Origin of the sequence: Roseomonas chloroacetimidivorans (assembly GCF_049629625.1) — a bacterium.
In the GTDB taxonomy this organism is placed as follows: domain Bacteria; phylum Pseudomonadota; class Alphaproteobacteria; order Acetobacterales; family Acetobacteraceae; genus Roseomonas; species Roseomonas chloroacetimidivorans.
Window position 1 is genome coordinate 1 of the sequence record NZ_JBNBZS010000037.1, and the last position, 54,722, is coordinate 54,722.

At 70.2% G+C, this 54,722-nt stretch carries 56 protein-coding genes and 1 pseudogene (1 of these 57 running past the window's edge); 35 read left to right on the forward strand and 22 right to left on the reverse strand.

All coding sequences use genetic code 11. The features are described from left to right. Window positions 1-81: 81 nt before the first annotated feature. Window positions 82-687, forward strand: coding sequence for a protocatechuate 3,4-dioxygenase subunit alpha (gene pcaG, locus ACO1BU_RS22845; protein WP_424138271.1), 606 nt, complete (start codon window positions 82-84; stop codon window positions 685-687). Between the two features lie 25 nt (window positions 688-712). Next, window positions 713-1,365 (forward strand): annotated as a pseudogene (locus ACO1BU_RS22850) (beta-keto acid cleavage family enzyme). A 266-nt stretch (window positions 1,366-1,631) separates the two neighbouring features. Here the strand turns inward: ACO1BU_RS22850 and ACO1BU_RS22855 are convergent. From ACO1BU_RS22855 to ACO1BU_RS22870, 4 genes are read right to left on the reverse strand one after another with little or no spacing between them, the layout of a single operon-like run. Beyond that, complete coding sequence (locus ACO1BU_RS22855) at window positions 1,632-1,763, reverse strand: hypothetical protein (protein WP_424138272.1); 132 nt, start codon at window positions 1,761-1,763, stop codon at window positions 1,632-1,634. 5 nt (window positions 1,764-1,768) lie between these two features. Then, window positions 1,769-2,008, reverse strand: coding sequence for an MDR/zinc-dependent alcohol dehydrogenase-like family protein (locus ACO1BU_RS22860; RefSeq protein WP_424138273.1), 240 nt, complete (start codon window positions 2,006-2,008; stop codon window positions 1,769-1,771). Continuing rightward, window positions 2,005-2,313: an alpha-hydroxy-acid oxidizing protein gene (locus ACO1BU_RS22865; RefSeq protein ID WP_424138329.1), complete on the reverse strand. Its 309-nt coding sequence runs from the start codon at window positions 2,311-2,313 to the stop codon at window positions 2,005-2,007. The genes ACO1BU_RS22860 and ACO1BU_RS22865 overlap by 4 nt, the downstream gene beginning before the upstream one ends. Further along, the gene (locus ACO1BU_RS22870) at window positions 2,294-2,464 is read right to left on the reverse strand and encodes a hypothetical protein (RefSeq protein ID WP_424138330.1); all 171 of its coding nucleotides are present in this window, start codon (window positions 2,462-2,464) and stop codon (window positions 2,294-2,296) included. Before ACO1BU_RS22870 ends, ACO1BU_RS22865 begins: the two co-directional genes overlap by 20 nt. Window positions 2,465-2,608: 144 nt before the next feature. On the opposite strand from ACO1BU_RS22870, the gene ACO1BU_RS22875 reads away from it, so the two are divergent. The 16 genes from ACO1BU_RS22875 to ACO1BU_RS22950 all read left to right on the forward strand — a co-directional run bounded on the left by ACO1BU_RS22875 (window position 2,609) and on the right by ACO1BU_RS22950 (window position 21,302). Beyond that, window positions 2,609-3,562: an alpha/beta hydrolase gene (locus tag ACO1BU_RS22875; protein WP_424138274.1), complete on the forward strand. Its 954-nt coding sequence runs from the start codon at window positions 2,609-2,611 to the stop codon at window positions 3,560-3,562. A 33-nt stretch (window positions 3,563-3,595) separates the two neighbouring features. Next, window positions 3,596-4,822 (forward strand): ABC transporter substrate-binding protein, encoded by a 1,227-nt coding sequence (locus ACO1BU_RS22880; RefSeq protein WP_424138275.1) that lies wholly within the window; start codon window positions 3,596-3,598, stop codon window positions 4,820-4,822. Window positions 4,823-4,830: 8 nt separating this feature from the next. Next, entirely contained in the window at window positions 4,831-5,700 is an 870-nt protein-coding gene (locus tag ACO1BU_RS22885) for a branched-chain amino acid ABC transporter permease (protein WP_424138276.1), read from the forward strand. Continuing rightward, window positions 5,697-8,219 (forward strand): branched-chain amino acid ABC transporter ATP-binding protein/permease, encoded by a 2,523-nt coding sequence (locus ACO1BU_RS22890; RefSeq protein ID WP_424138277.1) that lies wholly within the window; start codon window positions 5,697-5,699, stop codon window positions 8,217-8,219. The genes ACO1BU_RS22885 and ACO1BU_RS22890 overlap by 4 nt, the downstream gene beginning before the upstream one ends. A gap of 14 nt (window positions 8,220-8,233) precedes the next feature. Next, window positions 8,234-9,109, forward strand: a complete 876-nt coding sequence (locus ACO1BU_RS22895; protein WP_424138278.1) for an SDR family NAD(P)-dependent oxidoreductase — start codon at window positions 8,234-8,236, stop codon at window positions 9,107-9,109. Continuing rightward, window positions 9,102-9,878 (forward strand): SDR family NAD(P)-dependent oxidoreductase, encoded by a 777-nt coding sequence (locus ACO1BU_RS22900; protein ID WP_424138279.1) that lies wholly within the window; start codon window positions 9,102-9,104, stop codon window positions 9,876-9,878. The genes ACO1BU_RS22895 and ACO1BU_RS22900 overlap by 8 nt, the downstream gene beginning before the upstream one ends. 10 nt (window positions 9,879-9,888) lie before the next feature. Then, window positions 9,889-10,623 carry an SDR family NAD(P)-dependent oxidoreductase gene (locus ACO1BU_RS22905; RefSeq protein WP_424138280.1) on the forward strand — a complete coding sequence of 245 codons (735 nt, stop codon included), beginning with the start codon at window positions 9,889-9,891 and terminating at the stop codon, window positions 10,621-10,623. 210 nt (window positions 10,624-10,833) lie between these two features. Further along, window positions 10,834-11,280: a MarR family winged helix-turn-helix transcriptional regulator gene (locus ACO1BU_RS22910; RefSeq protein WP_424138281.1), complete on the forward strand. Its 447-nt coding sequence runs from the start codon at window positions 10,834-10,836 to the stop codon at window positions 11,278-11,280. A 266-nt stretch (window positions 11,281-11,546) separates the two neighbouring features. Further along, entirely contained in the window at window positions 11,547-12,647 is a 1,101-nt protein-coding gene (locus ACO1BU_RS22915; protein WP_424138282.1) for an NAD(P)H-dependent flavin oxidoreductase, read from the forward strand. 28 nt (window positions 12,648-12,675) lie between these two features. After that, window positions 12,676-13,863 (forward strand): acyl-CoA dehydrogenase family protein, encoded by a 1,188-nt coding sequence (locus ACO1BU_RS22920; RefSeq protein ID WP_424138283.1) that lies wholly within the window; start codon window positions 12,676-12,678, stop codon window positions 13,861-13,863. 4 nt (window positions 13,864-13,867) lie between these two features. Beyond that, window positions 13,868-14,941, forward strand: coding sequence for an acyl-CoA dehydrogenase family protein (locus ACO1BU_RS22925; protein ID WP_424138284.1), 1,074 nt, complete (start codon window positions 13,868-13,870; stop codon window positions 14,939-14,941). Beyond that, a complete protein-coding gene (locus tag ACO1BU_RS22930) occupies window positions 14,938-17,040 on the forward strand; it encodes an acetate--CoA ligase family protein (protein ID WP_424138285.1) in 2,103 nt (700 codons plus the stop codon). The genes ACO1BU_RS22925 and ACO1BU_RS22930 overlap by 4 nt, the downstream gene beginning before the upstream one ends. A gap of 2 nt (window positions 17,041-17,042) precedes the next feature. After that, window positions 17,043-18,551, forward strand: a complete 1,509-nt coding sequence (locus tag ACO1BU_RS22935; protein ID WP_424138286.1) for an acetyl-CoA acetyltransferase — start codon at window positions 17,043-17,045, stop codon at window positions 18,549-18,551. Continuing rightward, the gene (locus ACO1BU_RS22940; RefSeq protein WP_424138287.1) at window positions 18,548-19,339 is read left to right on the forward strand and encodes an enoyl-CoA hydratase-related protein; all 792 of its coding nucleotides are present in this window, start codon (window positions 18,548-18,550) and stop codon (window positions 19,337-19,339) included. Before ACO1BU_RS22935 ends, ACO1BU_RS22940 begins: the two co-directional genes overlap by 4 nt. Window positions 19,340-19,369: 30 nt before the next feature. Further along, a complete protein-coding gene (locus tag ACO1BU_RS22945) occupies window positions 19,370-20,335 on the forward strand; it encodes a tripartite tricarboxylate transporter substrate binding protein (RefSeq protein ID WP_424138288.1) in 966 nt (321 codons plus the stop codon). Between the two features lie 7 nt (window positions 20,336-20,342). After that, on the forward strand, window positions 20,343-21,302 hold the full coding sequence (locus ACO1BU_RS22950) for a Bug family tripartite tricarboxylate transporter substrate binding protein (protein ID WP_424138289.1): 960 nt from the start codon (window positions 20,343-20,345) through the stop codon (window positions 21,300-21,302). A 15-nt stretch (window positions 21,303-21,317) separates the two neighbouring features. On the opposite strand, the gene ACO1BU_RS22955 is transcribed toward ACO1BU_RS22950, so the two are convergent. From ACO1BU_RS22955 to ACO1BU_RS22975, 5 genes are read right to left on the reverse strand one after another with little or no spacing between them, the layout of a single operon-like run. After that, window positions 21,318-21,734 (reverse strand): Zn-ribbon domain-containing OB-fold protein, encoded by a 417-nt coding sequence (locus tag ACO1BU_RS22955; protein ID WP_424138290.1) that lies wholly within the window; start codon window positions 21,732-21,734, stop codon window positions 21,318-21,320. After that, entirely contained in the window at window positions 21,731-22,888 is a 1,158-nt protein-coding gene (locus ACO1BU_RS22960) for a thiolase C-terminal domain-containing protein (RefSeq protein WP_424138291.1), read from the reverse strand. Before ACO1BU_RS22960 ends, ACO1BU_RS22955 begins: the two co-directional genes overlap by 4 nt. Before the next feature lie 2 nt (window positions 22,889-22,890). After that, a complete protein-coding gene (locus tag ACO1BU_RS22965; protein WP_424138292.1) occupies window positions 22,891-24,450 on the reverse strand; it encodes a class I adenylate-forming enzyme family protein in 1,560 nt (519 codons plus the stop codon). Beyond that, window positions 24,447-25,421, reverse strand: coding sequence for a Bug family tripartite tricarboxylate transporter substrate binding protein (locus tag ACO1BU_RS22970; protein ID WP_424138293.1), 975 nt, complete (start codon window positions 25,419-25,421; stop codon window positions 24,447-24,449). The genes ACO1BU_RS22965 and ACO1BU_RS22970 overlap by 4 nt, the downstream gene beginning before the upstream one ends. Before the next feature lie 47 nt (window positions 25,422-25,468). Continuing rightward, window positions 25,469-27,100, reverse strand: coding sequence for a flavin-containing monooxygenase (locus ACO1BU_RS22975; protein WP_424138294.1), 1,632 nt, complete (start codon window positions 27,098-27,100; stop codon window positions 25,469-25,471). A gap of 633 nt (window positions 27,101-27,733) precedes the next feature. Between ACO1BU_RS22975 and ACO1BU_RS22980 the strand changes: the two genes are divergently transcribed. From ACO1BU_RS22980 to ACO1BU_RS22995, 4 genes are all read left to right on the forward strand, one after another. After that, a complete protein-coding gene (locus ACO1BU_RS22980; RefSeq protein WP_424138295.1) occupies window positions 27,734-28,729 on the forward strand; it encodes a Bug family tripartite tricarboxylate transporter substrate binding protein in 996 nt (331 codons plus the stop codon). A 34-nt stretch (window positions 28,730-28,763) separates the two neighbouring features. Next, window positions 28,764-29,639, forward strand: coding sequence for an MBL fold metallo-hydrolase (locus tag ACO1BU_RS22985; protein WP_424138296.1), 876 nt, complete (start codon window positions 28,764-28,766; stop codon window positions 29,637-29,639). Then, entirely contained in the window at window positions 29,639-30,490 is an 852-nt protein-coding gene (locus ACO1BU_RS22990) for an MBL fold metallo-hydrolase (protein ID WP_424138297.1), read from the forward strand. The genes ACO1BU_RS22985 and ACO1BU_RS22990 overlap by 1 nt, the downstream gene beginning before the upstream one ends. A gap of 272 nt (window positions 30,491-30,762) precedes the next feature. Then, window positions 30,763-30,891: a hypothetical protein gene (locus ACO1BU_RS22995; RefSeq protein WP_424138298.1), complete on the forward strand. Its 129-nt coding sequence runs from the start codon at window positions 30,763-30,765 to the stop codon at window positions 30,889-30,891. Between the two features lie 44 nt (window positions 30,892-30,935). Here the strand turns inward: ACO1BU_RS22995 and tnpC are convergent, their stop codons facing one another. The 4 genes from tnpC to ACO1BU_RS23015 all read right to left on the reverse strand — a co-directional run bounded on the left by tnpC (window position 30,936) and on the right by ACO1BU_RS23015 (window position 34,627). Beyond that, window positions 30,936-32,381, reverse strand: coding sequence for an IS66 family transposase (tnpC, locus tag ACO1BU_RS23000; protein ID WP_424138299.1), 1,446 nt, complete (start codon window positions 32,379-32,381; stop codon window positions 30,936-30,938). A gap of 12 nt (window positions 32,382-32,393) precedes the next feature. Further along, complete coding sequence (gene tnpB / locus ACO1BU_RS23005) at window positions 32,394-32,750, reverse strand: IS66 family insertion sequence element accessory protein TnpB (RefSeq protein WP_424138300.1); 357 nt, start codon at window positions 32,748-32,750, stop codon at window positions 32,394-32,396. After that, window positions 32,747-33,193: an IS66-like element accessory protein TnpA gene (gene tnpA, locus ACO1BU_RS23010; RefSeq protein WP_424138301.1), complete on the reverse strand. Its 447-nt coding sequence runs from the start codon at window positions 33,191-33,193 to the stop codon at window positions 32,747-32,749. Before tnpA ends, tnpB begins: the two co-directional genes overlap by 4 nt. Window positions 33,194-33,313: 120 nt before the next feature. Next, window positions 33,314-34,627: a CaiB/BaiF CoA transferase family protein gene (locus ACO1BU_RS23015; protein ID WP_424138302.1), complete on the reverse strand. Its 1,314-nt coding sequence runs from the start codon at window positions 34,625-34,627 to the stop codon at window positions 33,314-33,316. 244 nt (window positions 34,628-34,871) lie between these two features. Between ACO1BU_RS23015 and ACO1BU_RS23020 the strand changes: the two genes are divergently transcribed. From ACO1BU_RS23020 to ACO1BU_RS23075, 12 genes are all read left to right on the forward strand, one after another. Further along, the gene (locus ACO1BU_RS23020; protein ID WP_424138303.1) at window positions 34,872-35,795 is read left to right on the forward strand and encodes a Bug family tripartite tricarboxylate transporter substrate binding protein; all 924 of its coding nucleotides are present in this window, start codon (window positions 34,872-34,874) and stop codon (window positions 35,793-35,795) included. Window positions 35,796-35,835: 40 nt separating this feature from the next. Next, on the forward strand, window positions 35,836-36,354 hold the full coding sequence (locus tag ACO1BU_RS23025; RefSeq protein WP_424138304.1) for a nuclear transport factor 2 family protein: 519 nt from the start codon (window positions 35,836-35,838) through the stop codon (window positions 36,352-36,354). 139 nt (window positions 36,355-36,493) lie between these two features. Next, window positions 36,494-36,673: a hypothetical protein gene (locus tag ACO1BU_RS23030; RefSeq protein ID WP_424138305.1), complete on the forward strand. Its 180-nt coding sequence runs from the start codon at window positions 36,494-36,496 to the stop codon at window positions 36,671-36,673. A 68-nt stretch (window positions 36,674-36,741) separates the two neighbouring features. Then, window positions 36,742-37,980, forward strand: a complete 1,239-nt coding sequence (locus ACO1BU_RS23035; protein ID WP_424138306.1) for a thiolase C-terminal domain-containing protein — start codon at window positions 36,742-36,744, stop codon at window positions 37,978-37,980. Further along, on the forward strand, window positions 37,977-38,429 hold the full coding sequence (locus ACO1BU_RS23040; RefSeq protein WP_424138307.1) for a Zn-ribbon domain-containing OB-fold protein: 453 nt from the start codon (window positions 37,977-37,979) through the stop codon (window positions 38,427-38,429). Before ACO1BU_RS23035 ends, ACO1BU_RS23040 begins: the two co-directional genes overlap by 4 nt. Before the next feature lie 2 nt (window positions 38,430-38,431). Next, a complete protein-coding gene (locus ACO1BU_RS23045; RefSeq protein WP_424138308.1) occupies window positions 38,432-40,135 on the forward strand; it encodes an FAD-dependent oxidoreductase in 1,704 nt (567 codons plus the stop codon). Window positions 40,136-40,216: 81 nt separating this feature from the next. Further along, window positions 40,217-41,239 (forward strand): tripartite tricarboxylate transporter substrate binding protein, encoded by a 1,023-nt coding sequence (locus tag ACO1BU_RS23050; RefSeq protein WP_424138309.1) that lies wholly within the window; start codon window positions 40,217-40,219, stop codon window positions 41,237-41,239. 10 nt (window positions 41,240-41,249) lie between these two features. Beyond that, entirely contained in the window at window positions 41,250-42,803 is a 1,554-nt protein-coding gene (locus ACO1BU_RS23055) for an acyl-CoA synthetase (protein ID WP_424138310.1), read from the forward strand. A gap of 30 nt (window positions 42,804-42,833) precedes the next feature. Then, window positions 42,834-43,748, forward strand: a complete 915-nt coding sequence (locus ACO1BU_RS23060) for an SDR family NAD(P)-dependent oxidoreductase (RefSeq protein ID WP_424138311.1) — start codon at window positions 42,834-42,836, stop codon at window positions 43,746-43,748. 19 nt (window positions 43,749-43,767) lie between these two features. Then, a complete protein-coding gene (locus tag ACO1BU_RS23065; RefSeq protein ID WP_424138312.1) occupies window positions 43,768-44,931 on the forward strand; it encodes an acyl-CoA dehydrogenase family protein in 1,164 nt (387 codons plus the stop codon). 11 nt (window positions 44,932-44,942) lie between these two features. Next, on the forward strand, window positions 44,943-46,061 hold the full coding sequence (locus tag ACO1BU_RS23070) for an acyl-CoA dehydrogenase family protein (RefSeq protein WP_424138313.1): 1,119 nt from the start codon (window positions 44,943-44,945) through the stop codon (window positions 46,059-46,061). Next, entirely contained in the window at window positions 46,061-46,918 is an 858-nt protein-coding gene (locus ACO1BU_RS23075) for a MaoC family dehydratase (RefSeq protein WP_424138314.1), read from the forward strand. The genes ACO1BU_RS23070 and ACO1BU_RS23075 overlap by 1 nt, the downstream gene beginning before the upstream one ends. A gap of 53 nt (window positions 46,919-46,971) precedes the next feature. Here ACO1BU_RS23075 and ACO1BU_RS23080 read toward each other — a convergent pair whose 3' ends face one another. The 8 genes from ACO1BU_RS23080 to ACO1BU_RS23115 all read right to left on the reverse strand — a co-directional run bounded on the left by ACO1BU_RS23080 (window position 46,972) and on the right by ACO1BU_RS23115 (window position 54,041). Beyond that, window positions 46,972-47,889: an NAD(P)H-dependent flavin oxidoreductase gene (locus ACO1BU_RS23080; RefSeq protein WP_424138315.1), complete on the reverse strand. Its 918-nt coding sequence runs from the start codon at window positions 47,887-47,889 to the stop codon at window positions 46,972-46,974. 4 nt (window positions 47,890-47,893) lie between these two features. Then, the gene (locus ACO1BU_RS23085) at window positions 47,894-48,667 is read right to left on the reverse strand and encodes an enoyl-CoA hydratase/isomerase family protein (protein WP_424138316.1); all 774 of its coding nucleotides are present in this window, start codon (window positions 48,665-48,667) and stop codon (window positions 47,894-47,896) included. 22 nt (window positions 48,668-48,689) lie between these two features. Further along, window positions 48,690-49,088, reverse strand: a complete 399-nt coding sequence (locus ACO1BU_RS23090; RefSeq protein ID WP_424138317.1) for a Zn-ribbon domain-containing OB-fold protein — start codon at window positions 49,086-49,088, stop codon at window positions 48,690-48,692. A 5-nt stretch (window positions 49,089-49,093) separates the two neighbouring features. Beyond that, window positions 49,094-50,266 carry a thiolase domain-containing protein gene (locus tag ACO1BU_RS23095; protein WP_424138318.1) on the reverse strand — a complete coding sequence of 391 codons (1,173 nt, stop codon included), beginning with the start codon at window positions 50,264-50,266 and terminating at the stop codon, window positions 49,094-49,096. An 81-nt stretch (window positions 50,267-50,347) separates the two neighbouring features. Beyond that, window positions 50,348-51,340, reverse strand: coding sequence for a Bug family tripartite tricarboxylate transporter substrate binding protein (locus ACO1BU_RS23100; protein WP_424138319.1), 993 nt, complete (start codon window positions 51,338-51,340; stop codon window positions 50,348-50,350). 36 nt (window positions 51,341-51,376) lie between these two features. Next, a complete protein-coding gene (locus tag ACO1BU_RS23105) occupies window positions 51,377-52,336 on the reverse strand; it encodes a PDR/VanB family oxidoreductase (RefSeq protein ID WP_424138320.1) in 960 nt (319 codons plus the stop codon). 13 nt (window positions 52,337-52,349) lie between these two features. Beyond that, window positions 52,350-53,666, reverse strand: a complete 1,317-nt coding sequence (locus tag ACO1BU_RS23110; RefSeq protein ID WP_424138321.1) for a Rieske 2Fe-2S domain-containing protein — start codon at window positions 53,664-53,666, stop codon at window positions 52,350-52,352. Window positions 53,667-53,684: 18 nt separating this feature from the next. After that, entirely contained in the window at window positions 53,685-54,041 is a 357-nt protein-coding gene (locus tag ACO1BU_RS23115) for a hypothetical protein (RefSeq protein ID WP_424138322.1), read from the reverse strand. Window positions 54,042-54,199: 158 nt separating this feature from the next. Between ACO1BU_RS23115 and ACO1BU_RS23120 the strand changes: the two genes are divergently transcribed. Then, entirely contained in the window at window positions 54,200-54,658 is a 459-nt protein-coding gene (locus ACO1BU_RS23120; protein ID WP_424138323.1) for a MarR family winged helix-turn-helix transcriptional regulator, read from the forward strand. Between the two features lie 8 nt (window positions 54,659-54,666). Here the strand turns inward: ACO1BU_RS23120 and ACO1BU_RS23125 are convergent, their stop codons facing one another. Continuing rightward, a protein-coding gene (locus ACO1BU_RS23125; RefSeq protein WP_424138324.1) for a Zn-ribbon domain-containing OB-fold protein crosses the window boundary here: on the reverse strand, window positions 54,667-54,722 show its 3' portion. Its footprint extends 370 nt past the window's final position; 56 of the gene's 426 nt are visible here — the last part of the coding sequence; its start codon lies off the right edge, out of view; its stop codon occupies window positions 54,667-54,669.

Sequence of the window (54,722 nt, forward strand, 5' to 3'; positions counted from 1 at the left end):
CCCGGCCTGAATGGGCGCTGGGCTACCGCTTCGACATCGTCCTGCGCGGCCGTGAGGCGACCCCGATGGAGGATGGCCATCATGACTGACGCGACCCCGGAACTCGCGCCCTCCGAGGCGACACCCGCCACCGCCCACCAGACCGCCGGCCCCTACTGGCACCTGATCGACTTCCCGGAATGGGCGGACACCACGCGCCACTTCGCGGGTAGCCTGCCCGAGGGCGCCGAGCGCATCACCCTGACCGGGACAATCAGGGACGGCACCGGCGCGCTGGTGACGGATGCCATGGTGGAGATCTGGCACGCCGATCCCTCCGGCCGCTACCCCGACCAGAAGGGCGATCCCACGGCCTTCCAGGGCTATGGCCGCAGCCGGACCGACAAGGAGGGGCGCTTCCGCTTCGTGACGCTGAAGCCCGGGCCGGTGCCGGTCGGACCCCATGCCGGGGGCAATGCCCTGCAGGCCCCGCATGTCGCGCTGGCCGTCTTCGCCCGCGGCCTGCTCCAGCACCTCTCAACCCGGCTCTATTTCGAGGGCGAGCCGCTGAACGCCACCGACCCCGTGCTCAAGGCCGTGCCCGAGCCCCGGCGCGCCACCCTGATCGCACGCCCCACCGCACAGGGCGGCTGGAACCTCGACCTCCGCCTCCAGGGCGAAGGCGAAACCGTCTGGATGGCCGTCTGAGGGCGCGGCTCGGAAAGATAGGACTATGGCCCCCGTCGTCGTGGCGGTCGCGATCACCGGATCGGTGCCGCGCAAGAAGGGCAGTCCGGCGGTGCCCATCACTCTCCCCGAGCAGATCGAGTCGACGCACGAGGCCTTCGAGGCCGGCGCGTCGCTCGTTCACATCCGCGTCCGCAACCCCAACGAGTCCTCCTCCGATCCCGCGTTCCTTGTGCGGGTTCAGGAGGGAGTGCGGAAGCACTGCCCGGAGATGCTCCTGCAGTTCTCGGCCGAAGGGCGCGACCCGTCCGCGCGTGGGTCCTCTCTTCCGCTCAACCCTGGCATGGCCTCGCTCTCCACGGGACCGGCGAATTTCCCTACTATCGTCCTTGAGAACCCGACCTCCCCGGTGGAGGCTCTAGCGACCGGCATGCGCGACAATGGCGTGCCGCCGGAGATCGAGGTCTTCGACCTCTCTCACCTGCACGGCGCGAGGCGGTTGTGGGAGGCCGGGCTGATGATGCAGGCCCGCACGTCCAGTTCGTCACGGGCGTGAAGAACGCCATGCCGGCGGAGGAACACCTGCTGGACCTGATGCTGGGCGAGCTTCGGCGTGTTTTGCCGAAGGCGACGTGCGCGGCGGGGATCGGCGCGAACCAGGGTCGCGTGATGGAATGGGCGATGGTGCGCGGGGCGTAGGGGGGTACGGACGGGGCTGGAAGACAACAGCCGCGTCTCTTGCGAGCGGCTGGCCTACTCTAACAAGCGGCGGAAGTTCTCTCTCGTGCCGAATGGCAACCTTATTCGCTGCTACCGCGATTTGAATGGGATTTGGGATGCGTCGAGCGGACGGCCTGACGGGGCGCTGTTCAATTTCCTGAGCCCGGACGCAATGACGCCGAAGGACCATCCGCTGCGGTGATCCGGCCCTTGCCGCGTGGAGCAGGAGCCTCTCGAGGGCCCGCCTAGCGGATAGCGTAGAGCGAGGTAGGGAGTTGCCGTGCAGGGTTATGGCCCCCCACCGGCACGCCCAGCCCAATGGCGCTCTCCTCATGCCGCGCAACCAGGCCGAGTTCCGCGTAGCCGCCGATCCGCATGTTACCTACAACGCGCGTGCCCAGGCGCCGGGCGCGCCGATGGCGTTGGCGACCTCGACGCCCGGGATAAAGGGCAGAGCGGGCCTGCTCTGGTAGGCCCCGCGGATCATTGGTGTGTTGAAGTAGTTCTCCCCGCTGGCCTCAATCCGGACGTGGTACTGCATGGCCGACGGCATGGGATCGCCTAGATCGGCCAGGCGTATCGCCCTTTCCGGCGTGATGCGGTCGACAACCCAGGCCCTCATGGCGCGTCCGGAAGGTGGCAGACCCGGCGCGCCGTGCCGGTGAGGAGGGCCGCACCCTCCTCCGCCGAAGGGCTCGAGCTGAGGCGCTTGAACGCGTTCCAGACGGTGCGACAGCTGCCGCTGGGGCGGCCGGCGAGCACGGGCTTCGCGCCGAGGCATAGCGCCTTGAAGACGTGGCTGCCGCGCCGGGTGCCGCGGTCCACGGCGATGACGGCGTCCTCGGGATCGAGGCTTCCCTTCGTAGAGCGGGCCGGTCCAGTGCTCCCGCAGCCAGGACAGGTCCTCTCAGCAGAGATCGGCCTGATTGAAGCGGTCCTGCGCGTCCAGCGAGCGCGTGGCGGCGGTGGCGCGTCCGAAACCGGCGGAGACGTAGATCGCGGCGGTGATCCGCTGCTGCCGGAGCAGCCTCCAGGCCCAGCGCGGGGTCCGGGCCGGACGCCTCGGCGGACGATGCATATCCGGAGCAGGCTCGCCCCGGGCGGGAACGGCACAGCTGGTCCCTCCGACCCTGCGAGATCGCGAGTTGACCTCGCAACATCCATCTCATAGCGTCTTCGGAAACCGCTGGAGTTAGGCGGTAATGCGAAAGGGAGACGGCCATTGGCGCTGGACGGCGATGCGGAGCAACTGCTGACCATGCTGCGCGCGGCCGGCCGGCCGGCCTATCACCAGCTGACGCCCGTTGAGGCGCGCGAGGCGATGGTGCTGGCGCGAGCGGCCACTGCGCCGCCGCCCGCTGAGGTCGCCGATGTCATGGATCTTCGGTGCGAGGGGTCCACGGGTGGGCTGCCCCTGCGCCTGTACAGACCGCTGGCCTCGACGGAGGCCCTGCCGGTCCTGCTGTATTTCCACGGTGGCGGCTGGGTGATCGGTGACCTCCAAACTCATGACGGCCTCTGCCGTCACCTGGCCAGGGCGTCGGGTTGCACCGTGATCGCCGTGGACTACCGCCTGGCGCCTGAGCACAAATACCCCGCCGCGGTCGAGGATGCCGTGGCGGCAATCCGTTGGGTCGTCGGGAACGCCACGGCACTCGGCGTCGATCCTGCCCGGCTAGCGATCGGTGGGGACAGCGCCGGCGCCAACCTGGCCGCAGTCCTGGGCCTGATGGCGCGCGAGGGAACCGTCCCGCCCATCCGGTTCCAGATGCTGCTTTACCCCGCCCTGGACCTTGGCATGACGCAGGATTCCTACCGGCGAGTTGGGGAAGGGTTCCTGCTGACCACGGCGACCATGGCGTGGTTCCGCGACCACTACCTGCCCGAGGGGACACCGCTGGACGACTGGCGTGTCTCTCCCCTGCGGGCGCCCGACCTGAGGGGCGTTGCCCCGGCCCTGATCCTAACGGCCGGCCACGATCCGCTAGTCGACGAGGGCAGCGCCTATGCCGAGCGCCTGCGGGCCGAGGGCGTCGCCGTGGAGCACCGACATTATGCCGGCCAGATGCACGGCTTCCTGACGCAGGGAAAGGTACTCCCGACGGCTAATCAGGCCCTAGACGAATTGGGCGTGGCGCTACGGCGAGCGCTCCTGGAGACGTCGCTGCCGGATTAGCCGGGCGCCACGATGGGAACGGGAGGAAAGATCATGAACGGGATGCGGGTGACACGCCGGGCCGTGCTGAGAGGAACCGGTGCCGCCATCATGCCGGCGCTGCCGGCACCCTTCATTGGCTCGGCCGCAGCGGCCGAGCCGGTGCGGATCGGCATGGTGCTCGCCAAGCAGGGAGCGATGAGCAACCAGGGCGAGCACCTCGCCCAGGGCGCGCAGTTCGCCGTCAAGCAGGCCACCGAGATTCTCGGCCGTCCGGTCGAGCTGATCTGGCTGGACGAGCCGACGCCGCAGGACGCCGTGCAGAGCATCACCCGGCTGATCGGCGAGTCCCGCGTGGCGGCGGTGATCGGCGGCACGAGCAGCGCCAACACCCTGGCCATGGGCGCCGCGGCGAAGCGCGAGCGCGTGCCCTTCGTCGGCCTGAACTCCAGCGCCCGGGAACCCACGGGATCGCAGTGCAACCGCTTCATGTTCCGCGTGCCGGCCTCCGTGCCAGTCTATGCCCGGGCCATGACGCCGTCTCTGCTGGAGAAAGGGAAGAAGTGGTACTTCCTCGTCGCCTCCTTCACCTTCGGCGAGGACGTGCTGAAAACCTTCGGCGACGAACTGAAGGCCGCTGGCGGGACCGTCGCCGGCGTCGACCAGGTGCCGGTCGGCACTACCGACTACAGCGCCTATTTGCTGAAGGTGCGCCAGACGCGCCCGGACGTTCTGATCAGCGGCGCGCCCAATGTAGGCCCGATCCTGAACCAGATGAACGAGATGGGCCTGACCGGCCGTGTCTATGTTGGCGGCCCGGCAGTGAGCGACACCGATCTTTGGAGCGTGAAGCCGCCCGCGCTGACCGGTCTCTACGGCAAGACCTGGTATTTCGACGATCCCGCGAACAGCGAAGAGGACCGGCAGCTCGTCCAGGATTACACGGCGCAGACCCGGACGCCGCCGAGCGATCGCGTCTGGGCCGGGTGGTATGGCACGCGGCTAGTGCTGGAGGCCGTTCGGCAGGCCGGGTCGACCGACGCGGCGAAGCTGGTGGGGGCCCTGGAGGGGATGCGCCTGTCGGATGGCGACACACCCGTGTCCTTCCGTGACTGGGACCACCAGTTGCTCCGGCGCCTGGTGGTGGCCGAAGCGCGGCAGAACACGGCGGACCGCCACCGCATCCTGACGCTCAAGCCCTCCGCGGCCAGGAGCCCTGACGACCTCAACAGGCTCTTCGGCCTGCCCGAGGAGATCGGCTGCCGCATGGAACCGCTCTAGGTCCCGGCATGCTGGATATGATAGCGTCCCAGGTCGCGAACGGCGTCGCCCTGGGGTTCATCTACGTCGTGATTGCGATCGGCCTGTCCGTCGTGCTCGGGCTTCTGGGCATCGTCAACTTCGCCCACGGCGCCTTCTTCGCCCTGGGCGGCTACTTTGCCCTGACGTTGTACCAGCACTTCGGCTGGCCGGCGGTGGCGCTGGCGCCGCTCGGCGCCGCCGCCGTCGGAATGGTGCTGGAAGTCGCGCTCATCCGGCGCATCTACGGCGCCGATCCGCTCCGAGGGCTGATCATGACCTTCGCCATCGCCATGTTCCTGGAGGCGGCAATCAGCCTTACATGGGGCACGCTTTCCTACTCACTCCCGACGCCCGAATTCCTTGCGGGCTTCAGCGAGTTCGGGCCCATCTTCATCACCAATTATCGTGCCGCCGTCGTGCTGGCGGTGATCGCGCTGCTGGCGGCGCTCTGGGCCTTTCTGACCTTCACGCCTTATGGCCGTATCCTGCGTGCCGGCGGGCGGGACCCGGAGATGGTGGGGCTGTTGGGCATCAACCTGCCCCGCGTCTGGACCGCCGCCTTCGGGCTGGGAGCCGGGCTGGCGGGCGTGGCGGGCGTGCTGGCGGCGCCGATCTGGACGGTGATGCCCGGCATCTCGCAGGCGGCGATCATGCCGGCCTTTGTCGTGGTCGCCATCGGCGGCCTGGGCTCCTACGCCGGCGCGATCATCGCGGGCCTCGCGGTCGGGATTGTGACCTCCCTCTGCGTCCAGTTCTGGCCGGAGGCCTCAGGGGCCGCCATGTACGTGCTCATGCTGCTCACGCTGCTACTGCGCCCGCGCGGCCTGTTCGGGATCAAATGGGAGCGCTTCGAATGACGCCGCGCCGGCTGCTGTCCCATCCGGTCCTCGTCTTCCTCGTCATACTCGGGGCGCTGACCGCCGCGGCGCCCACGCTGGGCATCCCGCTCGACCGGGTCACGGAGATCGCGATCTACGCCCTCTACGCGATCGGGGTGAACCTGCTGCTCGGCTACACCGGGCTGATGTCCTTCGGCGCCTCGCTCTTCTTCGGCGTCGGAACCTACGCGGCCGCCATCGTCGCCCTGCGTGTGGTCCCGAACGAGGTCGCGGCGCTCGGCGCGGCGGTGCTGTCCTCGGTGCTGCTGGGCCTGGTAGCCGGCGCACTCGTCCTGCGACGGCGGGGGCTCTATTTCTCCCTGCTGACCCTAGCGCTGTCGCAACTCGCCTTCGAGGTCGCCTTCAAGTGGACCGGTATGACAGGTGGGGAGAACGGGCTGCAATCCGTGCCGCGCGTCCTGTTCGCCTCGCCCATGGCGTTCCACCTGTTCTGCCTCGCCTCCGTCGCCTTGCTGCTCCTGCTGCTCTGGCGCTTCGTGCACGCGCCGCCGGGCCGCGTGCTGCAGGCGATCCGCGACAACGAGCAGCGGGCGAAATGCATCGGCTATGACACCTATCGCTACAAGCTCCTTGCCTTCACCCTCTCGGCGCTGCTGATCGGCTATGGCGGCGGGCTGCTCGCCTTTCTCGTGCGCGGGGCCTACGCGAACAACCTCGGCTGGCAGCACGCCGCCGACGCCGTGCTGATGGCGGTTCTGGGCGGGGTGCACCACTTTCTCGGCCCGCTCTGGGGGGCGATGGCTTTCGTGGTGCTGCGGGACCAACTCAGCCTTGTCACGGAACACTGGTGGCTGCTCTTCGCGCCGGTGATTGTCGCCTTCATCCTGCTCTCACCCGGTGGCCTTCAGGGTGCCTGGAACAGGATCGGAAAGGGCGGACGGCAGAGCCTGACCCGCGTCGAGCCGCCGCGCCGTCCGGACCGGATCACGCCCTTCCACGACGGCCGTGTCGCGCCGGCCTTCACGGGGCCGATCCTCTCGGTCTGGGGCCTTTCGAAGTCCTTTGGCTCCATCGTCACGGCACGCGACATCTCGCTGGATGTGGAAGCGGTGGGGCTCCACAGCTTCATCGGCCCGAACGGCGCGGGCAAGACCACCTTCTTCAACATGATCACTGGCCTGGTGGCGCCGGATGCGGGTGAGATCCGCCTGAAGGGCGAGCTGATCACGCGCCTGCGCGTGCATCGCCGCGCGCGGTTGGGGCTGAGCCGATCCTTCCAGATCATCAGCCTGTTCCGCGGGCTGTCGGCCTTCGAATGCGTGCGGCTCGCCGTGCAGGCGCACAGCCCGCAGCGCTTCGGCTGGTGGCGCGACGCGTGTGACGATGCGGCGGTGGAGGCCCGGACTTGGAGCATCCTCGCCGCCGTGCGGTTGGCAGATCGCGCGGGCGATCTGTGTGCCGACCTGTCGCATGGCGAGCAGCGACTGCTGGACCTCGCAATCGTGCTGGGCTCTGCCGGCGACCTGCTGCTGCTAGACGAGCCGCTGGCAGGGCTCTCGGAGGCGGACCGGCACGTCGTCTCCGAGGTGGTGCTAGAGGTCGCGCGCAGCCATGCGGTCCTCATGATCGAGCACGATATCGACCGGGTCATGTCGCTCTCGGGTCGGATCACCGTGCTGCATCAGGGACGGCTGATCGCCGACGGGCCGCCGCAGGCGGTGGCGCGTGACCCTGCCGTGATCGCGGCTTATGTCGGTAGCGGCGCCGCGCTGGGCGAGGCGCTGGCGCGGCACACCGCCCCTCAGTCCGAGGGCCGCCCGGCACCGCTGCTGACGCTGCAGGGGGTGCGGGGAGGCTACGAGGGCAGCACGGTGCTGCAGGGCATCGACCTGACCCTCCGCCAGGGTGAGGTGGTAGCGCTGCTGGGCCGGAACGGGGTGGGAAAGACCACGCTGCTGAAGGCGATCACCGGCGCGCTGCCCGGGACCGCCGGTCGCATCACGCTGGACGGCGAGGAGATCGCGGGTCTGCCGACGCACGCGATCAACCGCCGCGGCATCGGGTTGGTACCCGAGGGCCGGCGGATCTTCCCAAACCTGACCGTGCGGGAGAATCTTCTACTCGCGGTGCGGCGTGGCGGCGGCACGCTGGAGGAGGCCTACGCCCTCTTCCCCAAGCTGAGGCTCCTCGCCTCCTCGCGCGCGGGCACGCTCTCGGGCGGAGAGCAGCAAATGCTGGCCATCGCGAGAGTGCTGATGTTCCCGACGCGCGTGATCCTGCTCGACGAGCCGTTCGAGGGACTCGCGCCCGCGATCGTCAAGGAGGTAATGGCAGCCGTCGCCAGCCTGCGCGGCCGTGCCGGCATCATCCTCGTGGAGCACAACGCGGAGCTGGTGCTGCCGCTCGCCGACCGGGCCTACGTTCTCGTCAACGGTCGTGTGGCCTTTGAGGGAGAGGCCGAGGCGCTGCGCGTCGACACGGCTTTGCAGGCCAGGCTGCTCGGCGTCGCTGCGGTGCCCCAGGAAGCGGTGACCTGAACGGAGGGATGGGGATGGAGATTTCGGGTTCGGTGGCGGTCGTGACCGGCGCGGCCAGCGGCATCGGAGCCGCCACGGCCCGGGCCCTGGCGGAAGCGGGGGCGCGGGTGGCCATGGCCGACATTGACAGGAACGCGCTCGAGCAGGAGGCGGCCACCCTTGCCGCCACGGGGGTGGAGGTGCTTCCGGTAACCCTGGACGTCGCCGACCGGACATCCTGGCAGGGAGCGGCCCGGGCGATCCGCAGCCGCTTCGGGTCGGCTTCCATCCTCGTCAACAATGCCGGGGTGTCATCACGGCGCGCGTCCATCGGAAGCTTCGCACCCGAGTTCTGGGACCGCCTGATCGAGATTAACCTGACCGGCGTCTTCAACGGGGCGCATCTCTTCCTTACGGAGCTGCTGCCACCGGGCGCACCCGGACATGTCGTGAACACCGCCTCGGTCTGCGGCCTGTTCTCGACGCCGGAGCTGGGAGCCTACACCGCCTCGAAGTTCGGCGTCGTCGGCCTCTCGGAAGTCATGCGCTTCGAGTTGGCGGCGCGAGGCGTCGGGGTGTCCGTGCTCTGCCCAGGCTTCGTCGCCACCGGCATCGTGGCGCGTTCGGTGCGCGACAGCGCCGGCGACCCGGCCTCCGATGCGGAACGGCAAGCCCTGGCCGAGCGGCTGCGGTCCGCCATGTCGGCGTCCGACGTCGCTGCACGGGTGGTCGACGGCATCCGCCGCAACCTCCCCTATATCCTGACCCATGGCGAGTACGCCCCGGTGGCGGCCCGCCGCGCCGCCGCGATCGCCGAGGCGTTCCGGGACGTTCAGGGCGGGCCGGCCTTCGACGACCCGTCCGCGCTGGGCGGGGCCTGGCTGTCCACCGAGGAGCCGCCACATGCATGACCAGCCTGTAGCCCTCGTCACCGGCGCTGCGGACGGCATCGGCCTAGCGACGGCGCAACGCTTCGCCCGGGCCGGCCACGCCGTCGCGATACTGGACCTGCAGGAGGAGCGGGCCGCGGAGCGAGCTCGAGATCTCGGCCCCGGTCACCTCGCGCTGCGCTGCGATGTCTCGGCGGAGGAGGAGGTGAAGCGGGCGGTCGGGGCGGTGATGGCGCGCTACGGACGGCTGGACGCCGTGGTCAACAACGCCGGCATCGGCAGTCCACACATTCCCACGCTCGAACAGCCGGTCGACGCCTTCGAGCGCGTGCTGCACATCCACCTGACCGGCACCTTCGCCGTCTCGCGCGAGGCCGCGCGGGCGATGATCCCGGCAGGGCGGGGCGCGATCGTCAATGTCAGCTCCATCGCCGGCGTGACGGGGCTGCCGCGGCGGAACGCATATGGCGCCGCCAAGGCCGGCATCGTGGCTATGACGCGCTCGATGGCGTGCGAATGGGCGTGCTACGGGATAAGAGTAAACGCTGTGGCACCGGGCTTCACCGCGACCGACCTGGTTCGCAAGCTTAAAGAGCAAGGCTCCATTGACATCGGCCGGCTGAACAGCCGCATTCCGATGGGTCGGCTAGCGGAGCCGGCGGAGATAGCAGAGGCAATCCACTTCCTCGCCTCGCCCGCTGCAAGCTACGTGACCGGCAGCGTCCTCGGCGTGGATGGAGGCTGGGCTGCGTTCGGCGACGCCGGAGTAGCCTGGACCGAGACGCCATAGGAGACTTGCCATGACGAATCCCCTCGAAGGCCGCGTATTTCTCGTAACAGGCGGTGCGCGCGGGCAGGGCGAGGCGGAGGTCCGGCTGCTAGCCGCCCGTGGCGCCTCGGTGATCGTCGGCGACGTCCTGGAGGCCGAGGGCCTCGCCCTGGCGCGCGAACTGGGCGGGCGCGTGATCTTTCACCCGCAGGACGTGACACGCGAGGCTGACTGGGGCGCCGTGCTGGAGGTGGCGTCCCGCCTTGGCCGCCTGGATGGGCTAGTGAACAATGCCGGCGTTTACCGGCCGCGATCGCTCGCCGAGACGGAGGCGGCGGATTTTGAGCAGCAGTGGCGTGTGAACCAGCTCGGCACATTTCTCGGCATGAAGCTCACGATACCGTTGCTGGAGCGGACGGGCGGCGGGTCGATCGTTAACGTCTCCTCACTGGCAGGCCTCAAGGGATTGCCGAACAGCGTCGCCTACGGAGGCACCAAGTGGGCGCTGCGCGGCATGACAAAGACTGTCGCAGTGGAGGTGGCGCCAAGGAACATCCGGGTAAACTCAATCCACCCCGGCCTCATCGACACGGAAATGCTGGCGTTCCGCGACCCCGAGGACCTGAGGCGGCGCGCGACGCAGATCCCGCTGCGACGGATGGGGACGAGCGACGACGTCGCGCGCTTGGTGCTGTTTCTGCTCTCGGACGAGAGCAGTTATATCACGGGCGCCGAGATCGCCATCGACGGAGGGTTATCGCTGTAGAGGCCACTACGGGCTCCTGGGGGGCGTGCTCGCCATGGCCCGGCCGCTCCCCCTGTGGCAGTGTCTCCCGGAGCCGGCCCAGGCGCATCCCGCCGGCGCCGGACCTGCCGATGACGGAGACAGTCCTGTATGCCGCCTAGCGCGGAAGATCATGCGGCCCGCGGGTACAGGCTCGATCTGAGCCGCTACGTTCCGGGCCTGATACTTTGGGTGACGAATCGCATGTCGAGCGGTGCGTCGCGCCTCTACCGCGAGCGCTTCGACCTCGGAATCACGGACTGGCGCGTGCTTGCCTATCTCGGCGTCGAGCCGAAGGGGACCAATGCCGCGATCTGTCAGCTGATTGGCCTCGACAAGGCCGCGGTCAGCCGGAGCGTGGCAGTGCTGGAGGAGAAGAAGCTCATCCGCTCGACGCCCGTGAGCGGCCGGACGGTGGAACTGGCGATCACCCCGAAGGGGAGGCGGGTGTACGAGCAGATCCTGGTCCTCGCCCTGGCGCGCGAGGAGGCGCTGCTGAGCGGCTTCACCGCTGAGGAGAGGCAGCTCGTCATTCGGTTCCTACATCGCTTCCTCGACAACATTCCCCTTATGAACGCCATCGGCCAGGACGGTGCCAACCCGAGCAAGCCGCCGGGCAAGAACGCCTCCGGCCGCTGAAGGTCAGGTCGCGACGGCGGCCATGACTCACGTGACCATGTTGACTAGGCAACATCAATCTGACAGTCTCGGCGCAAATCAGGAACGGCGCGAAGTGCGCTCGGCAGAGGGAACGATGCGGTCGATACGATCCCACCAGTCCGACATGCGCATTTAGCTATGGATCAGTTACCGCCGAGAGCTGGCCAGGTGGTGGCCTGCACGAAGCTCTGTGCTGAAGGGAGTCGCCGATGACAACCGGAATCCTGGGTACGTTGGGCTGCGGCATGCCAGTGTTCGCGTTCTCACACTGCCGCGACGTGATCGTGGAGGTAACGAAGGCGGGCGGCTTTGGTGTGCTGGGTGCCGTGACCTTCTCCGCGCAGCAGCTTGAGGCGGAGTTGAACTGGATCGACGCGCACGTGGGCGGACGCCCCTACGGCGTGGACGTGCTCATTCCGGGCACCTACGACCAGGCGGCGGAAAGCGCGACGGGACCGGTCTGGGAGCTCATTCCCCAACGGCACCGCGATTTCGTCTCGAACCTTCTCGACGAGGCCGGAATTCCACCACTTCCGGCGGCCGAGCAGGCCCGCGTGCGCGAGGAGCTGCGCGCGCGGGAGCGCACGAGCACGCCCGCGGGCGCGCGCGAGCTGCTGGCCGTGGCGGAGCGGCATCCCCTGGTAAAGCTGGTGGTCAGCGCCCTCGGCGCGCCGCCGCGCGAGGCAGTGGAGGCGCTGCACGCGCGCGGCGTACTGGTCGGAGGCTTATGCGGCAGCGCGGCCCATGTGGAGCATCACCGGGCGGCAGGCAGCGACCTTCTCGTCGCGCAGGGCACCGAAGCGGGCGGCCATACCGGCACGTTGAGCACCATGGTGCTGGTGCCGCAGGTGGTGCAGGCCGCGCGCGGGGAGTTGTCGGTGCTGGCGGCGGGCGGGATCAGCCATGGCAGCCAGATCGCGGCGGCGCTGGCAATGGGCGCAGAGGGCGTGTGGTGCGGCACGATATGGCTCGGCACGCGCGAGAGCGAGCTGTTGCCTTATGAAAAGGAGGCGCTGTTCGGTGCCCGCGCCGAGGACGCTATCCAGCGCAAGTCGATGACAGGAAAGCCCGTGCGCCTGCTGCGGAGCCGCTGGACGGCGGCTTGGGACGCACCCGATGCGCCGCCTACCCTGCCGCCACCTCTGCAGGGCCTGCTGTACCGGGATGCGCGCGCGCGGATCGACCGCGCCCAGCGCCAGGATTTCTACTCCTATCCCGCAGGCCAGGTGGTCGGCGCGATGAGCTCGGAGCGATCGGTGCGCGACGTCATGCAGCAGCTGATCGAGGAATACCTGGACGCGATGGAGCGGCTGGCACAGGTCCAGGCCAAACAGGCCATGGCCTAGCAGCGGCGAAGGTGACGGAGCAGCCCTGATGGATCTCGCCGACGGCCCCGAGGAGACCGCCTTCCGTGCGGAGCTGCGCGGCTTCATCGCCGCGCATCGCCAACGCGCCCCGAAGGGGTTCAACCCATATCGCGGGTCGATCGAAGTGCGCGAGTGGCAGGCGCTGCTCATTGAGCACGGCTATGCCGCGCGCGATATCCCGAGGGAGTATGGCGGCTACGGCGCTGCGCACGATCCGATGCGTGACCGCATCGTTGCGGAGGAGTTCACGGCGGCAGGCGTTCCGATGGGCCTCTCCGGGCAGGGTGTCGCGATGCTCACGCCCACCCTGCTAGAGTTCGGCACGGAGGCGCAGAAGCGCGAGTGGATACCGCGCACGCTGCGGAGCGAGATCATCTGGTGTCAGGGCTACTCCGAGCCGGACGCGGGGTCGGACCTTGCCTCGCTGCGGACCACCGCTGCCGATGACGGCGAAGATTTCGTCATCAACGGTCAGAAGATCTGGACCTCCTTCGCCGATGTTGCCGACATGATGTTCGGCCTATTTCGCACCGACCCGGACAAGCCGAAACGCGATGGCATCAGCTATCTCATCCTCTCCATGCGCTCGCCGGGGATCACCGTGCGGCCGCTCCGTACGATGACGGGGCAGGCCAATTTCAACGAGGTGTTCTTCACTGACGTGCGCGTGCCGAAGGCCAACCTCGTCGGCCCTCGCGGCTGGGGGTGGCACGTCGCGAACGCCACGCTGAAGCACGAGCGCGGGATGTTGGGGGACCCGGACCGCATGGCGGTGCGCCTCGCCCGCCTCGGTGAGCTGATGGAGAGGGAGGGCGCCGACGGATGCCGCGCTATCGACGATCCTGCGCTGCGCGACCGGCTGATGGAGCTGGAGGCGCGGGTGGCGGCCATGCGCGCGCACGGGTTGCGTCTGCTCACCCTGGCGCAGCGCGGCGAAGCGGCGGGGCTGGCAGGCATGGTGGTGAAGCTGCAGGGCTGCGAGCTGAACCACCAGATGGATGCGCTGGCAATCGACGTCATGGGGGAGCTCGGCACGCTCTATGGTGAGACGCCGCACCTACGAGACGAGGGCGCCTGGCAGTACCAGCACATGTACGACCTTGGCCTCATCATCGGCGGTGGCACGGCGCAGATCCAGAAGAACATCATCGCGGAGCGCGGCCTTGGCCTGCCCCGCGAGGCGGCGCGGGGCTGAAGCGATGGAGTTCGCGCTCACCGATACCCAGCGGGCGATGCAGGACAGCCTAGACCGGATGCTGTCTGCCGAGGGGTCTGCTGGCGGGTCCAATGCCTGGAAGGTGGCGGTGGCCACGGGCCTTCCGGGCCTTCTCGTCCCCGAGGAGCATGGCGGGCTGGGGCTCGGCGTGATGGACGCAGTGTTGGCGGCGGAGACTCTGGGCCGCCATGTCTCGCCGCTGCCCTTCATCGGCACCGCGGTGTTGGCGCCGCTCACTCTGCTGGGTGCTGCCAGCGGGGTGCAGCGCGCGCGCTGGCTGCCGGCGATCGCGGCTGGCGAGGCGGTGGTCGGCGTCGGGGTCTCGGGCGCCGCAGCCGGGATACGCGAAGACTTCTCCGTCTCCGTCTCGGGCGGGAAGCTGAGCGGCGAGGCGGTCTTTGTGCTCGACACGGCGGGGGCCGCGGCCTTCATCCTCGCCGATGACAGCGGCGGGCTGTACCTGGTGGAGGCCGGCGCTCCCGGGCTGGATGCCGTCCCGCTGCGGACCATTGACGAGACGCGGGCGGTTGCCACGTTGCGGCTGGACCGCGTGCCGGCGGAGCCGCTGTCCTCAAGCGACGGGCCCGCTGCGCTCCGGCGCGCGATCGACGCTGCGCGAGTGGCGATCGCGGCGGACACGCTCGGCGCGGCGTCGTTAATGCTCGAGCGGGCGGTCGCCTACGCGAAGGAGCGCCGGCAGTTCGGGCGGCCCATCGGCAGCTTCCAGGCCGTTAAACACCTCTGCGCCGGTATGGCTGCAGAGCTGGAGCCGGGCCGCTCGCTTGTCTGGCACGCGGGACACGCGCAGGACGTGCTGCCTGACGCGGCGCGGCTGGCGGCCCACGCAAAGTCCTACATGGCCGAGGCGGGGCAGATGATCGCGCGTACGGCGATCGAAGTGCACGGCGGCATTGGCTTCACTGAGGAGCTTGGGCTGCACCGCTGGTTCAAGCGGATTGGGCTGAACCGGCAGCTCCTCGGCGGCCCATCCCGGCTGCGGGCGGAGGCCGCCGCCCTTCGCCCAATTCAACCACCCGTTTCGGAACACGCGCCATGAGACCTGGGCTGCAGTCCTTTTTCCGGCCGCGCGCCGTGGCGCTGGTCGGCGCCACGGACCGCTCCGCCTGGTCCCGCACAGCATACGACAACCTAACCGCGCTCGGATTCCCGGGGCGCGTCCACCTCGTCCGCCGCGGTGGCGGATCCGCGCACGGGCAGGCGGCCGCGGCGAGCTGCGCCGCGATAGGTGAGGCGGTGGACACCGCCCTACTGATGCTGCCCGCCCACGTTCTGGAGGAGGCCTTGGATGACATTGCGGCCGCCGGGATCGCCAACGCCGTGCTGCTGAGCGGCGGGTTGGCCGAGACCGGCGGAGAGGGCGCCGCACTGCAGGCTCGGATCGCCGCCCGCGCCGCGGATCGGGGCATGCGCCTGCTCGGGCCCAATTGCCTCGGTTTCATCAACTTCGCGGAGCGAGCGGCGCTTTGGACTGGCTCCCTGCGGCGTCCCGCCCTGCCCGGCCATGTCGGCGTGGTGTCGCAGAGCGGCGCCGTCGCCAACTTCCTCGGCCATTTCGCGCACCAGCAGGGGATCGGCCTTAGCTTCATCGCGGCAACCGGCAACGAGGCCGGCCTCGACCTGGCGGGGGTGCTGGATTACTTGGTGGACGACCCCGCCACCCGCTCCATGGCTCTCTTCGCCGAGACGGTGCGCGACCCCGTGCGGTTCCGCGCGGCCGCGGAGCGCGCCTTCCGCGTCGGCAAGCCGGTGGTGGTGCTGAAGGTCGGGCGGAGCGAGATTACGGCAAAGTCCGCGCAGTCCCACACCGGTGCGCTCGTTGGAGACGATCAGGTCTTCGACGGGGTGTGCCGGCAACTCGGCATAGCGCGCGTGGACTCATTAGAAGCGCTGCTGGTCACGGCCGAGGTGATGGGCCGCACGGGCTGCCTGACGCGGGACAAGGTGGCCGTAGTGTCCATCTCCGGCGGCATCTGCGAGATCGCGGCCGATGGCGCGGAGGCCGCGCGCGTGCCGCTGCTGGCGCTGTCGGGGGAGCGGACAGCGGCGCTGCGCGCAGTGCTGCCGGATATGGCCACGCCGCACAACCCGCTCGACGTGACCGGCGCGGCCATGCTGGACGGCACGCTAATGGAGAACGCCGTCCGCGTCCTGGCCGAGGACCCGGAACTTGGGCTGATCGCCTGCCTCTGCGACGTGCCGGGGGCGGAGCAGGAGGCTACGGCGATCTACACCAACTCCATCGCCTCCATCGGGCGCGGCATGAAGGATTTGTCCGTGCCGGTGCTGACGATCAGCCACACGCCGAAGGTCTCCACGGAGACGACGCGCCGACTGGCCGCGGAGGCGGGGCTCTCCTACGTCTCCGGCGGGCTGTCGCTCGGGCTCGGCGCGATCGGACACGCCGTCGCGTGGTCGGCCCGTCAGCGCAGTGCGGCCGCGGTACCGGAGGAGGCGCCGGCCGGGACCGGGGCGGAAAGTTTCCCCGCCTCCGAGCACGAGGCGCTTGACCATCTCCGCCGCCACGGCGTGCCGGTCGTTCCCTTCGCCCTGGCGCGCGACGCGGAGGACGCGGTGCGCGCCGCGGGTGACGAGCGGGTGGCAATGAAGATCGCCTCGCCCGATATCGCGCATAAGAGTGACATCGGCGGCGTGCTCCTCGACCGCCAGGGCGCGGAGTCAGTGCGGGAGGGGTATGCGACGATTCTTGGCAACGTCCGCCGGGCGCGGCCGGAGGCCGCGATTGAGGGTGTGCTGGTGGCGCCCATGCGCCGGGGGGGGCTGGAGCTGTTCGTCGGCGTGAAGCGCGACCCGCAATGGGGCGCCGTGCTGGCGCTCGGCCTCGGCGGCGTGTGGATCGAGGCACTGAAGGACACCTCTCTCCGCCTGCTGCCCGCGCGGCGGGACGACGTGCTGGACATGCTCTCCGAGTTGCGCGCGGCGCGGCTGCTCGGGGGCTATCGGGGCATGCCCGCCGCCGATCTCGGCGCCGTGGCGGACGCGGTGCTCGGCATCGGCCGGGCGGCGCTCGCGCTCGGAGACGCCCTGGAGGCCTTCGAGGTGAACCCGCTGCTCGTCCGAGGCGGGCAGGTCGAGGCACTGGACGCCCTGGCGACGCGCCGGGGCGGGGAGCACTGAGCGTGGCGCAAACCGATCCGAGCCGCATCCCCGTGATCGCGGGCGTGGGCGAGGCGATCGACCGACCCGCCGACCCGGCGTGCGCGCTCGAGCCGCTTGCCCTAATGGAGGCCGCGCTCCGGGCTGCGGAGGCGGATGCGGGCGCCGCGTTACTTCGGCGCCTGGACTCCCTCGACGTCATCAACGTCGTTTCCTGGCCGAGCACGGACATGCCGGGGCGCCTGGCGGAGCGGCTGGGAATCGCGCCCGCGCGCCGGGTCTACGGGGTGCTGGGGGGCGAGACGCCGACGCGCCGCATTCATGACGCCGCCCTGCGGATCGCACGCGGGGAGAGCCAGGCCGCGGCGATCTGCGGTGGCGAGGCTGAGCGGAGCGTGCAGCAGGCCAGGAAAGCCGGCATGACCCTTCCCTGGGCACCGCGCGATCCGGACTTTAAGGGCGTCGACCGCTCCTACCTGCATCCCGAGCTGATCCGGCACGGCATGGTGCTGCCGCTGGCGCTCTACGCCCTCTACGAGAGCGCTACCCAGGCCCACTGGGGACAGACCCCGGCGGAGGGGCTGGAGGAGACCGGGGCGTTGTGGTCCGACTTCTCGGCCATCGCCGCGCGCAACCCCTGTGCCTGGAGCGGGAGACAGCTGGAGCCGGAGGAGATCACCCGACCGGGGCCGGACAACCGCCCCGTCGCGTGGCCCTTCACCAAGTGGACGGTGGCACAGCCCGCGGTAAATCAGGGCGCCGCCATCCTCGTCACCAGCCTGGGCGAGGCGCGGGCTGCCGGCGTGCCTGAGAGCCGTCTAATCCACATTTGGGGCGGCGCGGCGGCGGACGAGCCCCACGCCGTGCTGACGCGCGAGAACTTCCATGCCGCCCCCGCCATGGACGTGGTGCTGGAGGCGGCCGTAAAATTGGCCGGCAGCCGCTCCGACGCCTTCGTGGCGCGCGAGTTCTACAGCTGCTTCCCCCCAGTGCCGAAGATGGCGCGGCGCTCGCTGGGCCTGCCGCAGGGAACGGAGCCGAGCGTGGCGGGCGGGCTGACCTTCTTCGGTGCGCCCGTGAACGACTACATGGCCCACGCGGCCGCCGCGATGGTTCGGCGGCTGCGGGAGTCCAGCGGCGGGCCGGGTCTGCTCTACGGCCAGGGCGGCCATGTGACAAAGCACCACGCACTCGTGCTAGGGCGCGAGCCGCCACCGCGGCCGCTGGAGACCGGGGACTACGTCCGCCAGGACGAGGCCGACCGGCGCCACGGCCCGGCGCCTGCGATCGTGCCGGAGTACGACGGCCCCGCGCGGGTCGAGGCGAGCACGGTCCTTTATGGACGCGACGGGGCGCCGACGCACGGCACTGTCGTCGCGCGCACGCCGGCCGGCGCACGGATCATCGCGCGCGTCCCCGCCGCGGACACGGAGGCAATCGCCGCGCTGACGGAGCTCTCGCGGAGCCCGGTCGGGCTGGAGGGGCGCACCACGTCCGGCGCTGAAGGGCTGCTCGCATGGAGGCTGGCATGAGCGACAAGGCAGCGACCGAGACCGTCCTGACCGAGCGGGTGGGCAGGCACGTCCTGCTCGTCACCCTCAACCGCCCCGCGGCGCGGAACGCCGTGAACGGCGCGCTGGCCACGGCGCTAGAAGCAGCGGTAGAAACGGCGGAGGCGGATCCCGAGATCCGCGCTTGTATCCTGACAGGCGCGGGTGACAAGGCCTTCTGCGCCGGGGCAGACCTGAAGGAGGTGGCGGGCGGCCGCACCACCTCCCTTTTCACGGAGCGCGGCGGCTTCGCGGGCTTCACCCACGCCGCGCGTGCCAAACCCTGGATCGCCGCGGTGAACGGGCCGGCCTTCGCGGGCGGGCTGGAGTTGGTGCTGGCCTGCGACATGGTGGTGGCGGTCGAAGGCGCCACCTTCGGCCTGCCGGAGGTGAAGCGCAGCCTCGTGGCGCTGGCGGGCGGGGTGCAGCGCCTGCCGCGCGCGCTTCCGCGTAACCTAGCGCTCGAGATGATCGCGACGGGGGAGCCGATCGACGCGCGGCGGGCCGCGGCGCACGGGCTGGTCTCGCGCGTCGTGCCGGCCGCGGAACTGCGCGAGGCGGCGCTCGCGCTAGCCGGGACGATCGCCCGCAATGCGCCGCTGGCCGTGCGTGAGAGCCTCGCCATCGCCCGCCGCTCCGCGGAGCTGGACGAGGCGACGATGGCGGCGATGGGCCAGGAGACCCGGAAGCGGATCTACGCCAGCGAGGACTACCGCGAAGGCCCGCGCGCTTTCGTCGAGAAGCGGGAGCCGCGCTGGACCGGCCGCTGAGAGCCGGGCGGGTAAGGCAGGGAGGAAGAGATGGTCAGGATCGTGTTGCCCCGTCGGGCGCTGCTCGGGGGGGCGCTGGCCGCGCCCGCCGTCGCGCGGGCCCAAGCCTATCCGGCGAGGCCTGTCACGCTGATCGCGCCGGCCCCGCCGGGCGGCGGCCTGGATACCTCTCTCCGGCTGCTGGCTCAGGGCATGTCGCAGCACCTGCCGCAGCCCGTCGTGGTGGAGAACCGGCCGGGCGCCAGTCAGACGCTCGGCGCCGCCGCGGTTGCCCGGGCACGGCCGGACGGTTACCTGCTGACCGCCTTCCTCACCGCCTCGCTCCGCGTGCAGATCCTCAACCGGCTCGCCTTCGACCCGCTGAAGGACTTCACGCCGGTCGCCCACGTCTCCGGCTTCACCGTCGGTTGCGTCGCGCGGCGCGACCGCTTCCCGAACGGCTGGGCGGATTTCGTGGCCGAGGCGCGGCGGCGGCCCGGCGAGCTCAATTACGGCAGCACCGGTGTGAACGGCACGCCGCATGTCGGCATGGCGGAGCTGGCGGTGCGGGAGCGGCTCGAGGTGAACCACGTTCCCTTCCGCGGCGACGCCGACGCGCTGCAGGCCGTCCTCGGCGGTCACATCGACTGCACGGCCGGCTCCTCGTCGCTCGGCGGCGCGGTGGATGGCGGCACGGTGAAGTGGCTGCACATCTGGTCCGCGCGGCAAGCGCCGCGCTGGCCGGACGCGCCGACGCTGCTGGAGCTCGGCTATGACGGCATGGTGCTCACCTCACCTTTCGGGATCCTCGGGCCGGCCGGTATGGCGCCGGAGGTGGTGAGGCTGCTGCAGGACCGAATCGAGGCCCGCCTGAAGGACGCGGACTTCCTCGAGGGCATCGCCCGCTTCGACATGATCGCCGAGTTCAAGACGAGCGATGCGTACCGCCAGGACCTCGTGGACAGCACTGCGCGCGAGCACGAGCTGATCCGCCGCCTCAATCTGCAGCCGGTGTAGGCCCGCCATGAACGTCAGTAGGCGCATCCTCCACTCGGCGGCGATCGCCGCGCCGTCCCTCGCCCGCGCGGCCGGCTTTCCGGAGCGGCCGGTCACGCTGATCTGCCCCACGCCGCCGGGCGGCTCCACCGACGCCACGCTGCGCGCCCTCGCCGGGGCCGCCACGCGTCGCCTGGGGCAGCCCGTCGTCGTCGAGAACCGACCGGGGGCGAGTCAGACTCTCGGGCCCATGGCTGTCGCGCGTGGGCGGCGGGACGGCTATCTGTTGTCGCAGCTTCCGGTTACGGCCATTCGGGTCCAGCTGATGCAGAAGCTGGCCTTCGACCCGCTGAACGATCTGGCGCCGGTGGTCCACGTCGCGGCCTACACGCTCGGCGCCGCAGCGAAGGCGGGACGCTTCCCCAAGGGCTGGGTGGACTTCGTGGCAGAGGCGCGCGGGCGGCCGGGCCAGCTCTCCGTCGGGAACACGGGTGTCGGCACCAACACGCATCTCTGCATGGCAGAGCTGGCGAGGCGCGAGGGGCTGGAGGTGAACCACATTCCGTTCCGCGGCGAGTCCGACGGGCTGCAGGCCCTGCTCGGCGGCCATGTTGACGCGATGGCCGGCACCTCCGGCATGGGCGGGCCGGTGGATGACAAGCTTCTGGCCTGGCTGCACCTCTGGACGCCGCGCCGCCTCCCGCACTGGCCGGACGCCCCGACACTCGGCGAGCTGGGTTACACGGCGATGGACGTCTTCACCTCGCCCTATGGCATCGTCGCCCAGGCCGGGACCGACCCGGGGATCCTCCGCGCACTCTCGGCCGCCTTCCTGGAGGCTGCGCGCGATCCGGCGCACCTCGCCGCGCTCCAGCGCTACGACATGTTGCCGGACGTCAGGGACGCCGCCGGCTACGGGGCGATGCTGCAGCAGCGCGTGGCGCAGGAGCAGGACCTCGTGCGCAGGCTGGAACAGGGGCACGGGTAGGGCACGCCCCCGGGTTCAGGCCGGGCACAGCACGGGCAGGATGAGGCCGGGCGCCGCCTCCTCGAAACCCACGCGGAGCGGCTGCTCGGGTGCCGGCTCCCACCCGACCGGGCCGCGGCCCTGGGCCAGGATCCGCACACCCTCCTCCAGATCCGCCGTGATAAGCAGGTATGGCAACGCGCCGCGGAAGGCCGGGTGGAAGGCGTGGTGGGCCACCGTCCAACTGTGTACGCGGGCGCGGCCGGACGCCGCGATCCAGTCGGTGTCGAAGGAATGGCAGGCGTCGCAGAGCGGCCTGGGGTAGTGGCGGATACGGCCGCAGGCGGCGCAGTGCTGGAGCAGGAGCTGTCCCGCCGCCAGGGCATGCCAGTAAGGCCGGCTCTCCTCCGTCGGCTCCGGGCAGGGGATCGGGACCTGGGCCTCGCCGCTCATGCGCGCACCATGATGGCGACACTGCCGTCACCCAGGTCGCCGAAGCCCGTCACCAACCCGGTCTCCGCCCCCCTCACCTGCGCCGCGCCCGCCTCGTGGCGGAGCTGGCGGACCAGCTCCACGACGTGGTTCATGCCCGCGACATGCGCCTGCGACAGCAGCCCGCCATGGGTGTTGACCGGTAGCCGGCCACCGAGGCTGAGCGCGCCGCCCTGCACGAAGCTTCCACCCTCCCCTTTCCCGCAGAAGCCGAGGTCCTCGATCTGGCAGAGGACGACGTAGGTGAAGCAGTCGTAGATCTCCGCCACGTCGATATCGGAGGGACGGAGCCCGGCCATGGCGAAGGCGCGCGGCGCCGCTTTGGCCAGGCCGAACCGCGTCATGTCGTCCCGCTGCGTAATGGCCATGGGGGAGTCCGCGTGGCCCTCGGCCAGCCCGGCGAGGAGGATCAGGGGCCGCGGCCCGTCGCGCGCCGGCCCGGCCCCACTGACCACCACCGCTGCGCCGCCGTCGCTCTCCAGGCTACAATCCAGGAGCCGCAGCGGGTCGGCGATCATGCGGGATGCCTGGTGGTCCTCGATCGTGATGGGCTGCATCATCGCCGCATTGCCGTTGAGGATGGCGTGGGCCCGGGTGGTGACGGCGACCTCGGCCAGCTGGCGGCTGGTGGTGCCGTGGAGCGTCATGTGGCGGCGGGCCATCGGCGCGTAATACTGCGCCGGCGCGTTGGCCCCATGCGGCGCCTCGAACTCCGCCACCGCGCGGAATTGCGGCATTAACGCGAGCCGCCCGCCGATGCGCGGGCCGGAACGGCCGGTGCGCGCGACGGGCAGCAGCACGTGCCGGCAGATTCCGGCCGCCACCGCCGCCGCTGCCGTCTGGAGTGCAGCGACCGAGCCCGCGCCGCCGAGAGACGTCACGGAGGAGAAGCGCAGGTCCGGCAGGCCGAGATTCGTGATCAGGTCTTCCGCGACCGCCGGCCCGATGCCCATGGGGATGACAACGCCGTCGATCTCGCGCGGGGACAGCCCGGCATCCGCGATCGCGCGCAGCGAGGCCTCGAGCAGCAGCACCATAGCCGGCTTCCGGGGCGCGTCACGCCGGTAGCTGGTCTCACCAATCCCGGTGACGGCGCTGGCGCGGGCCAACTCCATCCTCAGCGCCCCTCCGGCGCGTCGGCTGCGAGCATCGCCTCCAGCTCGTGCCGCACGATCTTGCCGGTGGTGCTGCGCGGCAGGGCCTCGGCCGCGATGAAGCGCACGGCCTTGGGCAGCTTGTAGCCGGCGATCCGGCCGCGGCACAGCGCGATCACCTCCTCCGCCGTCACGTCGCCGGCAGCGGGGACAACGAAGGCCACGGGCACCTCCCCCCACCGTGCGTCAGGGCGGCGCACCACGGCCGCGTCATGGATGCGGGGCGAGGCGAGCAGAAGTTGCTCGATCTCGGCTGGATAGATGTTCTCCCCGCCCGACTTGATGAGGTACTTGCGGCGATCGACGAAATCGAGCGTGCCGTCCGCATTGCGGCGGAACACGTCGCCCATGTGGAACCAGCCCCCCCGGAAATCGGCCGCGTTCGCCTCCGGGTTGCGCCAGTAGCCGCTGAACAGGGCAGGGCTGCGCAGCGTCATCTCGCCCGGCTCGCCGTCCGGCACCTCCCGGTCCTCCTCGTCGGTCAGGCGGACGCGGCAGAGGGAGCTCTGCACCTTGGACATGCGCTCGGGCACGGTTCCGATCGGGATCACGCCGCGGCTGGCCGGCGCCGGCCCTGTCTCCGTGGCCCCGAAGGTGTTGCGGTATGGTGCCTGGAGAAGGGTTGTGATCTCCACCATCTGCTGCCGCGGCACGAGGTCGGCCATGGAGCCTATGACGCGGATTGGCTTCGGCCTTGCGCCCCCGCGGTGGAGCGCAGCGATGAGGCGGTCGATCGTGGCCGGCATCAGCATGAGGTTGCCGATTTCCGTGCGGGTGATTGTCTCGACGATGGCATCCGGGTCGAAGCCGTCCTGGATGATGACGGTGCCGCCCGAGACGAGCATGCCCAGCGCGGGGTCCGTGGCCGCCATGTGGAAGAAGGGCGCCCAGCAGATCGTGGCGGTCTCGGGGAAGAGCGAGCCGTCCATGCGGGAGATGGCGCAGCGGGCGATGACGGCACGGTGGCTGATGACCGCCCCCTTCGGCCGCCCGGTCGTGCCGCTGGTGTAGAGCATCACCAGCCCGTCCTCGGCCTCCGCCGCGTCCGGCGGCTCAGCGTCCGAGGCGGCGGCGAGCATCGCCTCATACGCCTCCCCGAAGAACCGCACCGGCCCGGACCATCCCAGCCGCCCTGGCACGGCCGCGAAGCGCTCGGAGGCGAGGAGGAGGCGCGCATCGCAGAGGTCGAGGCACCAAGCCAGCTCGGCATCCGCTTGCCGCCAGTTCTGGCAGGCCACCATGGCGCCAAGCTTGGCGGCGGCGAGCTGAACCTCCAGGTACTCGGTGCGGTTCTCCGACAGGATCGCCACGCGGTCACCCCGCCTCAGGCCCAGCCCGGCGAGGGCTCGGGCGAGACGGTTCACCCGTCCGTTCAGGGCGGCGTAGGTGAGGCGGCACCCACCCTCCTCGATGGCTGGGTGGGCGCCGCACCGCCTCGCCTGGTCAGCGAACAGTGCCCCGACGGTCACGCCGTGGGACGCCAGGGCGACACTGCCCGCCGCCCACTCCGGGAGGTTGCTCATGCCGCCCGCAGGTGAAGGCGCTCGATGAGCGCCCGCTCAGTCCCGACCGTCTCGCGCAGGAACTCCACATAGGCGCGGCGGTCCCGCAGGTTCAGGGTCATGTCGTAGCGCGCCAGGATCGCCTGGTGCTCCGGGTCGCGCGCCGCCTCGCCCAGCACCTCCTCTAGCCGCGCGGCGACGTCCGGTGGCAGGCCGGCTGGGCCGACGATCCCGAGGGCGAGGTCTACGACGACGCCGATGTAGCCAAGCTCGTTCAGCGTCGGAGTGTCCGGCCAGCGCGGCAGCCGCCCGGGCGACCACAGGTTCAGCCATGTCGCCTGCCCGGCGTCCACGGCCGTCCCGATCCCTGTGGACCCCGCCATCGCGTCGACATGCCCGCCGAGCAGCGCCGAGACGCCGTCGGCATCCCCTCGGAAGGGGATGTGGTTCAGCTCGATTCGTTCGCGCTCCGCGAGCAGCACCATCCCGATATGCGGGCCGGCATTTGTGCCCGTGCTGCCGTAGGAGACCTCACCGGGCCGGCGGCGCGCTTCCGCCACGAAGTCCTTCCACCCGCCGGGGAAGCGGCCAGTACGGGCGATCAGGCCGGTGTTGAACGCCGTAACCTGGAGAATTGGCGTGAAGTCGGTCGGGATGTCGAGGGGCAGCTTCGCGAGGAGAATCTGGCGAATGCTCGAGGCGTGCAGCTGAGACAGCACGTAGCCGTCGGGCCGCGCTCTGGCCACAGCGAGAGGGCCAAGCGTCTGGCTGGCACCGGGCCGGTTCTCGACGACGACGGGATGGGGCAGCCGACGCGACGCGACAGCAGCGAGAACCCGCGCCGTGACGTCCGATGAGCCGCCGGGTGGGGCCGGGACGATGAGGGTGATCGGCCGGTCAGGGAAGGACCCCTGCGACCGCGCGATGCGCGGCATGGCCAGGGCAGCCCCCGACGCTGCCAGAAAGCCGCGCCGGCCCGCTGAGATGGACATACTCCTCACTGCCGCCCTCCCCTTGCCTTTTGCCTAGCGATTCGCCGCTAGTCGATGTGGAAGCCCTCGTACCCGTTCTGGGCAACGCGCTCGCAGGTGGCGGTGTAATTCGCGGCTCCCCCGAGATACGGCATGAAGACGCGCGGCTTGCCGGGCACGTTGACGCCCATGTACCAGGAGTTCGCCTTCGGGAAGAGCGAGTTCGCCGCCAGCTCATTCACGTGGGCCACCCACTTCTCCTGGGCTTCCTCGTCGGCCTCGATGGTGTGACCCTGCCTAGCCTGCAGGTGGGCGATGCAGTCGGCGATCCAGTCTACGTGCTGCTCGATCGACGTAACCATGTTGGTGAAGACCGAGGGGCTGCCCGGCCCGGTGATGAGGAACATATTCGGGAAGCCCGCGATGGCCATGCCGAGATAGGTCTTTGGCCCCTCAGCCCAGCGCTCGCGCAGCTTCTCGCCGCGGCGCCCGGTGATGTCGATACGGAGCAGCGCGCCCGTCATTGCATCGAAGCCGATGGCCAGCACCAAGATATCCAGCGGGTACTCCCGGTCTGAGGTGCGGACGCCATGGGCCGTCACAGCCTCGATCGGCTCGCTCCGGACATCGACGAGGGCCACGTTTTCGCGGTTGAAGGTTTCGAAATAATTCGTGTCCACGCAGATGCGCTTGCCGCCGATGCCATAGTCCTGCGGCATGAGCTTCCTCGCCGTCTCCGGGTCTCGCACAATCGCGGCGATGCGCGCCTTCACGAAATCCGAGGCATGGCGATTCACCTCCGGATCGGTGGTCATGTCCGTATAGGCGTACATGAAGCCGATGCCGCCCGTGCCCTCCTCGCCGCGCCAGCGCCGCTCGAACTCCCGCTCCCGCTCCTCCGCCGCAACGTCTCGGCCAGACACGAGGCCTGCATTGTTGAGCGTATTGTTGCGCGTCTTCCTTGCCGCCGCACGCCGCTCTCGGTAGTGCTCCTTCCATTCGCGCTCGTAGTCGGGATCCATCGGACGGTTATTTGCCGGGATGGAGTAGTTGGGCGTGCGCTGGAAGACGGTGAGGCTCCGCGCCTGCTCGGCCAGATGCGGCGTGGCCTGGATGCCCGAGGACCCCGTGCCGATCAACCCGACCCGCTTTCCGGTCAGGTCCACGCCGTCACCGGGCCAGTCGGAGGTGCGGTACACCGGCCCGGCGAACTCCGACAGGCCGGGGATGGAAGGCTCGAGCGGGACGGAGAGGCAGCCGGTCGCCATGATACAGAACGGGGCTACGAACAGCTCGCCGGCCTGCGTCGTCACCGTCCACGTCCGCGTCTCGTCGTCGAAGCGGGCCGCCGTGACGCGGGTCCCAAGCTGGATGTCGCGGCGCAGGTCAAGCCGGTCCGCCACGAAGTGGATGTAGCTGAGGATCTCCGGCTGCGGTGCGTAGATCTGAGACCAGTTCCACTCCTGCTGTATCTCGTCCGAGAAGGAGAAGGAATACTGCATGCTCTCTACGTCGCAGCGGGCGCCGGGGTAGCGGTTCCAGTACCAGGTTCCGCCAATGTCCGCCCCAGCCTCCAGCACGCGGACCGAGTGGCCCTCCTGACGCAGGCGATGAAGCGCGTAGAGGCCCGCGAAGCCTGCGCCGATGACAATCACGTCGTAGGCTGCGGGGTCCTGTCCGAACGCCTTGTATGTTGCCATTGAACGTTACTCCTCCTGTGGCCGGTCTTCTCTGCCGGTCGCGGGATGCTCATACTGCAACTCGTAGTTGATTTGTCAACATCAAGCTACTGTTTGATGTCATGGCTCGCGTGACGGAAAAAACACGTTTGGGATCGGAAGATGTTTGGCCCAACATGATCGGCGACGGAAATCAAAATAGGCGAGAAGTCCTCCCCCCTGATCACCCCTGAGGGCTCTACGAGAGGCGCAGCCGAGACACTGGCTCAGCGGATGGCAAAGGATATCCGGCAGGCAACCCGCAAGCAGTGTTGCCTTGGAAGAAGATCCGGATCGTGCTGGAAGGACTACGCAGGAGCAGAGCATCGCTGCCCTCTGCCAGTGCGAGGAGATCGCCGGAAGCTTCTACTCGCCCAGTCACATAGGCTCTCTGGAGCGGGAAAGCTGCGTCTGCCCAAGAGATCGTGTGCGCCAAGCCCCCCGCTTGAATCGCTGCTCCATTACACTCGGCTGCCCGATTGAATCGTTGACCATTCAACATGGGGTCGCTATCGATGCAGCTCGGATACGATAAAAGCACATGCCAAGACATGGCGGGAGGAAGGTGTGAGGTTTGGAATACGTGCCCGGCGGCGTCCCGGTGCCTGTCACCTGGTGCGATCGAGAACGTCCGCACCGTGCCGCCTGGCACTGGCGAGGCGCAAGGTCCTGGCGGCGCTGCTCGCGGCGCCCGGTCTGGCCACAGCGCAGGAGCCGTCTTCCAAGCCGATCCGGATTATCGTCCCCTACGCGCCGGGCGGCACCACGGACCTGCTGGCCCGGATCCTGGCCGATCATCTCGGGCGGGTCCTCGGAACGGCGGTCGTGATCGAGAACCGCTCCGGCGCTGGCGGGATGCTGGGGACGGAGATTGTCGCCCGCGCTCCGGCGGACGGCCAAACGCTGCTTTTCGCCAATACCGGGCCGATCATTTTCAATCCGCTCCTCTACGCGAAGCTCTCCTACGACCCCGTGGCGGACTTCGCCCCGGTCGCGCGCGTCGCCGAGTTCCCGCTCTTCCTGGTGATCCCTACTTCTATCCCGGCGGACACTCTGCCGAAGTTCCTGGACTGGGCCAGACAGCGGCCGGGGAAGGTGAGCTTCGGCTCGGTCAGCACCGGATCGGTCGCGCACCTGGCCGGGGAGATGCTGAACCGCGCCGCGGGGCTCGACCTCCAGCACGTGCCCTATCGCGGCGGCTCTCAGGCGCTGACGGACCTCATCGCAGGCAACACACAGCTCTTCTTCTCCACCGGCCTTGAGGCGCGACCGCATGTCGAGGCCGGACGCATCCGCGTGCTCGCGACGACCGCGCATAGCCGCATGCAGACGACGCCCGACGTGCCGACCTTCCGCGAGCTTGGGATGCCGACCCTCGACTTCGCGTCCTGGTTCGGCCTGATGCTCCCGCGCGCAACGCCGCTGTCAGTGCGGGACCGTCTCGCCGCCGCGGTGCGCGGCATCATGGCGCAATCGGAGGTAAGCCGCGCCATCCTCGACGTCTCCGCCATCCCGGTGGTCGAGACGCCCGAGGCGTTCGAGCGGGTCCTCGAGAAGGAGCGGCGCCGCTGGGCGCCGATCGTCAGCGCCGCGGGTGTGCGGATAGAGTGATGGGACCTCGCGACGGGCCGGTCGTGGAGGCGATGTGTTCAGCGGGATGGGGCAGGACGGGATGATCGATGCGGGAAGCGTGGAGGCCCGTTCACGGCGTTCGGAGGCGGAGGGAAGCTTCCCCTTCGCCGGGTCGCTCATGCGGCTCGGCGGATGTGTGGCGCTCGACGGACGGGTGAGCTGGGCGCCGCGGCTGCCCGGACACTACCAGCCGGTGAGTTGCTACGTCGCGCGGCAGGGGGAGAGGCCCGTCCTCGTTGATACGGGGATCGCTCTTCACCGGGACGCCGTCCTGCGGCAGCTCGATGCCGTTATCCCCCCCGGGCGACCCCTCACGACCTTCCTGACGAGGACCGAGCTGGAATGCACGGGGAACCTCGGCGCGCTCCACGCTGCGGGGCGGATCGCGCGGATCGTCAATGCCGGCGCCATCGGGCCCTTCGATGCCTTCGACGACGCGCTTGAGGGATCGGTCCCGATGTCGCTGATCCCGCTCGGCACCGGCTCCTTCGCAGCGGTGGACGAGGCGGAGACCCTCTATGTCATCCCGGCATTCATCCGGATGTTGTCGACCATGTGGGTCTTCGACGCGACGAGCCGGACCCTCTTCAGCACCGACTTCTTTGGGCACACCTCGGTGGCGTCGCCGCGGGACCCCGCCGTGATCGGCAGCCTGACGGAGGATAGGACGAGCCGCGAGTCCGCCCGGGCGCATCTCCTCGCCAAGTTCTGGTGGCTGCCGCGGGCCCGGACATCCGCCATGCGCAACTGGCTCGCCGGAATTTTCGACCGGTTCGACGTCGAGATCATCGCGCCGACGCATGGCTGCATCCTCTCCGGGCGGCCGGTTGTGCGGCGGCACCTGGAGCTGATGCTGCGGCTTCTACGAGAGATGGAGGAGGACCGGTGATGCCCGGCCATGAGGGCGTACACCACTTCCCGCGCGAGATCGCGCCGGGAATCCTGTGGTTCGGCAACTGCCTTCGGATCACGATGGGCGGAGAAGTTTTTCACTCGCATCTCGGGGTGTACCTGCTCAAGGGGAACGAGAAGACCCTACTCGTCGATACGGGCATGACTCGGCACTGGAAGTCCATGCGGCGACAGATTGACCGCGCGCTCGATGGACGGAGCCTGGATTACGTCTTCCCGACTCATCCCGAGGTGCCGCACTGCTCAAACATCCCGAACCTGCTGGACCATTATCCCGGCAGTCGCGTTGTTGGGGACGTGCGCGATTACCACCTCTACTATCCCGAATATGCCGATCGGTTTGGCGAGATGGGGGCAGGCGACGTAATTGATCTCGGCGGCCAGAGAGTCGTCTTCGTCCCGGCCGTCATCCGTGACCTGCCGAGCAGCCTCTGGGCCTATGAGGAGACGCGGCAGGTGATGTTCGTGGCCGACGGCTTTGGCTTCGCTCATGCCGGGTCCGACGACCCGTCGCGGGACGATCCCCTGCACCGGCCGGGCGAGTGCGCCTTGACCAGCGAGGAGATCATCGACGGGCTGCAGGTGGGCCGCGGCGAGTTCGTCGTGCGCGCGGCCCTGTACTGGAGCCGTTTCGTCGATCCTGCCCCGCTCTTCGCCGAGATGCGCGACCTCCTCACGGCTCATCCGGCCACCATCATCGCCCCGGCACACGGCAACGTGGTGGTAGACGTGCCGAGGACTCTTCCGATCGCGCAGCAGACCCACGCCAATGCCTTCGGGGGCGCCTTCCCGAGCAGCGCCGCCGTTCCCGTCCCGAGAGTTCTGTAGGCCGAGCCCCAGCACCTCAGGGTTGGCGGCGCCCGTCGCATAGTCGGCGCACGGGCTCGAAAGAAGCTTGTATTGCAAGCCCGAAAGCGTGATGCGACAGCCCATCGAGGCAGCCCAGAGGATCACTTCGGCCGCGAACTGTCGCCCCTTGAAGGCCAGCTTCCGCTGATCTGACCCAGCCGCCGTCGTCCCGCCATGCCGAACCATGGCCCCGGCCAGCAGCAGGCGCATTCGCTGCAGCAGAGCCCCGCGAGGTGACCGGCCGCTCCCCCATGGCGCTGACCCACGAGCGGCTGCTGGCCGAGGTACGGCGGATGCTGATCCACAGGGCGCGCAGCGTCTCCGGCGTCGCCTACGAGCTGGGCTTCGAGCCCCGCGGAACCAGCCGGCGCCGAATTTAAGGTGTAAGCGAGGCCACGAGACCCTTGGCGCTCTGAGGTGAGGGTCAGCCCGGGTTGGGAGTGGCCCAGCACCAGGGCATGAGCTCGTCGATGCGGCTCTCGGGCCAGCCGCCGACGAGGCGGGTGAGCACGTCGGTAAGGTAGCGCTGCGGAGCGGCGCCGTTGAGCTTGCACGTTTCCACGAGAGAGGCGACCGCGGCCCAGCGGGTCCCCCCGTCATCGCCGGAGGCGAACAGGGCGTTCTTGCGGGAGAGGCAGAGGGGACGGATGGCGCGCTCGACGGTGTTGTTGTCGAGTTCGATCCGCCCGTCGTCGAGGAACCGCACGAGGGGGCGGCTCTTTTCCTGGCGGGCGACGCGGCGGACGTCGGGCGGCTCGCCCCGCACCTCCGCCTCGACGGCGTAGAGGGCAGCGATGCGGCGCAGCGCCTCCGCCGCGATTGGCGCCGTCTTCCCCCGCGCGAGCGGGACGAATTCGCGACGCACATGCGACCAGCAGAACGCGAGTGTCATGGCGCCCTTGGAGGCGATCGCCTTGTAGACGCCGTAGCCGTCGCACTGGACTATGCCGCCATAGTCCCGGAGCAGGTCCTTTCCGTACTCGGCCCCGCGGCCCGGGGCGTAGCGGAACACGACGGCGGGTGGATCCCTCCCGCCCCAAGGGCGGTCGTCGCGCGCGATCGCCCAGGCGTAGCCCTTCTTCGTCTGGCCTCGTCCTGGGTCGAGCACCGGCATCGTCGTCTCGTCGGCGAACAGCCGGGGCGAGGCGAGGAGGAGCTCGTGCATGCGCCGGACCACCGGCACGACCTCGTGGGCGGCGGTGCCGGTCCAGTCCGCGAGCACCTCGCGCCCAATCTCGGTGCCTTGACGCAGCAGGATCTGCGACTGGCGATACAAGGGCAGGTGATCCGCGTAGCGCGACACCAGCACATGGGCAACGGTGGCCTCCGTCGGCACCCCGCCCTCGATCAGGCGGGGTGGCGCGGGCTCCTGCAGCACGGTGCCGGGGCAGGCGCGGCAGGCGAGTTTCGGGCGGCGGGTCACGAGGACCCGGAACTGCGCCAGGATCACGTCCAACCGTTCCGACGTGTCGGCCCCGATCTCGACGAGCGGGCCCTGACAGCAAGGGCAGGTCGTCGCCTCCGGCGCGAGCACCACCTCGATGCGGGGCAGGTGAGCGGGCAGCCGCCCGCGCCCGGCGCGGCGTCGCTGAACCGTTCCCGCCTTCTGACCCAGCGAGGACTTGCCCGCCTCGGCCGCGGCCTCGGCGATGGAGGCCTCAACTTCCTCGAACGCGAGCTGCAGCTGATCCTGGGGCAGCCGTTCGGACCTCTTCCCGAACTGCATGCGCCGGAGCTTCTCCAGCAGGTGGCGCAACCGCTCGTTCCGCTCCGCCAGCGCGTCCCGCTCGGCAACCACCGCGACGAGGAGCGCGCGCAACGCCGCAGGGTCGTCGGGGAGGCTCGCCAGGTCGACGTCGGCCGCGCGCATCGCCCGCCGATTCTATGCAGCAGCCGTCGGTCTGGGAAGCCGTTTCGGTGCGCCGACGCGCGACCAATCGAAGCCGTCGAACAGCGCCGCGAACTCGACCGGTGTCATCCGCATGACCCCGTCCACCACCGGCGGCCAACGGAACGCGCCGCCCTCCAGTTGCTTCCAGACGAGCACCAGGCCAGACGTGTCCCAGGTCAGGATCTTGACCCGGTCCGCGCGCCGCGACCGGAACACCAGCACCACGCCCGAGAACGGGTCCTCGCCGAGCACCTCGGCCGCGAACGCCGCGAGCCCGTGCGCGCCCTTGCGGAAATCCACGGGCTGGGTCGCCAGCAGGATGCGCGCGCCCACCGGGAGCGCGATCATGCCTCGAGCGCCGCGGCCAGCCGCGCCACTGCCGCCACGTCCGCCTCACCCCCGACGCGCAGCACGCGGCCGTTCCGCAGCACCACCTCGATCGCCGCCCCCACCGTCTCCCGCATCGGCGGCGTGATCGCCTCCGGCGTCACCACCTCAGCGCTCGGGCCGACGATCAGCGGCACGAGCCCCGGCGGACGTCGGGCCGTCTTGTGCTTCACGGGCCGCCCCTCGGCCTCGCGCCGCCAGCGGTGGATCAGGCTCGGCGAGATCCCGTGCCGCTGCGCCACCTCCAGCACCCGCGCCCCGGGCTCCGCGGCCTCCGCCAGGAACGACGCCTTCTCCTCGGCCGTGTAGTCCCGCCGCGCCCCGCGCGTGACAATCTCGACCCGCTCCATCGCTCCAGTGCCAGCACCGGTGCTGGCACTCGTGCTCGCTACCCATCGCGCCATCGTCACACCCTCCGCGACGACCTACCTCGCGGGATCAGCAGCGACGATCAAGAGGGGTCGTCACGCCGCGCTTACTTTAAGGCATTCGCAATGCGAGATGCACGAAGCTGCTGCTCGCGCTCAGGGAACCGTCTGCGCCGACAGGTCATGCGCGGCCTCGGGCGCCAGCGCTCCGCCCAGGGCGCCACTCCTCGCAAGAGCGGCAATCTGCTCCTTCGAGTAGCCAAGCACTTGGCGCAGGATCTCACCGTTGTGCTCACCAACCGTTGGCGCGGGACGAGGGTCCGCGATAGGTGTTTCCGAGTAGCGGATAGGCAATCTGATGTTGGGTATCCAGCCCGCTTCGGGATGTTGCACGCGTCCGACGATGCCGCGCTCCCGTGCCTCTCCCGAGCGTAGGGCCTCGCCAAGACTCCGGACCTCGCCGCAGGGGATAGATGCGGCACGCATCTTCTCTTGCCAGTAGGACCAGGGATGGCGGATGAAGATCGCCTCGAGGGTCTCGAAAAGTTCCGCCTGCCGCGCCAACCGCCCATTTCGCCGGGACAGCGTCGGATCCGTGGCCAGATCGGGTCTTTCCAGGACGTCTTCCATTAGGCGGTGGAAGATCCGGTCGTTGCCGCAGTTGATGTAGAAGGGCTTGTCCGACGACATGAAGACGCCGGAGGGGCATGTGTCCGGGCTCGTGTTGCCGTGGCGCTGCGGCTCAGCGCCTGTGACCAGATACTGCAGAGCGGCGTAGCCCGTCATGAGCACTGCGTTGTCGAAAAGCGCGACTTCCACGTACTGCCCAGCCCCCGTGCGAACGCGGGCGAGGAGCGCGCCGAGAATGGCGTTGCATGCCATCATAGCCGTGCTGATGTCCATCACCGGGGAAAGGCTTCGGACGCCGGGGCGGTCACCGTAACCGTTCATGGAGATGTAGCCACTCTCCGCTTGAACGATCGGGTCGAAGCCGAGCCGGTCGGAGAATGCCCCCTCTCGGCCGTAGGCTGAGACCGAGCAGTAGATAAGGCGGGGGTTGATGGCCTTGCAACTCTCGTAGTCCAGGCCCAACCGCTTCATTACGCCGCTGGAGAAGTTCTCTACCAGAACGTCGGCGTCCGCGATCAGGTCGCGGACGATGGACAGACCCTCCGGGGATTTGAGGTTGACCGACACGCTCCGCTTGTTGCGGTTGCTCCACGCGAAGGGTGCACCGATCGATTCCACGCCGGGCACGGAGGGCGGGTAATAGCGGAACTCATCGCCGCGGCCTGGCGCCTCAATCTTGATGACGTCGGCACCCATGTCGCCCAGTATCATCGTGGCGAACGGGCCCGCGAGGAAGTGACTGAGGTCGACGACGCGCGTTCCCTGAAGAGCCAGAGGCATACCGGCTGGCCGCGGCGAAACATCCGGGAGATCCGCTGCGGAAAAATATTTCTCTGCCATGAACGTCCCCGTGCCTTGCTGCGGCAATGTGGCACCTATGGACGGTCCAAATCAAGAATGTGGGTCTGATTTTTCGGAGGTGTGGAACGGCCGATTTAACGGATTGACCATTGACCCCCTGAGCGCGCGGATCACAGGATCGATGCAGCAAAAAGGCATGGTGTGCGCAGGGTAAGTTCTGACCTCGCCTGCGGGAGGCGGCGGTGAGAAGAATAGAGAGATCTTCGCGGCGGCTCTGTGCTGTTTGCCCCTCGCGGCAGCAGGGAGCGGGTGGCCCGACCGTCCGGTCCGCGTCGTCGTCCCTTTCGCACCGGGCGGGACAGCGGATCCGCTGGCTCGCATAGTCGCGAACGAGCTCGCCGTCCGCATGGGGCAGCCCTTCGTCACCGAGAACCGGAGCGGGGCGAACGGCGTGGTCGGAGGTCGGCTGGTCGCCGCGGCGCCACCCAACGGCTACACTCTGCTATTGCCGGGCTGGTCGATGCTGGTCGCCAGCCCCCACCTGCAGGCCGATCTCGGCTACGATCCGCTCCGCAGCTTCGCGCCGGTCTGCGGCCTCGCGGTCATCGACTTCCTCCTCGTCGTCCGGCCCGAGCTGGGCATCCGGACGCTCGATCAGTTCCTCGAACATGCGCACGCTCGGCCGGACACCCTGACCTGCGGATCCTCCGGCATTGGTAGCTCCATCCATCTCGGGGGTGAACTCTTCAATCGCCTTGCCGGGCTGAAGACGGTGCATATTCCCTATCGTGGCTCCGCCCCTGCCCTGACGGACCTCGTCGCCGGCAAGATTGACTACATGTTCGATTCCGGCGTCTCGGCCGGCTTTGTCCGCGACGGGCAGCTCGTCGCGCTCGGCGTGGCGGAGGCTGAGCGCCGGGCGGATCTCCGCGATGTCCCGACCTTTCGCGAGTTGGGCTACCCGGCGGCGGACCAGCTCGTCTCGCACTTTCCGCTCCTCGCACCAGCCGGGACGCCCGATGCGGTCGTGCAAAGCCTCGGGGAGCATGTCTCCGCGTGCCTGCAGGAACCGCGCCTGCAGGGGCTGATCCGGGCAAGCAGCCTGCGCCCCGGCTTCCTAGGCCCCGATGCGGTGAGGCAGGCCATGGCGGACGACTTCTCGGCCTTCGGCGGGCTGATCCGGCAGCTCGGCATCGAGGCGAGCTGAACGCATCACCGCGCGCCCATCAGAGGACACTGAAAATAGCATGCCGGAGACCCCGCCGCTGCGTCGATTGCTCGACCTGTCCGAGATCCACGGCCTCAAGGCCCGGTACTGCCGCTGCATTGACACGAAGCAGTGGCGGGCGCTGGAGGAGCTGTTCACGGTCGATGCCCGTTTCGAGGGCTTCGGCTCGGCCCCGACGGGCGCGAACCGGGAGACCTTCGTCGCGGGCGTCAGCACCCGGCTCGCCGACGCGGTCTCCGTCCACCACTGCCGTATGCCGGAAATCGAGTTTATCGGCCCGGACGAGGCGCGCGGGATCTGGGCCATGGAGGACTACGTCGACTTCCCCCGGGGCCGGGACGTGGCGGAGGCGCCCGGGCAGCGCGGTTACCGGGGCTACGGCCATTACGAGGAGGCCTATCGCCGCGATGGCGAGACCTGGCGGTTCACCTTCCTGCGGCTCACGCGGCTCCGCATCGACGCCGTGTCCCAGGCGGACCCGCCGCCGCGCCCCGGCCGGCTGTCCGCCTCAACCGGCTGGCTGGGGCACGGAGCCTAGCCCATCGAGAGGCCCCCGCCCTTCGGCATTCCAGGGCCGGCTGGTGGGAGAGCGAGCGACGCGGCGTGCCTGGACCATCGACACGCAGCAGGAGAGGGGCCGTCGATGAGCGACAGCAACAGGATAGTCCTTGGCGTCAATGGGCGCCGGCCCAGGGACGTGGCGGCCCCGCACCCGACAGGCCTGGCCGGGCGGTTGCGGCGTCGGGCTCTGCTTCGATCCACGCGAGGGCGGTGGCCCTCCCCTCGCCGGCTTCCTCGACCAGCAGTCGGAGCTGTGGGCCGCGGCGCTGCGGGAGACAGGCATCCGGATCGAGTGACGCCGCGCCGTTGCGCCGGGCGGGTTGACGTGCCGGAGCCATCGGGACCATGCTAAATGGACGGTCCAATGGACATCGCTGGACGCGTCCGGCGGGCACGGGAGGAACAGCGCGTGACGGATCGGAGCCTGAGGGGCAGGGTGGCCATCGTCGGCATCGGCGAAAGCAGCTACTACAAGCACGGGCGATCCCCTGAGCCGGAGTTCAAGCTCGCCCTGCGGGCCATCATCGCCGCCTGCCGCGACGCGGGGCTGGATCCGCACGAGATCGACGGCTTCGCCTCCTTCAGCGACGACCGCAATGACTCCTCGCGCCTCGCCACCGCGCTCGGCATCCGCGAGTTGCGGCTCTCCTCCATGCAGTGGGGGGGCGGCGGAGGCGGCACGGCCGGCGCAGTGGCCAACGCCGCCGCCGCGATTCAGGCCGGGCTGGCCGACCGCGTCATCGTCTTCCGCGCGCTCGCCCAGGGGCAGTTCGCCCGCTACGGCCAGGGCGGCATGGCGAACGCGAAGGTGCCTACCGTGTCCGGCGACCATGCCTTCTCCCTGCCCTATGGTGCCGTGTCCCCTGCCCAGCGCTTCGCGATGAAGGCGCGTCGCTTCATGCACGAGCACGGGGTGGAGCAGGGGGCGCTGCGCGCCATCGCCCTCGCCTCCTACCACCACGCCCAGGCGAACCCGCGCGCGATTATGTATGGCAGGCCACTGGACGAGGCCGCCTATGACGCATCGCGCTGGATCGTCGAACCCTTCCACCTCTACGACAGCTGCCTCGAGAATGATGGCGCGGCGGCGGTGCTGCTGGTTCCGGCGGAGCACGCGAAGGATTTCCCGAACCGCCCCGCCTACCTGCTCGGCGCGGTGCAAGGCTCGGATCACCGCTGCGCGGCCACCGGGCACAACGCCCCGAACTACGCCAGCGCGAGCTTCGCGAGCGTCGCCCCTAACCTCTACCGCATGGCCGGACTCGGGCCGAAGGACGTGGACGTCGTGCAGGCCTACGAGAACTTCACCGGCGGCGTCCTCATGGCGCTGGCCGAGCACGGCTTCTTCCGGCCAGAGGAGGCGAACGACTTTCTCCGCCCGGAGAACCTCCTCGCCGGCTCCGGCCGGCTGCCGCTCAACACCAGCGGCGGGCACCTGGCGGAGTGCTACATGCACGGCGCCAACCTCGTGACCGAAGCGGTGCGCCAGATCCGCGGTACCTCCACCAGTCAGGTGGCGGGCGCAGAGGTCTCCATGATGATTGCGGGCCCGATGGTGACGCCCGTCAGCAGCCTCATTCTGGGCTCGGAGGCCACCCTGTGACGTCCGCGAAAAGCTATCTTCCCCCCGGCCTGCCCATCCCGGTTCCCGAGCGCGACGGGCTGAGCGAGCCCTTCTGGTCCGGGCTGCGCAAGGGCGTCCTGCGCGTGCAGCGGTGCGAGGGCTGCGGCGAGCTGCAGTTCGGGCCGGAGTGGATCTGCCACCGCTGTCACAGCTTCGAGCTCGGCTGGCAGGCGGTGGCGCCACACGGACGGATCTACAGTTGGGAGCGGTCCTGGCACCCCGTCCACCCCTCCCTGAAGGAGGCAGTGCCCTACCTCGTCGTGTTAGTGGAGCTGCCGGAGGCCGGGAACATCAGGCTGCTGGGGAACCTTCTGGGTCCGCCCGAGCAGCCGGTTCCGATCGGCGCGGCAGTGAAGGGCGTCTTCGAGCACCACGAGGACGCAGATCCTCCCTTCTCGCTCCTGCAATGGCGGCTGGCCGGAAGCTGACCTTGGTCACCGCGCACACTAACGAAACCGCCTTCGACGTCGTCATCCTCGGTTCCGGTGCGGGCGGCATGGCTGCGGCCCTGTTCTGCGCGCTGCGCGGCCTCCGGCCCGTGGTGGTGGAGAAGGCGGCGGTGGTCGGCGGAACCACCGCCCTCTCCGCCGGGACGAGCTGGATCCCCGGAACCGTCCACGCATCGGAGGTCGGGGCGGAGGATTCACCCGATCGGGTCCGAACCTACCTGCGCGCGGCGCTCGGTCCGCTGCTCGACGAGGCGAAGCTGGACGCGTTCCTCGCACACGGCCCCGCCGCCGTCGCGGAGCTCGCGGCCCGGACCGAGGTGAAGTTCCGCGCCCGCCCGTACCATCCGGACTACATGTCCGAACTGGACGGCGCCGTGCTGAAGGGCCGCGCGCTGGAGCCGCTGCCGCTGGACGGCCGGCGGCTTGGCAGTGATCTCGCGCTGATGCGCCCGCCCCTGCCGGAACTCACCCTCCTCGGCATGATGCTGGGCCCGGACGACCTGCGGCACATGCTGCGGGCCACGAGCTCGCCCCGCTCGGCCCTTCACGCGCTGCGGCTGCTGGCGCGCCATGCGGTGGACCGCGCGCGCCACCCGCGCGGCACCGGCCTCCTCCTGGGCAACGCCCTCTGCGGGCGGTTGCTGCTCTCCCTGCGGCTCCTTGGAGTGCCGGTCTGGACCCAGACGCGCGCCACGGGGCTCCTCGGCGATGGCGAGAGGGTGGAGGGCGTGAAGATGGAACGAGAGGGGCGCCGAATCCGAGTCACGGCGCACCGCGCCGTCATCCTCGCGACCGGTGGCTTCGCCCACTCGCCAGAACTGCGCCCACGCCTGCTTCCGCCGCCGCTGCCGGACCATACCGCGGTGCCTCCCGAGGTGAGCGGGGATGGGATGCGGATGGCGCTGGACCGCGGGGCGGCGCTGGGCGCGAGCCACGGCAACGGGTCCTTCTGGGCCCCTGTTTCTGTCCACCCCCGGCGGGACGGGTCCACCGCAGTCTATCCCCACTTCTTCCTCGACCGCGGCAAGCCCGGCGTGATCGCCGTGGACGGCTCCGGCCGCCGCTTCGTGAACGAGGCCACCTCCTACAACGGCTTCGTGCGCGGCATGTACGAGGCGAACGCCGTCAATGCGGCTATTCCCTGCCACCTGATCGCCGATTCGCGCGCTCTGCGCGCCTACGGCCTCGGCATGGTACTGCCGGGCGGCTGGCGGCTGCGGCGCCTGCTGGCCGAGGGTTATGTAAGGCGGGCGGAGACGCTGGATGATCTGGCGCGGCAGCTGGCGATCGATCCAGCCGCGCTGACGGAGACGGTCGTGCGCTTCAACGGGCACGCGCGGCTAGGCGAGGATCCGGACTTCGCCCGGGGCGCCACGGCGTCCAACCACGTCCTCGGCGATCCGGCCCACCGCCCGAACCCCTGCCTCGGCCCGATGGAGAGAGCCCCCTTCTACGCCCTGGCACTGCACCCCGGGATCAACGGCACCCATGCCGGTCTGCGCACGGACATCGCGGGACGCGTCCTGCGCGCGGACGGAACGGCCTTTGCCAATCTCTACGCCTGCGGCAACGACATGAGCTCCCTTATGGCGGACCGCTATCCCGGCCCCGGCATCACCATCGGACCCGCCATCGCCTTCGCGCACGCGATCGCGGAGCACCTGGCGGCGAATGTTTCCGCTTGATTGGACCGTCCATTGAGATGCAGTATCGGCCCCGCCATGCCGAGAACGGGCTAGGCCGACAATAAGCACGCAGGGGGAAGCATGGGTTCGGGAGAGGAGCCGCGCGGGCAGGCGCACGGCCTTGCACGCCCGCGGACGGGGCGGCGAGGGATTCTCGCCGCGGCAGGCCTGCTGGCCGGCGGGCCCCTCGTCCAAGCCGCTCGCGCGCAGGACCCTTCCGCCCTTCCGGACGGGCCCATCCGCATCGTCGTGCCGTTAGGCGCCGGCGGCGGGATCGACGCCTGGACGCGGATGATCGCCGAGCGGCTCGCCCCCGTCTGGCGCGTGCCCGTGGTGGTGGACAACCGGTCGGGCGCCAACGGGGCGATCGGCGCCGCGGCCGTCGCCAACGCCGCGCCGACCGGCCAGACCCTCCTCTTCTCCCACAGCGCCGTCGTCTTGACGCCGCTCCTGCAGCGCAACGTACCCTACCGGTTGGCGCAGCTCGCGCCGATGCAGTTCCTGGCCGACCTCCCCATGGCGCTCGGGGTCGCGCGGCGGGAGACAGACAGCCTGCCCGGGCTGATCGCCCTGGCGAAGGCGCGGCCGGGGAGGGTCGCCTACGCGTCCTACGGCACGGGCTCCGCCTCCCACATCGTTGGCGAGATGCTCCAGCGCAACGCCGGCATTCGCCTCGTCCACGTTCCCTTCCGCGGCGAGGCGGACGCAGCGACCGCCCTGATCGGCGGGCAGGTCACAGCGGCCTTCGTCTCGGTCGGCGCGGTGGAGCGGTTCCAGGAGCAAATGGCCTTCGCCGCCCTCGCGGGCCCTGCTCGCCTCGAGCGCCATCCGGAGGTGCCGACCTTCGCGGAGCTGGGCGTGGCGGATGCCGCGCTCTCGGGCTGGATGGGCGTCTTCGCTCCGGCAGGTTCGCCGGCCCCGCTCCTGCAGCGCATGGCGGCGGATATCCGGCAAGTCCTCACGCAGGAGGAGGTCGCGCGGAAGGCGCGCGACTTCGGCTTCGAACCGCGCCCCGGCGGCGGCCCGCCCTTCGACGCCTTCGTGCGCGAGCAGTCTGGGCAGTGGACCGCCGCGCTGAAGGAAACCGGGATCAGTATCGAGTAGGGGGCCAGGAATGAACAAAGTGGCGACGGAAGCGAAGCTGAGCGAGGCGGTGCTGATCGACGGCGCCAGCCGGTCCATGTGCTCGGTCCGGCACCGCGCGGCGCGGGCCGCGGCCGGCCTGATCGCGCTCGGCGTGAGAGAGGGCGACGCGGTGGGCCTGCTGTTGCGCAACGACTTCGCCTTCCTCGAAGCGTCGATCGCCGCGACCGAGATCGGTGCCTACCCGCTGCCCGTGAACTGGCACCTCGTGCCGGCTGAAGTGGAGTACATCCTGCAGGACGCGGCGCCACGCGTCCTCATCGCCCATGCCGACCTCCTGGCCGCGATCCGCCACGTCGTGCCGGCCGGCACGCCCCTTCTCACCGTGCCCACCCCGGAGCCCATGCGCGCGGCCTACCACCTGGCGGAGGAAGCCGGGCGCCCCGCTTCGGGCGACACCGAGTGGGAGGCCTGGTGCGACGGCTTCGAGCCCTGGCCGGGGCCGCCGCGCCGCCCCCGCGCGACGATGATCTACACCTCCGGCACCACCGGCCAGCCGAAGGGCGTCCGCCGGGAGGCGGCAAGCCCGGAGATGGCGGAAGCCAACCGTGCCCTCATCGCCTCCACCTACGGCGTGCGCCCGGGCATGCGCGCCTATATCGGCGGGCCGCTCTACCACGCGTCCCCCAACGCCTTCGGCCGCATGTCCGTGGGCATCGGCGACCTGCTCGCGATGCAGTCGCGCTTCGACGCCGAGGGCCTTCTCGCGCTGATCGAGCGCCAGCGCCTCACGCACCTCGTCATGGTGCCCGCCATGTTCGTGCGGCTAATGAAGCTGCCGGAGGAGGTACGGAGGCGCTACGACGTCTCCTCGCTTGAGTGGGTCACCCACACGGGATCCCCCTGCCCGCCCGAAGTGAAGCGCGCGCTCATCGCGTGGTGGGGGCCTGTCGTCCACGAGCTATACGGCGGCACGGAGACGGGGGCTGCCGTGCACTGCAACTCGGAGGAGTGGCTCGCCCATCCCGGGACGGTCGGGCGCCCCGTCCCCGGCACCACGCTGCGGATCCTGGGCGAGGACGGGAGCGAAGTCGCCCCCGGCACGCCGGGCGAGATCTTCATGCGGTGCAGCGCCTACACCGACTTCACCTACCACAACCTTCCAGAGAAGCGGCGAGAGGTGGAGCGGGATGGACTCATCACCTGTGGCGACATCGGCTATATCGACGAGGACGGTTTCCTCTACCTATGCGACCGCAAGCGGGACATGATCATCGTTGGCGGCGTCAACATCTACCCCGCCGAGATCGAGTCCGCGCTGCTGCAGCACCCCGGCGTGCGCGACTGCGCGGTCTTCGGCGTGCCCGACGACGAGCTGGGCGAGTCCATCATGGCGATCGTGGAGCCCGCGGGCACGGGCCTGACCCCGGAGGAGCTGCTGGGCTTCCTCGGCCCGCGCATCGCCCGCCAGAAGCACCCGCGCCACATCCGCTTCGAGGCCGCGTTGCCGCGCGAGGAGAGCGGAAAGATCTTCAAGCGCAAGCTCCGCGAGCCGTACTGGGCCGCGCGCGCCCGCGCCATCTGACCAGCCCCGCCGAAGAAAGAAGGGAACAGCATGTCTGAGCAGGGACTACTCGCGGGCAAGGTCGTCCTCGTCACCGGGGCGGGGCGCGGCATCGGGCGCGACCTTGCCCTCGCCGCCGCGGGGGCCGGGGCGAAGGTGGTGGTGAACGATCTCGGCGCCGGGCTGGACGGGCGGCCGATGGAGGACGACCCGGCCGCCGCGGTCGTGGCCGAGATCCGGGCCGCCGGCGGCGAGGCCGTGACTGACGGCCACAGCGTGGCCGAGCCGGAGGGCGCGGAGGCGATGGTCGCCGCCGCCGTATCCGCCTTCGGGCGCATCGACGGGGTGGTCAACAACGCCGGCATCCTGCGCGACAAGATGATCTGGAAAATGGACCACGCGGAGTGGGACGCCGTGATGAAGGTGCACCTCTACGGCAGCTTCAACGTCTCCCGCGCCGCGGCCCTGCGCTTCCGGGAGCAGGGATCGGGTGCCTTCGTCCACATCACCTCCACCGCCGGGCTGGTGGGCAATGTGGGCCAGGCGAACTACGCGGCGGCGAAGCTCGGCATCGTCGGGCTGTCGCGCTCCATCGCGCTGGAGATGGGTCGGTTCGGGGTGCGCTCCAACACGCTCGCGCCCTTCGCGCTGACGCGCATGGTTACCTCCATCCCGGGGGCGGATAGTGAGGCCTTCCTCGCCAAGCGGCGCGAGATGACGGCGGCGAAAATCGGGCCGCTGACCGTCTTCCTGCTGAGCGACGCGGCGGCCGAGGTGTCCGGCCAGGTTTTCGCCGTGCGCGGCAACGAGCTGATGATCATGAGCCAGCCCAGACCCGTCCGCAGCGTCCACCGCAGCGACGGCTGGACGCCCGAGACCGTGCAGGAGGCGGTGCTCGGCACGCTGCGCCCGAACCTGACGCCGCTGGAGGGCACCATGGAGGTCTTCTCCGGGCCGGTGATCTGAGAGGGCGGGATCCGACGCGATGGACCTCAACTTCACCCCTGCGGAGCGGGCCTTCGAGACCGAGGTGCGCGACTTCGTCCGCGCCAACTTACCAGAGCGGGTGCGGGCGCGGGTGGAGGCCGGCCTCGCCCTCGGCAAGAAGGACCAGGTCGCCTGGCAGCAGGCGCTCCACCGCCGCGGCTGGGCCGCGCCGGCCTGGCCGCCGGAGCATGGCGGGCCAGGATGGACGCCAGCACAACGCTACCTCTTCGCCAAGCAGCTCGGCCTGCTCGGCGCGCCCCCTTTCATGGCCTTCGGGATCGGCATGGTCGGGCCGGTGATCTACACCTTCGGGACGGAGGCGCAGAAGGCGCGCTATCTGCCGCCGATCCTCGCCTCCACGGAGTGGTGGTGCCAGGGCTTCTCCGAGCCGAACGCCGGCTCGGACCTCGCTTCGCTCCGGACCGCCGCGCGCGACGCGGGCGACCACTACCTCGTCACCGGCCAGAAGATCTGGACTACGAAGGCGCACTACGCGGACCGCATGTTCCTCCTCGCCCGCACCGGAGGCGGCAGCAAGCCGCAGGAGGGCATCTCCTTCCTCCTGCTCGACATGCGAGCGCCCGGCGTGACGGTGCGGCCGATCATCTCAATCGACGGTTCGCACACGCTGAACGAGGTCTTTCTCGACGAGGTTCGCGTCCCGAAGTCCGAGCGCGTGGGCGAGGAGGGCAAGGGCTGGACATACGCCAAATTCCTCCTCGCCCATGAGCGCACGGGAATCGCGGCGATCGGGCGGCAGTGGAACCGGATGGAGAGGCTGCGGCGTGTCATCCGCGAGGGCCAGGGCGGGCCGGCGCTGCGCGACGCGGCCTTCCTACTGCGCGTTGCGGAGCTCGAGGCGGATCTGATGGCCTTGGAGTACACGGAGCTGCGCGCGCTCTCCGCCGAGATCGCCGGCCATGCCGACCCCACGACGGCGCCGCTCCTGAAGATCGGCGGCACCGAAATCCAGCAGCGCGTGACGGCCCTTCTCTTCGAGGCGCAGGGGGCACGTGGCGCCGTGCTGGAGGAGGGCGGCCCGGAAGTCCCCGGCGGGGCGGAAGGCGCGGCGGCGGACTACCTCTACAGCCGCGCCTCGACGATCTTCGGTGGGACCAACGAGGTGCTCCGCAACCTCGTCTCCTCCTCCGTCCTGGCCTGAGGGAGCGCGGCATGGACTTTAACCCGTCTGAGGAGCAGGCGCTGCTCCGGGACAGTGTAGCGGGGTTCCTGCGGGACGCTCCCGCCTCGGTGCAGGATGCCTGGGACGGCATGGCGGGCCTGGGATGGCTTGGCATCTCCCTGCCGGAGGAGGCCGGGGGCATAGGCGGGGCCGTGGAGGCCGCGATCGTGGCGGAGGGGCTGGGGCGCTCGCTCAGCCCGGCGCCGTTCCTCTCCTCCACGGTCTTCGGCGGGCACCTCGTTGCCGCCGCCGGCACGGACGAGCAGCGCGCGCGGTTGCTTCCTGCCCTGCTGGAGGGGCGGCTGCGCCTCGCCGTGGCCTGGGCGGAACCGGGGGACCGGCTGCTGCCAGACGGGGCGGAGACGGCCGCTTCCCGGCAGGGCGCGGGATACCGGATCACTGGCCGCAAGGATCTCGTCCCCGACGCGGCGGACGCCGGGCTACTGGTGGTGCCGGCGCGCCTGCCCGATGGCGGGACCGGCCTCTTTCTCCTGCCTCCCGACATGCCGGGCCTGGCTCTGCGGGCGGGGCGGCTGCTGGACGGGCGCGGCTTCGCGGACCTCGTGTTGGAGGAGGTTGAGACGGGGCCGGAGACTCTGCTGGGCGGCGGTGCAGCGCCGGCGGCCGTGCTGGAGGACACTTTCGACCGCGCTACCGCCGCCCTCTGCGCCGATGCCGTGGGCGCGATGCGCGAGGCGGTGCGCACTACCGCCGAGTACCTGAAGACTCGCCGGCAGTTCGGCACCGCGCTCTCAACCTTCCAGGCGCTGCGCCACCGGATAGCGGACATGCACATGGAGGCCGAGCACGCCGCGAGCCTTGCCCTCGCCGCCGCCATGGCCTGCGACGCGGGTGATCCGCTCAGCCGCACCCGCCTCGTCTCCGCCGCGAAGGCGCGGACGGGCAAGGCCGGGCGCTTCGTCGGCGAGGCCGCGATCCAACTCCACGGCGGCATCGGCATGACGGAGGAGCACGCGATCGGGCGCTTCCATAAGCGGCTGCTGGTGGCCGACGCCCTGCTGGGCAGCCGCGCCTGGCACCTGGACCGTCTGGCCGCCAACCCGCCGGCCGGGAACGAGGCCGCCACCCCCGCGCAGGACGCCGCCTGATGAACCCCGATGCCGTGATGGCCCGCCGCTTCGAGGACGTGCCCGTGAGGGTGGAGGAGCGCGACGCGATCCTCTATGCGCTCGGCATCGGGCTGGGCGACGAGCCGGAATCCCCCGCCCAGCTCCGCTACACCTACGAGAAGGACCTGGCCGTCTTCCCCACCATGCCCGTGGTGCTCGGCAGCCCCGGGCTCTGGTTCCGGGATCCCGCCCTCGGCATCGACGCGCCGCGGATCGTGCACGCGGAGCAATCCGTACGGAACCACCGCCCGATCCACCTCGGGGAACCGCTCGTGGCGCGCAACGCGATCACCGATCTGGTCGACAAGGGCGAGGGCAAGGGCGCGCTGCTGACGGTGCAGCGCGAACTTCTGGACGAGGGCGGCGCGCCGGTCGCCACCGTGCGCTCCACCTACTTCCTGCGCGGCGACGGCGGCTTCGGCGGCCCGCGCGGCGAGAGCGCCCGGCCCGAGCCCCTGCCCGACCGCGCGCCCGACATCACCCTCAACCTCTCCACCCTGCCGCAGGCCGCGCTGATCTACCGCCTGAGCGGCGACCGCAACCCGCTGCACGCCGACCCGGACTTCGCGCGCCGCGCCGGCCAGCCCCGTCCGATCCTGCACGGGCTCTGCACCTTCGCCGTGGCCGCGCGCGGGCTGCTGCGCGCCCGCGGCGGGGAGGATGCGGCGCGTATGGGCTTCCTCTCCGCCCGCATGTCCGCACCCGTCTTCCCCGGCGAGACGGTCCGGCTTCGGGCCTGGGATCTCGGGGGCAGCCGGCTGGGCTTTGAGGCGAGCGTGCCCAGCCGCGAAGTGGTGGTGCTGAGCCAGGGCCGGGCTGAGGTGGAGCCAGGCTGACGGGCCCGCGGGGCGGCCGCACGCCGGCCCTCCGCGGATCACGGGGCGAGCGCTTAGGCCCGCCTGCCGGCCGCCTCGCAGTACTCCCGCGCCAGCCGGACGCAGAGTTCCGCGGCCGTGGGCAGGTCGGCGATGCCGCCCACGCCGTGCCCGGCGGACCAGATGTCCTTCCAGGGCCGGTGCCCGGGCTCCCGGTGAGCCTGCGGCGCTGCCGGCAGCGCGTCGGGATCCAGCCCCGCCGCCTCCAGGCTCGCCCGCAGGAAGTTGGCGTGAACGCCGCTGACCGCGGGCGTGTAGACGATGTCCCGCGCCCGTGCTTCCAGCACCATGCGCTTGTAGGCGTCCGGTGCCGCGCTCTCCCGCGTGGCGATGAAGCGTGTGCCGATATAGGCCAGGTCGGCGCCCATCAGCCGCGCTGCCGCCACCTGCGCCCCGGTGTTGATGCTCCCGGCGAGCAGCAGCGTGCCCTGGAAGATCTGCCGCAGCTCCGAGAGGAAAGCGAAGGGGTTCAGCAGCCCGCCATGGCCGCCCGCCCCGGCGCAGACGGCGATCAGCCCGTCCACCCCGGCCTCCGCCGCCTTGGCTGCGTGCCGCAGGTTGACCACGTCGTGGAAGACAATCCCGCCGTAGGAGTGCACGGCCTCCACCACCTCCCGCACGGCACCGAGGGAGGTAACGACGTAGGGCACGCGCCGGGCGACGGTGAGGGCGAGGTCCGCCTCAAGCCGCGCGTTGGAGCGGTTGACGATGAGGTTGACGCCGTAGGGCGCGTCCTCCGGGCCCAGCGCGCCGGCGATCTCGTCCAGCCAGGCGCCGTACTCCTCCGTGGTGCGGGTGTTGAGCGCGGGGAAGGTGCCGGCAACGCCACCCCGGCAGGTCTCCGTCACCAGCGCCGGACTGGAAACGAGGAACATGGGCGCCGCCATGGCCGGCACGCGCAGCCGGTCTCGCAGAGGCGCGGGGAGCGGCACGGAGTCACGCCCCACGGAAGGCCGGGGCGCGGCGCTCGCGGAAGGCGGCTACGCCCTCTGCGTGGTCGGCCGTGCCGCGGAGAAGAACCTGGGCCAGCGCCTCCATCTCCAACATCGGCTCCAGCGGGCCGTGAGCGTGGAGGAAGGCCGTCTTTGCGAAGGCCAGGGCGGTCGGCGCGGCGGCGGCATAGGCCTCGGCGCGCCCGACTGCCGCGTCCAGCGCGCCGCCCGGGGGGACGAGGCGGTCGGCGAGGCCGATGCGCAGCGCCTCCTCGGCCGCCACGGGCTCGGCGCCCATCACCATGTCCTTCGCCCGCCCGAGGCCCACCCGCCGCACGAGGGTCCAGATCAGGCCGAGGTCGGGCATCAGCCCCACCCGCAGGAAAGCCGCGCCGAAGCGGGCGGCGGGGTCGGCCACCACGTGGTCGCAGGCCGCCGCGATGGAGAGGCCCGCCCCCATCGCTGCGCCCTCCACCGCCGCGACGACGGGCTTGCGGCACCCCGCGATGGCGTGCAGCAGGCGCTGGGCCTGGCGCATGCGGTCGTGCATGGCGGGGACCGAGCCGGCCGGCATGTCGGATAGGTCGCCGCCCGAGGAGAAGGCGCCGCCCCCCCCGGTGAGCACGACGGCGCGGCAGGAGTCGTCGGCATCCAGGGCGGCGAACTCGCCGACAAGGCGCTCCCGCATCTCCCGCCCCAGGGCGTTGCGGCGCTCGGGCCGGTTCATCGTCACCACCGCCACGGCACCGCGGCGCTCCAGCAGCACGAACTCGGTCACGTCAGGGTCTCCTCTCGCCCGGTCAGGTGGGTGTGAACATGGCGACCGGCGGCCCGCCCTCGGCCGTGGGCTGCCAGACCAGGCGCATCCGCTGCCCGATGCGCAGCGCGTCCAGGTCGCAGTCCACGATGTTGGTCAGGACGCGCGGCCCCTCGTCCAGCTCCACATAGGCGACGGCGTATGGCTCCTTCCCCCGGGTGATGCTGAAGCTGTAGAGCGTGCCCGTGCCCTTCGCCTCCACCAGCTCCACGTTGGGCGAGAGGGTGAAGGGCGAACTGGCGCGCGGGTAGAAGAAGGGCTTTCCCGTGTCCAGGCAGCGGCCGATGAGGAGGCGCCCTTCCCGTGCCGCGTCGAAGAAGGCGCGGTTCCCCGGGTCGACGGTCGGCGCGGGCGGGGTACGGCGGGCTACGACGGTCACCATTGGCGCTATTCCCTCTCCATGATCAGCGTGGCGCTGCCGTGGCGGATGCCGAGCAGGCCGCCCGTGCCGTGAGCGAGCGCGAGGTCGCAGTTCGGCACCTGCACGGCCGGGTGCGCCTCCCCGCGCAGCTGGCGCACCGCCTCGATCACTTTGGTGATGCCGCCGCGGTTGGCGGGGTGGTTGTTGCACAGCCCGCCGCCATCCGTGTTGAAGGGCAGCCTGCCCACGCCGCTGATCAGGTTGCCGTCCGCAACGAAGGCGCCGCCCCTGCCCTTCTCGCAGAAGCCCAGGTCCTCCAGCTGCATCAGCACGGTGATGGTGAAGCTGTCGTAGATGCTGGCGTACTTGATGTCGGCGGGGGTCACCCCGGCCTCCTCGAAGGCGCGCGGCCCCGACCAGCAAGCGCCGCTGAAGGTGATGTCCAGCTCTCCGCCTGCATGGTGCTTGATGGCCTCGCCCTCGCCCAGCACCTTCACCAGCGGGCGCTTCAGGCTCTTCGCCACCTCCGGCCGGGCGACGATCAGCGCCCCGCCGCCGTCGCTGACTACGCAGCAGTCAAGGCGGTGGAGCGGATCAGACACCATGGGCGAGTTGAGGACGTCCTCGACCGTCACGACCTTGCGGAGCATCGCGTGCTCGTTGTGCTGGGCGTGGTGGCTGGCAGCCACCTTGATCCAGGCCAGCTGCTCGCCCGTCGTGCCATACTCGTGCATGTGCCGCATCGCGCACATACCGTAGACGTTCGCCGTGCTGCGGCCGAACGGCGCCTCGAAGGCATCGTCCGGCACGCCAACGCCCCAGGAGCGGGCGGCGGTGCCGACCGCCGGCGCTTCCGAGCGCGGCCGGCCGGCCAGGGTGATGAGCGCGACGGAGCAGTGCCCCATCGCGATGGCCTGCGCGGCGTGGCCGACATGGGCGAGATAGGATGAGCCGCCGACATCGGAGCTGTCGAAGTGGCGAAGGTTCCGGAGGCCGAGGTAGTCCGCCATGCTCAGCGGCCCGAGGCCGGGGGCGTCGCCCGCGCAGAAGTAACCATCCACGTCGTCCACGGAGAGGCCGGCATCCTGCAGGGCGCCCCAGGCGACATCGGCGTGAAGCTGCGAGACCGAGCGGTCCTGCGCCTTGCGCGTGGGGTGCTCGTAGGCCCCCACCACGTAGGCCTGGCCTTTGATGCTCATGCCTTCACCTTCTCCCGACGATACGACAATTTTTGGATCGTCCAATTAGCATCACCGGACATCTTTCCGGTCAAGCGCCGCTCACTCGATCCGCACGTCGGCCGCGCGGATGATCGGGCGCCAGCGGCGGATCTCCGCGCGGATCAGCGCGCTGAACTCCGCGGGCGTGTCCGTCACCGGCTCCGCGGCGATGTCGAGGACGGATTTGCGGACCTCCTCCGCGCTCATCACCGTGCGCAAGCCGGCGGCGATCTGCCCGATGATCTCCGGGGGGATGCCCGCCGGGGCGAGCAGGCCGAACCAGGCCACGATGTCGAAGTCCGGGAAGCCCAGCTCGCGCATCGTCGGCAGCTCCGGCGCGATCGGCGAGCGCGCCGGGCTGGTGATAGCCAGCGCCTTCACGCGCCCAGCCCGGATGTGGGGCATGGCCTCGATGCCCGTCGAGAAGAACACCTGCACCTGCCCGCCCAGCACGTCCACATAGGCCTGGGCGCCGCCCCGATAGGGTATGTGCGGCATGGAGAGGCCGGCGGCCCGGTTCAGCATCTCCCCCGCGAGGTGGGAGACGGAGCCGTTGCCGACCGAGCCGAAGTTGACTGTGGAACCCGGCCGCCGCGCGAGGGCGAGGAGCTCCGCCAGGCTGTTCACGCCGAGCTGCGCCGGCACGACAAGGATCATCGGGAAGTCCGCCAGCCGGCCAAGGGCGGCGAAGTCCTTCTCCGGGTCGTAGGGCAGCCGCGCGTAAAGGCTGGGGTTGAGCGCGATCGGCCCGAGGTTGCCGAGGAGCAGGGTATAGCCGTCGGGCGCCGAGCGGGCGGCGGCCTCGGTGCCGACGATGCCGCCGGCGCCCGAGCGGTTCTCCACTACCACGTTCTGCCCAAGTTCCCGCCCTAGCCGGTCCGCGACCAGCCGGCCCAGCAGATCCGTTGTACCGCCGGGAACGTAGGGGATGATCATGCGGAGCGGCTTCTCCGGATAAGCCGCGAGCGCAGGCCCGGCCAGGGCGGCCGTCGCGGCCCCTAGCAGCAGCCGCCTCCCGATCGGGCCGCGAAGGGCCCCTCGGTCGTCTCGCATCATGGTCGTTCCTCCATTCACTCCGCCGTTCACCGGCTAGAGGTCCAGTTCGAGCCGCGGGCTCAGCGACCCCGAGCAGCACGGCATCACCGTGCCGTTCGCGGCCTTCTCCTCGTCCGTCAGGAAGGCGTCGCGGTGATCGGGGAGGCCGGCGAGGACGCGCGTCTCGCAGGTGCCGCACACGCCTTCCGAGCAGGAGAAGTTTACGCTCGCGCCGGCATTGAGGAGGGCCGCGAGCATGGTCTGGCCGGGCCCGACCGGAACCACCTTACCGCTGCGCCGCAGGACGACCTCGTAGCCGCCCTCCACCGCCGCCTCCGACTTCGGAACGAAGTACTCCAGGTGAACCTGCGCGGCGGGCCGGCGCTGCGCTGCCCTCTCGAACGCGTCGAGCATCGGGAGCGGCCCGCAGCAGTAAAGGTGCGCGTCCGGCCGCGCCGAGGCGAGCAGCGCGGCGAGGTCCAGCATCCGCCCGCCCTCCTCGTCGTCGAAGGTCAAGTGTAGCCGGCCCCGCCCGGCATCCAGCGCCGCCAGACGCTCCAGAAAGGCCGCCCGCGCGCGGGTGCGGCAGGCATAGTGCAGCTCCCAGGAGCGGCCCAGAGACTCCAGCCGCGTGGCCATCGACAGCAGCGGGGTGACCCCGATGCCACCGGCGATCAGCACAGAGTGCGGCGCGTCCTCGTTCAGGGGGAAGTTGTTGCGGGGAGGGCCAATCGTTAGGCGCGCGCCCACGCGTAGCGCCTCGTGCACATAGCGCGAGCCACCCCGGCTCTCCGGCGCGTGGTGAACGCCGATGACGTAGCGGCCGCGCTCGGCAGGGTCGTTCAGCAGGGAGTAGCTGCGAGTGATCCCGTTCGGCAGATGCAGGTCCACATGCGCCCCGGCGGTGAAGGGCGGCAGCGCGCCGCCCCCCACGGGCTCAAGGATGTAGGCGTTGACCCCCTCCGCCTCGTAGGTGATGCCGCGCAGCAGCACCTCCAGCGTCGGTGCGGGCACGCTGCCGTCCATGTCAGAGCTGGTAGCCGAAGCCCGCGCCGAGGCGCGCCCGCATCGGCTCCCGCCCCGCATCTTGCCAGGGCGTGCCCTCCGGCAGCGTCATCGAGACCGCGCGCACCATGAAGGTCTCCGGGTCGCTCACCCCCACCGGGCGCTGACCCCGGTCGCGCAGCGCGGCGGCGGCCTCCAGCAGCAGGCGCCGCGTCATCACGATTCCCGTGTCGCTGGCGCAGAGGTTCTCCTGCGTGCGGTCGTAGATGGGCGAGAGGCCGCTCTGGCACGCCCCGTCCTGCACCCAGAGGCCGGGAAGGCCGGAGAACCAGGTGGTGCGCTGACTCTCGAAGTCGAACTGGTAGGCCTTCTCCGGCGTGAACTTCGTCCAGTAGTCGGCGTAGGGCGTGGTGGGCGGCTTGGGATCGTAGGCGTGGCGGCTGGCGTGGCCGGTCTCCCGGCCGTTGTGCCCCTCCTCGAACAGCTGGCGCGTGCGCGGGTGCAGCGGTTCCGTCGGGTGATAGGAGAACATGAGGCAGAGCGTGTTCTCGTCGTCCATCGGCACCCAGGCATGGCCGCTCAGCTCCGGGAACTTGGACTGCGGCGGCACGAGCGAGTAGAAGGGCATGACGAACTGGTTCACGCGCCAGTAAAGCCGCTCCTCGTCCATGCGGCGCTTGGCGGCGATGCTCATGCCGAAGGCCTGGCGCATACACTCGAAGGTCGGGCGCAGGTCGCGCTTGGCGATCCATTCGTTGATCGCGCCCTGGTTGTCGATACGGGCGTGTAGGATGGGTGCGTGAGCGGAGTCGATCTCCCCTTCCAGCGCCTGCAGCCAGTTGCACTCCTGCACGCGCATGGAGAGGTGGACGTTCTCCGCGGGAACGAGGTTCCACTCCATCTCCGGCATCGGCGGCGGCTCGGCGTCCGGGCCCATGTAGGTCCAGCACACGCCATTCCTCTCCCGGCAGGGATAGGACTTGATACGGACTTTCTCCTTCAGCCGGCTGCGCGGTGGCTCGGCCGGCATGTCGGTCACGGCGCCCGTCACGTCGTACTTCCAGCCGTGATAGATGCAGCGGATGCCGCAGTCCTCGTTGCGGCCGAACATCATCGGGGCGCCGCGATGAGCGCAGGCGTTGGCGATGAGGCCCACCCGACCCTCCGTGTCGCGGAAGGCGACAAGGTCCTCGCCCAGCAGCTTCACGCGCTTGGGCTGCCCGTCCTTCTCCAGGTCGCGGGAGAGGAAGAAGGGGATCCAGTAGAGGCGGAACAGCGACCCCATGGCCGTGCCGGAGCCGACGCGGACGAGGGTCTCGTTGTCTTCGTGGGAGAGCATGGCGGGATTCCCAGGAGTTCAGTTAGCGGGGTGCAGCTCGGCGGCGGTGCGGTCGAGGAGTCCCTCGACCAGCGGGGCGAGGCCGAGGCGCTCGGCCAAGCCCGCCGGATCGGCGTCGGGCAGGGGTGGCCGCGGGACGGGTGGGGGCGTGCCGGCACGCAGCAGGGCGAGGACCGTCTCGATCCGGCGCCGTTCCAGCGCCACGAGCGCCTCTTCGATCGTCGGTGCCTCTCCGAGGCATCCCGGCAGCTCGGGGTACCTCGCCTCGCGGCGCCAGGCGCCGGGGCTCGCTTCGAAGGTGCGGGCCGAGATCAGGTAGGGGATCGAAAGGTAGTCGCGCAGGCGCAGGGCGGGCGCGGCTCGGTCTGTCGGCATCCCGTTCTCCCGGGCTTGCATCCCTTCTCCTCCCCTAGCCCATGACCAGTGCTTCGTGTACACAATATCTAATGGATCGTCCAATAGCGCGCAAGCCCTTCTCCGGAGGCGGTCGCGAGAGGAACGTGCGAGAGATCGGAGGACAGGACAGGGATGAGATGGAGGACGTGGAGTCGATCGCCTGGACGCTTCGCCTGGCCGACGGGGCGGGTTTCCTCGCGCGCGTGCTCAACACACGCTCGACGGTGCTCTACCAGCAGCTCACGGGGCAGGAGGAGGTCACGCCGCGCCAGTTCGGCGCCCTTCTCGTGCTGCACCAGCGCGGACCCCTCACGCTCACCGAGCTGGCGGAGCGCATCAGCGTGGACCGCAGCACCCTGAGCGAGATGGCGCGCCGGCTGGTCGACAACGGGCTCATCAGCCGTACCGGGAACGCGCGGGACCGCCGGTCGGCGACGGTGTCCCTCAGCCCGAAAGGGCGGGAGGTGCTGCTCCGGCTGCTACCCGGGGCTGCCCGGTTGCAGGACGCGCTGCTCGCGCCTCTACCCCCATCCGAGCGGCGGCAGTTCCTGCGCGCGCTCCGTCTCATCTCGGGGCTAGGGACGGAGGCGGGGTGAGGCGGCAGTCAGCCTTCCCGTGCCGCGCAGGCCGCGAAGAGCGGGCCGTCCTCGTAGACCAGCG

Bases quoted from the DNA above. Each gene is read 5' to 3' on its own strand.
- pcaG (WP_424138271.1), top strand. From the start codon at position 82: ATGACTGACGCGACCCCGGAACTCGCGCCCTCCGAGGCGACACCCGCC.
- ACO1BU_RS22855 (WP_424138272.1), bottom strand. From the start codon at position 1,763: ATGCGGATCGGCGGCTACGCGGAACTCGGCCTGGTTGCGCGGCATGAG.
- ACO1BU_RS22860 (WP_424138273.1), bottom strand. From the start codon at position 2,008: ATGAGGGCCTGGGTTGTCGACCGCATCACGCCGGAAAGGGCGATACGC.
- ACO1BU_RS22870 (WP_424138330.1), bottom strand. From the start codon at position 2,464: ATGCATCGTCCGCCGAGGCGTCCGGCCCGGACCCCGCGCTGGGCCTGG.
- ACO1BU_RS22880 (WP_424138275.1), top strand. From the start codon at position 3,596: ATGAACGGGATGCGGGTGACACGCCGGGCCGTGCTGAGAGGAACCGGT.
- ACO1BU_RS22885 (WP_424138276.1), top strand. From the start codon at position 4,831: ATGCTGGATATGATAGCGTCCCAGGTCGCGAACGGCGTCGCCCTGGGG.
- ACO1BU_RS22890 (WP_424138277.1), top strand. From the start codon at position 5,697: ATGACGCCGCGCCGGCTGCTGTCCCATCCGGTCCTCGTCTTCCTCGTC.
- ACO1BU_RS22895 (WP_424138278.1), top strand. From the start codon at position 8,234: ATGGAGATTTCGGGTTCGGTGGCGGTCGTGACCGGCGCGGCCAGCGGC.
- ACO1BU_RS22900 (WP_424138279.1), top strand. From the start codon at position 9,102: ATGCATGACCAGCCTGTAGCCCTCGTCACCGGCGCTGCGGACGGCATC.
- ACO1BU_RS22905 (WP_424138280.1), top strand. From the start codon at position 9,889: ATGACGAATCCCCTCGAAGGCCGCGTATTTCTCGTAACAGGCGGTGCG.
- ACO1BU_RS22915 (WP_424138282.1), top strand. From the start codon at position 11,547: ATGCCAGTGTTCGCGTTCTCACACTGCCGCGACGTGATCGTGGAGGTA.
- ACO1BU_RS22920 (WP_424138283.1), top strand. From the start codon at position 12,676: ATGGATCTCGCCGACGGCCCCGAGGAGACCGCCTTCCGTGCGGAGCTG.
- ACO1BU_RS22925 (WP_424138284.1), top strand. From the start codon at position 13,868: ATGGAGTTCGCGCTCACCGATACCCAGCGGGCGATGCAGGACAGCCTA.
- ACO1BU_RS22930 (WP_424138285.1), top strand. From the start codon at position 14,938: ATGAGACCTGGGCTGCAGTCCTTTTTCCGGCCGCGCGCCGTGGCGCTG.
- ACO1BU_RS22940 (WP_424138287.1), top strand. From the start codon at position 18,548: ATGAGCGACAAGGCAGCGACCGAGACCGTCCTGACCGAGCGGGTGGGC.
- ACO1BU_RS22945 (WP_424138288.1), top strand. From the start codon at position 19,370: ATGGTCAGGATCGTGTTGCCCCGTCGGGCGCTGCTCGGGGGGGCGCTG.
- ACO1BU_RS22950 (WP_424138289.1), top strand. From the start codon at position 20,343: ATGAACGTCAGTAGGCGCATCCTCCACTCGGCGGCGATCGCCGCGCCG.
- ACO1BU_RS22955 (WP_424138290.1), bottom strand. From the start codon at position 21,734: ATGAGCGGCGAGGCCCAGGTCCCGATCCCCTGCCCGGAGCCGACGGAG.
- ACO1BU_RS22960 (WP_424138291.1), bottom strand. From the start codon at position 22,888: ATGGAGTTGGCCCGCGCCAGCGCCGTCACCGGGATTGGTGAGACCAGC.
- ACO1BU_RS22965 (WP_424138292.1), bottom strand. From the start codon at position 24,450: ATGAGCAACCTCCCGGAGTGGGCGGCGGGCAGTGTCGCCCTGGCGTCC.
- ACO1BU_RS22970 (WP_424138293.1), bottom strand. From the start codon at position 25,421: ATGTCCATCTCAGCGGGCCGGCGCGGCTTTCTGGCAGCGTCGGGGGCT.
- ACO1BU_RS22975 (WP_424138294.1), bottom strand. From the start codon at position 27,100: ATGGCAACATACAAGGCGTTCGGACAGGACCCCGCAGCCTACGACGTG.
- ACO1BU_RS22990 (WP_424138297.1), top strand. From the start codon at position 29,639: ATGCCCGGCCATGAGGGCGTACACCACTTCCCGCGCGAGATCGCGCCG.
- ACO1BU_RS22995 (WP_424138298.1), top strand. From the start codon at position 30,763: ATGGCGCTGACCCACGAGCGGCTGCTGGCCGAGGTACGGCGGATGCTG.
- tnpC (WP_424138299.1), bottom strand. From the start codon at position 32,381: ATGCGCGCGGCCGACGTCGACCTGGCGAGCCTCCCCGACGACCCTGCG.
- tnpB (WP_424138300.1), bottom strand. From the start codon at position 32,750: ATGATCGCGCTCCCGGTGGGCGCGCGCATCCTGCTGGCGACCCAGCCC.
- tnpA (WP_424138301.1), bottom strand. From the start codon at position 33,193: ATGGCGCGATGGGTAGCGAGCACGAGTGCCAGCACCGGTGCTGGCACT.
- ACO1BU_RS23015 (WP_424138302.1), bottom strand. From the start codon at position 34,627: ATGGCAGAGAAATATTTTTCCGCAGCGGATCTCCCGGATGTTTCGCCG.
- ACO1BU_RS23025 (WP_424138304.1), top strand. From the start codon at position 35,836: ATGCCGGAGACCCCGCCGCTGCGTCGATTGCTCGACCTGTCCGAGATC.
- ACO1BU_RS23030 (WP_424138305.1), top strand. From the start codon at position 36,494: ATGGGCGCCGGCCCAGGGACGTGGCGGCCCCGCACCCGACAGGCCTGG.
- ACO1BU_RS23035 (WP_424138306.1), top strand. From the start codon at position 36,742: ATGGACATCGCTGGACGCGTCCGGCGGGCACGGGAGGAACAGCGCGTG.
- ACO1BU_RS23050 (WP_424138309.1), top strand. From the start codon at position 40,217: ATGGGTTCGGGAGAGGAGCCGCGCGGGCAGGCGCACGGCCTTGCACGC.
- ACO1BU_RS23055 (WP_424138310.1), top strand. From the start codon at position 41,250: ATGAACAAAGTGGCGACGGAAGCGAAGCTGAGCGAGGCGGTGCTGATC.
- ACO1BU_RS23060 (WP_424138311.1), top strand. From the start codon at position 42,834: ATGTCTGAGCAGGGACTACTCGCGGGCAAGGTCGTCCTCGTCACCGGG.
- ACO1BU_RS23065 (WP_424138312.1), top strand. From the start codon at position 43,768: ATGGACCTCAACTTCACCCCTGCGGAGCGGGCCTTCGAGACCGAGGTG.
- ACO1BU_RS23070 (WP_424138313.1), top strand. From the start codon at position 44,943: ATGGACTTTAACCCGTCTGAGGAGCAGGCGCTGCTCCGGGACAGTGTA.
- ACO1BU_RS23075 (WP_424138314.1), top strand. From the start codon at position 46,061: ATGAACCCCGATGCCGTGATGGCCCGCCGCTTCGAGGACGTGCCCGTG.
- ACO1BU_RS23090 (WP_424138317.1), bottom strand. From the start codon at position 49,088: ATGGTGACCGTCGTAGCCCGCCGTACCCCGCCCGCGCCGACCGTCGAC.
- ACO1BU_RS23095 (WP_424138318.1), bottom strand. From the start codon at position 50,266: ATGAGCATCAAAGGCCAGGCCTACGTGGTGGGGGCCTACGAGCACCCC.
- ACO1BU_RS23100 (WP_424138319.1), bottom strand. From the start codon at position 51,340: ATGCGAGACGACCGAGGGGCCCTTCGCGGCCCGATCGGGAGGCGGCTG.
- ACO1BU_RS23110 (WP_424138321.1), bottom strand. From the start codon at position 53,666: ATGCTCTCCCACGAAGACAACGAGACCCTCGTCCGCGTCGGCTCCGGC.
- ACO1BU_RS23115 (WP_424138322.1), bottom strand. From the start codon at position 54,041: ATGCCGACAGACCGAGCCGCGCCCGCCCTGCGCCTGCGCGACTACCTT.
- ACO1BU_RS23120 (WP_424138323.1), top strand. From the start codon at position 54,200: ATGGAGGACGTGGAGTCGATCGCCTGGACGCTTCGCCTGGCCGACGGG.